Raw genomic sequence first — 54,971 nt, 5'->3', positions numbered from 1 at the left:
CGACGCGCACGCCTCGGTGTCGGTGCGCCGCCGCGAAGGGCACCAGGACTTCGGCGAGGCGCGGGTACGGGTGGCCGTCGAGCTGGGCTATCCGTCCGACATCGGCGCCCAGTGCGGCGCGGTACGCCGCCAGGTGACCCAGCGGGTACGCGAACTGGCCGGGATGTCGGTGCCCGAGGTCGCCGTGCAGATCGAGCGGCTGCACGCGCCCCAGCTGGAGCGCAGCGGCCGGGGGAGGGTGCGATGAGCGACGACGACCCCGACCTGCGGCAGACCCGGCGGCCGCCCACCCTGGAGAAGTCCGCGGGCGCCACGGCGGACGGGGCGGCCGGCACGGACGGGCGGCCCCCGCCCGAGGAGACCGACGGTGGCGGCCGGGCCCGGCGCTTCTGGGCGGCCCGCCGGGTGCCGGCCGCGCTGGTCGCGCTTGTGGTGCTGGGCGCCGCGGGCCTGCTGCTGTACGACGTGGCCGCGGTACGCGCCGACCGGCCCGCGATGGCCTGGCGCAAGCGCCTCGCCGAGGAGCTGGCGTCCCGTCACCTGGACGACGTGTGGGTCCTCGCGGGCGCCGCCGTGGCCGTGGCCCTCGGCCTGTGGCTGCTGCTGCTCGCGCTGACGCCCGGCCTGCGCGCCGTGCTGCCGATGCGGCGTTCCACACCGGACGTACGCAGCGGCCTGGACCGCGCGGCGGCGGCGCTGGTCCTGCGCGACCGGGCCATGGAGGTGCCGGGCGTGCAGTCCGTACGGGTCGCGGTCGGCCGCCGCAGGGCCAAGGCGCGCGCGGTCTCGCACTTCCGCGAACTGGACGAGGTACGGGGCGACCTGGACACGGCGCTCGGCGACGGACTGCGGCAGCTGGGCCTGGCCCGGCGGCTCGCGCTGTCCGTACGGGTGCGCCGGTCCGCGAAGAGGTGAGCACGGCGATGCGCAAGGTCTCACGAACGGTCAACCGGGTGCTGCTGGCCCTGACCGGCCTGGTCCTGATCGGCGTCGGCGGCACGGTGCTGTTCGGCGGCCTCGACCTGCCGCGCAAGTGGAGCTTCGGCATGCCGTCCGGCTGGCGCTGGTCCCGGCCCGACGACGTGCTGCTGCGCGACGAGGACCGGACGCGCTGGGCGGACAGCGGCTGGTGGTGGCCGGTGGTCATCGCGGTGCTGGCGGTGCTGGTCCTGCTGGCGCTGTGGTGGCTGCTGTCCCAGTTCCGGCGGCACCGGCTGGGCGAGGTCCTCGTGGACAGCGGCGACGGCGAGGGCGCCCAGCTGCGCGGCCGGGCCATGGAGAGCGTCCTGACCGCCGAGACCGAGACACTGGACGGGGTGGACCGGGCCCGGGTGACACTGACCGGCCGGCGCACGGAACCCCGCCTGCGCGCCGGCCTGGCCCTCGCCCCGCACGCGAACCCCTGCGCGGTGGTCGCCCGCCTCTCATCGGAGACGATTGCCCACGCGCGCACCTCGGCCGGGCTGGAGAAGCTGCCGGCCGAGGTACGGCTGCGGGCGGTGAAGCATCGGGCGGAGCGGGTGAGTTAGGCGGGGTGCGCGAGCGTGCTCATCGTTGATGGCGGCCAGCAGCCTGGCCTGCTCGGCCTTGAGCCTGGTGAAACCTTCTTCCGCGAAGCCCCGGCGCCCGGACTCAGAACCCCCGCCGAGCCCCACCATCCACCGGCACCATCACCCCGGTGACATAGGACGCCGCCGGCGACAGCAGGAACGCCGTGGTGCGGCCGAATTCCTCCGGTTCGCCGTAGCGGCGCAGCGGGATCGTTTCGCTGTTGCGGGTGCGGGCCTCCTCGGGGTTGCCGGACAGTGCGTCCAGCTGCGTCAGCCGGTCCGTGGCGATGCGGCCCGGCAGGACGCCGAAGACGCGGATGCCGCGTGGGCCCAGTTCGTCGGCGAGCGCCTTGGCGTAGCCCGCGAGGCCCGGGCGCAGGCCGTTGGAGATGGCCAGGCCGTTGACCGGCTCGTAGACGGAGCTGGACAGGACGAAGCCGATCGCGCCGCCGTCGCCGAGGGCGGCGGACGCCGTGCGGGCGAGCCGGACCGCGCCGAGGAAGACCGACTCGAACGCGGCCTGCCACTGCTCGTCGGTGTTGTCGGTGGGCATGCCCGGCGGCGGGCCGCCGACGCTGACGAGGATGCCGTCGAGGCGGCCGAAGCGCTCGCGGGCCGTGTCGACCAGGCGCGCGGCGGCGTCCGGGTCGGCGTTGTCGGCGGCGACGCCGTGCGCCCGCTCGCCGAGCGAGGCCGCGGCGGTCCGCGCGCTGTCCGCGTCGCGCCCGCTGATGACGACGTTCGCCCCGTCGGCGACCAGTTCCCGCGCGGTGGCGAAGCCCAGGCCGCGGGTGGCGCCGGTGACGATGTAGGTCCGGTCGGTGAGTCCTAGATCCATGGGGGTCAGTCTGCCCCGTCGCACCCGAACATGGTGAAGGCGGTGCCGATGAGGCCGACGTGGCTGAACGCCTGGGGAAAGTTGCCCAACTGGCGGCCGCTGACCGGGTCGTACTCCTCGGCCAGCAGGCCCAGTTCGTTGGGCAGCCGCAGCAGCCGGTCGAACAGCTTCCGCGCCTCCTCCCGCCGCCCGGTCAGATGCAGCGCCTCGGCGAGCCAGAACGAGCAGACCAGGAAGGTGCCCTCGCTGCCCGGCAGCCCGTCCACGGCGTTGCCGTCGGTGCTGTACCGCCGTATCAGGCCCTCGTGCGCCAGCTCCGTGCGGACCGCGTCGACCGTGCCGACGACCCGTGGATCGTCGGCGGGCAGGAAACCGAGGCGCGGGATCAGCAGCGTCGAGGCGTCCAGCTGCTGGGAGCCGTAGGACTGGGTGAAGGTGTTGCGTTCGGGGTCGTAGCCCTTCTCGCACACCTCGCGGTGCACCGCGTCGCGCATGGTGCGCCAGCGGTCCACGTCCCCCTCCAGGTCCGGGTGGGTCTCCACCGCCTTGAGGGCGCGGTCCGCGGCGACCCACGCCATGATCTTGGAGTGGACGAAGTGCCGGCGGGGCCCGCGCACCTCCCACAGCCCCTCGTCCGGCTCGCGCCAGTGGGACTCCAGGAAGTCCAGCAGCGAGCGCTGGATGTTCCAGGTGTGCGGCTTGGACGGCAGGCCCGCGACGCGCGCGATATGGAAGGAGTCCAGCACCCCGCCGTAGACGTCGAGCTGCCGCTGTTCGACGGCGGCGTTGCCGATGCGTACGGGCTTGGACCCGGCGTAGCCGCCGAGCCAGGGCAGCTCGGTCTCCGGCAGCCGCCGCTCGCCGCCGAGGCCGTACATGATCTGGAGGTCGGCCGGGTTGCCCGCCACCGCGCGCAGCAGCCAGTCCCGCCAGGCCGCGGCCTCTTCGGTGTACCCGGCGGTGACCAGCGCGTTCAGGGTGAGGGTGGAGTCGCGCAGCCAGCAGAAGCGGTAGTCCCAGTTGCGTACGCCGCCCAGTTCCTCCGGCAGCGAGGTGGTGGGCGCGGCGACGATGCCGCCGGTGGGCGCGAAGGTCAGCGCCTTGAGGGTGATCAGCGAGCGCAGCACCTCGGCGCGGTACGGGCCGTCGTAGCGGCAGTGCGCCGCCCACGCCCGCCAGTCCTCCAGGGTGTGCTCCAGCGCCTCGTACGGGTCGATCTCGTCCGGGCGCGGCTCGTGCGAGGGGTGCCAGGTCAGGATGAACGCGACCCGCTCGCCGGCCGCGACGGTGAAGTCCGAGCGGGTGCTGAACCCCTGCCCGTACGTCTCGACATCGGGTTCGGTGCGCAGCCACGCGGAGTCGGGCCCGGCCACCGCGACACGGCACCGGCCGACGTGGCGCACCCAGGGGACGACCAGGCCGTAATCGAAGCGCAGCCGCAGCACTCCCTGCATGGCGACTTCGCCCTCCAGGCCCTCCACGATGCGCACGATGTCGGGTGCGCGGTCGCGCTGCGGCATGAAGTCGGTGACCCGCACCGAGCCGGTGCCGGTGTGCCAGACGGTGTCCAGGACGAGGGAGTCGTCGCGGTAGGAGCGCTCGGACCGGGCGTCGGAGGCGGCCGGGGCGAGCAGCCAGTGCCCGTTCTCCCGGTCGCCGAGCAGGGCCGCGAAGCAGGCGGCGGAGTCGAAGTGCGGCAGGCATAGCCAGTCGACCGAGCCGTCCCGGCCGATCAGGGCGGCGGTCTGCAGGTCACCGATGAGCGCGTGGTCCTCGATGGGTGCGTGCACGCGGTGCCCCTTCCGCCAGCGGCTATTCGCTTCCGGCGACTGTACGGGGCAGGGGCTCGGCGGGGGTGGATTCGCCGGAGGCGGTGTCCGCCGCGGCGGGCGTGCCTTCGTCCGTGGCTCCGGCCGCGCCGTCCGCGGGGCTGGCCGGGCTGGTGGGGCTGTCCGGGCTGGTCGGGCTCGTGGGGCTGGTGGGGCTCGCGGCGGCGGCCAGCCGGTCCCGGCGCTCCCTGCGGACCAGGACGAACCAGCCCACGGGCACCCCGGCGGCGAACAGCCACCACTGGATCGCGTAGGCCATGTGCGGGCCGATGCTGTCGTGATCCGGCTCGGGGACCGGCTCCGGCTTGCCGCCGGGGGGCTTCGGCGCGGTCTGCTCGATGTAGCCGCCGAGGACCGGGCGGCCCAGTGCCTTCGCCTGCTGCTCGCTGTTGATCAGCATGACCTGGCGCTCGGGCAGGCCCGGCTTGTCCTTGATCCCACTGTTCCCGGTGGTCTCGTCCGCCATCATCCGGCCGGTCACGGTGACCTTGCCGGTGGGCGCCGCGGGCACGTCGGGGAAGCGGGTGAGGTCGTTGCCGGAGGCGATCCAGCCGCGGTTGACCAGGACGGTGGCGCCCTTGCGCGGCCCCTGGTCCAGGACCAGCGGGGTCAGTACGTAGTAGCCGATGGTCTGCTCGTCGGCGGCGGTGCGCTGGCGGACCACGACCTCGTGCTTCGTGTCGTACGTGCCGGTGGCGGTCACCCGGCGCCACATGTCGTCGCGGGGGAGCGGCCGGCCGGGCGCGGTCAGGTCGGTGACCGGTACCGGGGTGGCGGCCAGGCTGTCCGCGATGTGCTGGTTCTGCGCCACCCGGTGTTCATGGCGGTGGAACTGCCAGAAACCCAGCTTGATCATCACTGGGATCAGGACGAGGCCCACGAGGGTGAGGATCACCCACTGCCGGGACAACAGGAAGCGGTACACCCCACGAAGGTACAACCAGGGCATCCGGCGCCCCGGCGGCGGGGTCGGCCTCAGACCCGGTCGACGATGCCCACCTGCCCCTCGGCGCGGGCGCAGTGGGCGCCGCAGAACCACCGGCCGCCGGCCTCCACGCCCTGGCCGATGATCTGGCACCGGCAGTGCTCGCAGATCGGCGCCATGCGGTGGATGGCGCAGGAGAAGCAGTCGAAGACGTGGACGGCTCCCTGGGCATGGACTTCGAACGTCATGCCGTATTCGTTTCCGCAGACCTCACAACGTGCCATGCGCCACAGGGTGCGGGTGGGGCGGGCGGCGGGGCGAGCCTGCCGCAGGCGTGTTGTGGGGCTTCACCCGGACGCAGGCGCCGGGGCCACGTCCTGGAGGAGCTGCATGAAGGCGGCCTCGTCGATGACCGGGGTGCCGTAGGCGGTGGCCTTGGCGGTCTTGGACGTACGCGATTCGGGGTCGTTGGTGACCAGCAGGCTCGTCAGCCGGGAGACGCTGGTGGCCACGTGCAGCCCGGCCTCGGTGGCGCGGTCCTCCAGCAGCTCGCGGTCGACGGAGGTGTCACCGGAGAACGCCACGCGCATGCCCTGCACCAGGCGGCCGCCCGGCTCGTACCGGCCGGGGTTCGGATACGGGCAGGCGGGCCGCTTGCGCGACGGGCGCCAGCTGGTGGGGCGGTACGCGGAGGAGGAGGGGCGCTGCCGGGGCGCCGGGCCGTCCGCCCACTCCGTGAGCGGCTGGCAGGCCAGCAGCGGCAGGCGCAGATTGGCCTGCGCGGCCAGCCGCAGGCTGGGGCGGAACGCCTCCGCCAGCACCCGGGCGTCGTCGAGGGCGTGGTGGGCGTGCTCCTGCTTGACGCCGTAGTGCGCGGCGAGGGACTCCAGCTTGTGGTTGGGCAGCGGCAGGCGCAGCTCCTTGGAGAGCGCGATGGTGCACAGCCGCTGCCGTACGGGCGCCTCGGCCTCGGCGCGGGCGTACTCCCGGGCGATCATCGACCAGTCGAACATCGCGTTGTGCGCGACCAGGACGCGCCCTTCGAGCCGCCGGGACAGCTCGGGGACGATCTCGGGGAACAGCGGCGCGGCGGACAGCATGTCGCTCGTCAGACCGTGGATCCACACCGGCCCGGGGTCCCGCTGCGGGTTGACGAGGGTGTACCAGTGGTCCTCGACCTCGCCGTGGGTGTCCAGGCGGTAGACGGCCGCGGACACTATGCGGTCGTCGCGGGCCAGGCCGGTGGTCTCCACGTCGACGACCGCGTACCCCTTCGGATACGCGGCCGGCCAGGAGGCTGCCGCCTCCGGAGGGGACGGCTGCCGCCCGATCGCCGGGGTGATCGGGTGGGCTGCTGCCATGCGGTCTTCGAGCATGGTCACTGAGGATACGGGCCGCCACTGACAGCGCCACCGCCCTCCCCGTACCGGCCGGTGGTCCGGCGCGGCCCGCGGACGCACCGCCCCGCGCGGACGTGCGCGAACGGAGCGCGCCGGGCCGCCGGTTGGCCCACGATCGGGGGACGTGGTTACGCGGTAGCGTCCGGCCCCCTCCCGTGTCGGGTGCGCGGACCGGACCCGACTGCGGCCGCGCGGACCGGATCCGACTGTGTCATTACGTAACGAACGTCCGAATAGCGACGATACGGATGTGCCGCATCGGGCCCGCCGCTGACACCCCGTCTTACATACTTCTCGGTAACAACCCCTAGCGGGGCGCCCATCGGCGCCTTTATGGTGCCGACATGCCGCACCTGCCCGATGTCGTGCTGTGGTCCGTGCCCGCGTTCGTCGTGCTCACCGTCGTGGAGATGGTGAGCTACCGCCTCCATCCCGACGAGGACGCCGCCGGGTACGAGGCCAAGGACGCGGCGACGAGCGTGGGGATGGGGCTGGGCAGCCTGGTCTTCGACGCGCTGTGGAAGATCCCGATCGTGGCTGTCTACTCGGCCGTCTACACGGTGACGCCCCTGAGCGTGCCGGTCCTGTGGTGGACGCTGCCGCTGATGCTGCTCGCGCAGGACTTCTTCTACTACTGGTCGCACCGCGGCCACCACGTCATCCGCGTCCTGTGGGCATGCCATGTGGTGCACCACTCCAGCCGGAAGTTCAACTTCACCACCGCGCTGCGCCAGCCCTGGACGACCTGGACCGTCTGGCCGTTCTACCTGCCGATGATCGCGCTCGGCGTGCACCCGGCCGCGGTCGCGTTCTGCTCGTCGGCCAACCTCGTGTACCAGTTCTGGGTGCACACCGAGCGGGTCGGCAAGCTCCCCAGGCCCTTCGAGTACGTACTGAACACGCCCTCGCACCACCGGGTGCACCACGCCTCGCAGGGCGGCTACCTGGACCGCAACTTCGGCGGCATCCTCATCATCTGGGACCGGATGTTCGGCTCGTTCGTCCCGGAGACGGAGCGGCCGGTCTACGGGCTCACCAAGAACATCGACACCTTCAACCCGCTGCGCGTCGCCACCCACGAGTACGCGGCCATCGCCCGCGACGTACGGGCGGCACAGAGCTGGAGCGAGCGGGCGGGGCGGGTGTTCCGCGGGCCGGGGTGGCAGCCGGCACGGCCCGCCGGAGGGAAAGCGGCGGGGAAGGCCGAGGCGCCCGGGAAGGCCGAAGCGACTGGGAAGGCCGAAGCGACTGGGAAGGCCCCGAAGAACCTCGAACCCGCCGAGGAGCGCGTCGCGTGACGACCGCCGCGCGCACCGCGCGGGTCCTGCTCGGCGCCTTCGCCGTACTGACCCTCGTCCACCTCGCCGCCCTGCTCTCCGGCTCGATCACTGCCGCGCACCTGACCAAGCCCGCGCTGATGCCGGTGCTGGCCGCGTACGTACTGGCCGCCGGCGCGCCCCGGCTGCTCGCCGTCGCGCTGCTCTTCGGCTGCGGCGGCGACACCCTCCTCCAGACCGGCGACGACGCGCTGTTCCTGGTGGGCATGGGCTCCTTCGCCGCCGGACACGTCTGCTACCTGGTCCTCTTCGCCCGGCGCGGGGCATTCCCGGGCGGGCTGCGGCGCTGCGGTCCGCTGGCGGCGGTGTACGCGGCCGCCTGGCTCGGCTTCGTCGCGCTGCTGTGGCCGGACCTGGCCGGCGACCTGCGGCTGCCGGTCGCCGCATACAGCCTGCTGCTCACCGCGACGGCCTTCGCCGCCCTGCGGCCCGGGCCGTGGGCGACGCTCGGCGGCCTGCTCTTCCTGCTGTCCGACTCGCTGCTCGCCACTGGTCTCGCCCACTGGCAGCAGCCGCCCGCCGCCCAGTTCTGGGTGATGCTGACGTACACGGCGGCCCAGTACGCGCTGGCCGACGGCGTACGGCGGGCGTACGCGGGGCGCGAACGGACCCGGGGCGCCGGGTCCACCCGGGCGTACGGTGAGGTGCGTAGTACAACCGTCTGACCGCAAGGAACGTACGTCATGCGCGCCACCACCCTCCACGCACCCCACGACATCCGCGTCGAAGACGTACCGGACGCCGCCGTCCGGGAACCGGGGGACGCGGTGGTGCGGGTGCTGCGGGCCTGTATATGCGGCAGCGACCTCTGGGCCTACCGGGGCGAGATCCCGCGTGAGCGCGGGCAGCGGATCGGCCACGAGTTCCTCGGCGTGGTCGAGGAGACCGGCTCCGAGGTGTCCGGCGTGCGGCCCGGTGACCTCGTCGTCGCGCCCTTCACCTGGTCCGACGGCGTGTGCGAGTTCTGCGCCGAGGGCCTGACGACCTCCTGTGTGCACGGCGGGTTCTGGGGCGGTACGCCCGGCTCGGACGGCGGGCAGGCCGAGGCCGTCCGCGTTCCGCACGCCGACGGCACCCTGGTCACGCTGCCCGCCGACGCGGCCGGGGACGACCGGCTGCTGATCGCGCTGCTGACGCTCTCCGACGTGCTCGGCACCGGCCACCACGCGGCGGTCGGCGCGGGCGTGCGGCCCGGCGCGACGGTCGCGGTCGTCGGGGACGGCGCGGTCGGGCTGTGCGGGGTGCTCGCCGCCCGGCGGCTGGGCGCCGAGCGGATCATCGCGCTCGGCCGGCACACCGCCCGTACGGACCTCGCCCGCACCTTCGGCGCCACCGACGTGGTCGCCGAGCGCGGCGACGCGGCCGTGGCGGCGGTGCGCGAGCTGACCGGCGGCCGGGGCGCGCACGCCGTCATCGAGGCCGTCGGCACCGAGCAGTCCATGGCCACCGCGGTCGGCATCACCCGTCCCGGCGGCGCCGTCGGCTGGGTCGGCGTCCCGCACGGCAGCGGCAACGGTCTGGACATGGAGACGCTGTTCCAGAACAACATCGCGGTACGCGGCGGCGTCGCCCCCGTCCGTACGTACATCCCCGAACTGCTGCCGGACGTCCTGGACGGCACCCTCGACCCGTCGCCGGTCTTCGACCTGACCGTGGACCTCGACGGCGTCCCGGACGGCTACCGCGCCATGGACGAACGCACCGCGCTGAAGGTGCTGGTCAAGCCCTGACCGGTGAAGACGGCCGCGGGCTTGAGTCTCCCGCCGGGGGAGACCCGACAGTGGACGGCATGAACGAGGACGGCGGCGGCCTGCTGACGATCGGGGCGCTGGCCCGGCTCACCGGGGTGACGGTGAAGACGGTCCGGCGCTGGTCGGACGAGGGCCTGCTGCCGCCCGCCGCCCGCACCCCCGCGGGCTACCGCCTGTACGGCCCGGACGCCCCCGCCCGTCTGGAGATCGTGCGCACGCTGCGCGAACTCGGCATCGGCACCGCGGAGATCCGGGCCGTGCTGCGCAGCGAGCGCAGCGTCGCCGACGCGGCCCGGTGCTGGGCGGATGCCCTGGACGCGCAGATCCGCACGCTGCGGCTGCGGCGCGCCGTGCTGCGGGCGGTGGCCGCGCGGGGCACCGCAGCCGAGGAGCTACCGGACGTGCACCGACTCGCCCACCTGACCGCCGCCGAACGCCGCCGCATCATTGAGGACTTCATCGCGGACGCCCTGGACGGCGTGGCCGCCCCCGCCTACCGCGCCGGACTGCTGGCCGCCGCCCCGGACCTGCCCGAGGACCCGGCGCCCGACCAACTCGCCGCCTGGATCGACCTGGCCGACCATGTCCAGCGCCCCGAAGTACGGGCCGCGCTGCGCCGGCTGGCCGAGTACAGCGCACGTACCGCCCCCGCCGTACCGTCCGCGACGGCCGCCGAGGACGCGGCGCGGGTCGCCGAGCTGATGCGCCGGCGCGCGGAGGCGGCCCTCGCCGCCGGTGTAGCCGCCGACTCCCCGGCGGCGGAGCCCGTCGTAGCGGAACTGGTCGCGGCCTGGCTGCCCACCCAGGCGGACACGGCCGACCCGCCGCAACGGGATGATGCCCACGCGCGCGCCAGGCTGCTGGAACAGCTGGAGGCTGCCGCCGAGCCGCACATCGAGCGCTACTGGCAGCTGATGTGCACCGCCACCGGCCGCCCGCAGCCACCGCGTTGGGACGCGGCGGGCGCCTGGACCGCGAGCGCGCTGCGCGCCTACCCCGAGCCTGGCCACGGTCTTGTCCTGCCGCCCGCACCGGACGCGCAGCGCGCGCTGTACGTGTACGAGCGGGTGGCCTCAGACGTCACGGCGCTGGTCGGCGCCGTACCGGAAGAAGCGCTGGAGCGGCCCACGCCGTGCGACGACTGGACCGTACGGCAGCTCATCGGCCACATGGCGTGGGAAAACCTCATGATCACCTCGATCGCCCGGGACGCGCCGCGCACCGACCCGGACGCCGACCACCTGGGCGACGACCACGCCGCCGCCTTCCGCGCATCGGTGGACGGACTGCTCGCGGCCTTCACCGGCACCGGGCTGCTGGAGCGCACGTACGGCCCGTACGAAGCCCCCGGCGCCCTGTTCGCGCAGCAGGCCGCCGTCGAACTCCTCGCGCACGGCTGGGACCTGGCCCGCGCGCTCGGCGCGAGCACGGACCTGGCGCCGGAGGTCGCCGACGAGGTGCTGGAAGCGGCCCGCGGCATCTACGGGGCGGCGCCGCGTACCGAGGGCGGCTCCTTCGCGCCGGAGCGGACCGCGCCCGAGGGGGCGAACGGCGCGGACCGGCTGGCCGCCTATCTGGGCAGGTGAACCGGCCGCCCACCTGAGCGGGTGACCTGGCGGCCCACCTGAACACGCGAAACAGCGGTGGGGCCGGGCGGCGAACCGCCCGGCCCCTGCCTCGGAACCGTCACCGGTTCCTCAGCGGCATCAGTCCTTGACCGCGTCCAGCGCGTCCACGATGCCGTAGCCGTAGTGGCCGTTGACGTGCTGAGTACCGGTGCACGTCTTGTCGGCGGTCGGGCAGCCCGGGTTGTCAGCCTGCATCTTCAGGAGCCACTGGATCTCCTGGGGGCTGGACTTCGGGTGGGTGCTCTTCAGGAGCGCCACGACACCGGCGACGTGCGGGCTGGCCATCGAGGTGCCCTGCAGGTAGCCGTAGTCACCACCGGGCATGGTCGACAGGATGCCGCCGTTCTTGGCGGGCAGCTCCGGGACCTGGCGGGAGTCGCCGCCCGGCGCCGCCACGTCGATCACGCCGTTGCCGTAGTTGGAGAAGTACGACTTCAGGCCCTTGACGCCCGTCGAGGCCACCGTGACGGTGCCCGGCAGCTGGGTCGGGACGTCCCAGCACTTCTTCGGGTCGATGGTGCGCGTCACCGGCGTGGAGTCGTTCGGGCTGGACGTGTCGGTCAGCTGCGCCGCCGCCAGGTCCATGTTGGAGTTGCCGGCCGCGGCGACGTTCACCACGCCCTTGCCCTCGGCGTACTTGGCGGCCCGGCCGACGGCGTCCACGATGGCGCCCTGGTCCAGGTCGTCCTTGCAGTTGAACATCCACGGGTCGACGTAGTAGCTGTTGTTCGTCACCTTCGCGCCGTGGTCGGCCGCGAAGACGAACGCGCACACCACGCTCTCGGCGTAGAACAGGCTGGTCTTCGGCTCGCTGACCTTGATCGCGGAGAGCTTGACGCCCGGGGCCACACCGGCCACGCCGACACCGTTGCGCGCGGCGGCGATGGTGCCCGCGACGTGCGTGCCGTGGTAGTCCTCGGCCGGGTCGTACGGACGCCAGGCGCCGGGGGAGGTGTCCGCCACGCCGCCCACGCAGTTCGCCGACTGCTTCGGGGCGAAGTTGGCCTTCAGGTCCGGGTGGGTGTCGTCCACACCGGTGTCGATGACGGCGACGGTGACCTTCTTGCTGCCCTCGTCGATCTTCGCCGCCTGGTCCGCCTTGATGGCGGGGATGTCCCACTGGAGCGGCTCCAGCGGCTCCTTGTCGTCGCCCGCGGCGTTGGCCACGCGGGCCGCCTTGGCCGCCTTGTCGGCGGTCAGCCGCTCGACCTTCTGGGGCTTGCCGACGTCCGTGGTGCCGGACGCCTTCAGCGGTGCCGTACGGGTGGCGCCGGCGGACTGCACACCAGGCGTCTTGCGTATGGTCGCGGCGAACAGCGGGTTGGCCGAGTGGACGACGATCACGCCTATCTTCTCGTGGGCGATGATCACCTTCCCGCCGGCCTGGGTTATCGCCTTCGTGACGCGCTTGACCGAGGCATGGCCCGGGGTGGCGTTCACGACGTAGGACAGCAGCGGGCCGTCGGTCTTGACGGCGGCCGCCGGGGCCGCGGCCTGCGGGGCGGCGGTGGCCGCGCCCGGCAGGAAGCCGAGGGATGCCGTCAGGGCCAGTCCGAGCGGTACGGCCAGCGCCCGCACCCGTCTGGATCGGGGATGCGCCATGGGTACTCCACATCATCCGTGGGACCGCCCGCACACGGGTCGCGTGCGGGCAGGTGGATACCGCCGAACGGGGGAAGGGCCCCCGTGCGCGGCAAGTCCCCGAGAAGTTATCCGTGTCGAGCACGGAACATCAATGGATCACGGAGAAAACCTGCCAAGAGCCGCGGATTGACTTGCCGTCAGGCGTGGGTGCCACGGTCGCGGACGAGTCACGGGGCGCCCGCCGCCCGCCCGGGGTGCAGGGCGTGCGACCGGCCTGGCCGTGGCCGGTGTTCCCGCTTCCTGCCGGATTCAACAAACCCACCCGTCAACAACCTCTGTCGCAACGCATGCCGCACCTCTACGATGCGTGATCCGGATCACTTACGCACGCTTTATCACCGGGTTCCGCCGTCCGCCCCTACGCACCCAGGAGATCCCGTGAGCACCGCACCGCCGCCCACCGAACCGGGTCCGCCCCGGCCGCCGGATTTCACCGAGGTCCAGGCAGGCCCGGAATTCGGCGAACTGCGCCGCTCGTACCGCTCGTTCGCCTTTCCGCTCACCGTCGCCTTCATCCTCTGGTACCTGCTGTACGTGCTGCTCTCCAGCTACGCGGGCGGCCTCATGGGCACCAAGGTCTTCGGCAACGTCAACGTCGCCTTCGTGCTCGGTATCGCCCAGTTCGTGACCACCTTCCTGATCGCCTGGTGGTACTCCCGGCACGCCGCCGCCAAGCTGGACCCGAAGGCCGAGGCGATCAAGGCCCGCCTGGAGGGTGACGCATGACCCCGACCGAACGGATCACCACCGGCGCGCGGCAGCTCGCCGACGGCGCCGGACAGCTCGCCGCGAGCGACGCCGGCGAGCACCGGACACTGATCATCACCCTGTTCGCGGTCTTCGTCGCCGCGACCCTGGGCATCACCGTGTGGGCCGGCCGGCAGACCCGGGGCGCGGAGGACTTCTACGCGGGCGGCCGCCAGTTCAGCGGCTTCCAGAACGGCCTGGCGATCTCCGGCGACTACATGTCCGCCGCGTCCTTCCTGGGCATTGCCGGCGCCATCGCCCTCTTCGGCTACGACGGCTTCCTGTACTCCATCGGCTTCCTCGTCGCCTGGCTCGTGGCGCTCCTGCTGGTGGCCGAACCGCTGCGCAACTCCGGGCGGTTCACAATGGGCGACGTGCTGGCGTACCGGATGCGCCAGCGCCCGGTGCGCACCGCCGCCGGCGTCTCCACGATCATCGTCTCGATCTTCTACCTGCTCGCCCAGATGGCGGGCGCGGGCGCCCTGGTCACCCTGCTGCTCGGCATCACCAGCGAGGCGGGCAAGATCCTGGTCGTCGTCCTGGTCGGCATCGTGATGATCCTGTACGTGTCCATCGGCGGCATGAAGGGCACCACCTGGGTCCAGATGGTCAAGGCCGTCCTGCTGATCGCGGGCACCCTGCTCATCACGTTCCTGGTGATGCTCAAGTTCGACTTCAACATCTCCACCCTGCTGGGCAGGGCCGCCGAACAGAGCGGCAAGGGCGCCGCCTTCCTGGAGCCCGGCCTGAAGTACGGCGCGACCGCCACCTCGAAGATCGACTTCATCTCGCTGGGCATCGCGCTGGTCCTGGGCACCGCGGGCCTGCCGCACATCCTCATCCGCTTCTACACCGTGCCCACGGCCAAGGCCGCCCGGAAGTCGGTGAACTGGGCGATCGGCATCATCGGCGTCTTCTACCTGATGACCATCGCGCTGGGCTTCGGCGCCGCCGCCCTGATCGACCCCGCCACGATCAAGGCGTCCAACAAGGCGGGCAACACGGCGGCCCCGCTGCTCGCCCAGGAGATCGGCGGCGGCGCCGACTCCACCGGCGGCGCGATCCTGCTCGCGGTGATCTCCGCGGTGGCCTTCGCGACCATCCTCGCGGTCGTCGCCGGGCTCACCCTCGCCTCGTCCTCGTCCTTCGCGCACGACCTGTACGTGAACGTCTTCCGCAAGGGCAGGGCCACCGAGAAGGAGGAGGTGGCCGCGGCCCGCTGGGCGACGGTGGGCATCGGCGCGATCGCCATCGTCCTCGGCGTCTTCGCCCGCGGCCTGAACGTCGCGGGCCTGGTGGCCCTCGCCTTCGCCGTCGCGGCCTCCGCCAACCTGCCGACGATCCTCTACAGCCTGTTCTGGAAGCGGTTCACCACCCGGGGCGCGCTGTGGTCCATCTACGGCGGCCTGGCCTCCTCCGTCCTGCTCGTGCTCTTCTCGCCGGTCGTCTCCGGCAAGGAGACCTCGATGTTCCCCGGCGCGGACTTCCACTTCTTCCCGCTGGAGAACCCGGGCCTGATCTCCATCCCGCTGGGCGGCCAGGGGGGCCCACTACGGGGCCGGGCCCGGGGCCCCCCGGGCGCCCGCCCCGCGGGGGGGGGGGGGGGCGGGGTCAGCGTCCCCCGCCCCCCCCCCGCCCGCCTCGTGATATCTCACCCGTGCTCGCTGTCAGTCCCATCGCGTAGGCTCGAAAACGAACTGATCGGACTCGGGCATGGGGGCAGCGGTGCTCTCGGGCAGGGGGCAGCAGTGCTCATCGACACATACGGTCGCGTGGCCACCGACCTGCGGGTCTCACTGACCGACCGATGCAACCTGCGCTGCACGTACTGCATGCCCGAGGAGGGCCTGCAGTGGCTCGCCAAGCCGGACCTGCTCACCGACGACGAGATCGTCCGCCTGATCCGCATCGCGGTCACCGACCTCGGCATCGAGGAGGTCCGCTTCACCGGCGGCGAGCCCCTGCTGCGCCCCGGCCTGGTCGGCATCGTCGAGCGCGTCGCCGCCCTGGAACCCCGCCCGCAGATGTCGTTGACCACCAACGGCATCGGCCTGGAGCGCACCGCCGCCGCCCTGCGCGCCGCCGGCCTGGACCGCGTCAACGTCTCCCTCGACACGCTGCGCCCGGACGTCTTCCGCGCCCTGACCCGCCGCAAGCGCCACGAGGACGTGCTGCGCGGCCTGGAGGCGGCCCGCACCGCCGGCCTCACCCCGGTCAAGGTCAACAGCGTCCTGATGCCCGGACTCAACGACGACGAGGCCCCCGACCTGCTGGCCTGGGCCATCGCCCACGACTACGAGCTGCGGTTCATCGAGCAGATGCCGCTCGACGCCCAGCACGGCTGGAAGCGCGAGGGCATGATCACGGCCGGTGACATCCTGGCCTCGCTGCGCACCCGCTTCACCCTCACCCCCGAGGACCAGGAGGAGCGCGGCTCCGCCCCGGCCGAGCGCTGGCTCGTCGACGGCGGCCCGCACCGCGTCGGCGTCATCGCCTCGGTGACCCGCCCCTTCTGCCGCGCCTGCGACCGTACGCGCCTGACCGCCGACGGCCAGGTCCGCACATGCCTGTTCGCCACCGAGGAAACGGACTTGCGCGCTGCGCTGCGCTCCACCGCGCCGGACGCGGAGATAGCCCGCCTGTGGAAGCAGGCGATGTGGGGCAAGAAGGCCGGGTCGGGTTTGGACGACCCGGCGTTCCTCCAGCCGGAGCGGCCCATGTCGGCGATCGGCGGGTAGGGGCGGGGGCTGCCGCCGGGGGCCGGGGGCGGGTCCGCTGTACAGCTGCTGCGGCCGGGGTTCGGCCCGTCGTACCGGCGCTGCGGCGAGGTGTGGTCCGACCCCGTACAGCCGCCGCGGCCGAGGCATGGCCCGCCTTCAGAGGCCGGACCAATGGCGGCAGGCGACAGGCGGCGGACGGCCGGTCGGTCGCCGCTGCGGTCAGTCGCCCGTCGGGCGGTCCGCGACGCCGTTCTCCCACTCGGCCAGCGTCACGACATCCTTCAAGAACCCGCGCAAGTTGAGGAAGTTGGACAGGTGCTCGCGGTGTTCGTCGCACGCGAGCCAGGTCTTGCGGCGCTCCGGCGTGTGCAGCTTCGGGTTGTTCCAGGCCAGCACCCACACCGCGTCGGCGCGGCAGCCCTTGGCCGAGCAGACGGGCGTGTCCGCGGCGGGTTCCGGCGCCGAGCCGGGCAGTCCCGACAGGCCCGGCAGGCCGGGGACCTGCGGCGATGCGGAATTTCCGGCGGAGCCGGCGGAGTCGGGGAGCGGGGCGTCAGGGGAGTTCACGGCCTCAACCCTACGTCGCCCGCGGAGGCGGACATGGCGACGCCGGGCAGCCACGGGGGGAGCCGCCCGGCGTCGGTCCGTCGCTCCGACGGGGGATGCGGAGCGCGTACGCAGTATGTCACGCGGGAGTGGGCCCGGTGCACCGGAACCACATGATTGATCTGAGCTTTTTCTGAGCTTCGCAGATCGCGGACGGGTCAACTCCGCTCGTGCCGCGGCCCGTCCGCATCCGGCCCGGCCGCTTCCGGGACCGGTTCCGCCGGGCCGGCGGTGCCCCCGGGGCCCAGCATCGGCCGCGTGGGCGCCGGTATGAAGGTGGACGGCAGTGAACGTACGTTTTCCCGCCCGGCGTTGGCGACGACCACCGCGACGTACGGCAGGACGACGCCCAGCACCAGGGTGGCGATGGCCACGTGACGCTCGATGTTCCAGAGCACGGCCGTGAGCACCACGGCCACGGTCCGCACCGACATCGAGATCACATAGCGGCGCTGCCGGCCCCGCACATCCTCGGTCAGGCCCCGTCGCGCTCCCGTGATCCGGAAGGCCTCGGCGCCGGTCTGCTTCCGCATCACGTTCCACCACCTGCTTGTCGTGCCGGATACTCCCCGGTTCCGCACCGATTCCACGTTACGCCGCGCCTGCGCCGCCTTCGAGACCGGGGCGCGATACGGGCGGGCCGGGTCCGTACCGTCCTCGCGCGTACGGCCCGCTCCGGCGTGCGGCGTAGCCCGTCCGGAGCGAAACTGACGGTGCACGATTGCGTGCGCGCGCCGCTTGAGGAGGCGACATGACTTGGTTGTGGGCAATCATCGTGGGCCTGGTCCTGGGCCTGATCGCCAAGGCGATCCTTCCCGGCAAGCAGGCGATCCCGCTCTGGCTGACCGTGATCTGCGGCATGCTGGGCAGCGTCCTGGGCAACTGGCTCGCCACCGGCATCGGAGTGAACGACACCAAGGGCGTCGACTGGACACGGCACGTGCTGCAGCTGGTCGGCGCGGTCATCGTGGTCGCGATCGGCGACCGGCTCTGGGCCGCCGTACGGGGTCGTCACAGAGAGACGACCTGAGAGCAACGGGCAAGCAAGGACACCGGAGGACCGGAGCACTGCAACACCGGAACACACACCGGCCGGTGCGCACACGGTGCGCACCGGCCGGTCCGGTAAGTGACGACAGGCCTAGCGGCCCGCGAGCTGGGCCAGCTTGCGGCCCGCCTTCAGGTACGCCGTACCGGGCACCTCGGCCAGCTTCTCGGCCAGCACCTCGCCCAGCGGCCGGATCGCCTCGGCCTCGGCGAGCACCAGCGTCTGCTGCCCGTCGGCGGCCTCCACGACCAGGCGCAGGGCGTTCTGCTTGGCCAGCCGCCGGGCCGCCGAGGCGCTCGGCGTGAACTCCAGGACCTTGGTCAGGACCGCGGCCACCGTCTCCGCGCCGTGCTCGGCGACGTCCACCACCGGCAGCGTGCTCACGTCGGCGAAGGACTTCTTGGAGAACTGCGCCACGAACCCGGCGCGCGCGGCCATCGCCGCCTCCAGGCCGTACAGCGCCGTCACGACCTCGCCGGCCAGCACCTTCTTCAGGTCCATCGGGTGCAGCGTCTTGTCCGCCACCCGGCCCAGCACGACCGCGATCTCCTCGTCGGTCCACTCCGTCCACGCCTTCAGGTACGGCTCCATCAGCCGGTCCGGCACCGACATGATCTTGCCGAAGACGTCGTCGGCGGGCGCGCTGAGCCCGACGTAGTTGCCCTTGGACTTGGACATCTTCGCGCCGGTGCCGTCCGTGCCCTCGATCAGCGGCATGGTGACGACCAGTTGCGGCCGCTGTCCGCGCAGCTCCATCAGTTTGCGGCCCATCTGGAGGTTGAGCAGCTGGTCGGCGCCGCCCAGCTCCACGTCGCACTCCAGCGCCACCGAGTCCAGGCCCTGCGCGATCGGGTACAGCAGCTCCGTCATCGTCAGGCCGGAGCCCGCGGCGAGCCGGTTGCGGAAGTCCTCGCGCTGGAGCAGCTGCGAGACCGGCACCTGGGAGAGCAGCCCCAGCAGCTCGGGGAAGGTGTACGGCGCCAGCCACTCGCTGTTCTGCCGGAAGCTGACCTTCTCGAAGTCGAAGAACGGCCGGACCTGATCGCGGTAGCTGGCCAGGTTGGCGGCGATGTCCTCGTCGGTCAGCGGCGGGCGCTCGGCCGTACGGCCCGACGGGTCGCCGATCTTGGCGGTGAAGTCACCGATGATCAGCGTCACGTCGTGCCCGAGCCGCTGGAACCGGCTGAGGATGATCAGCGGCACCGCGTGGCCGAGGTGGACGTCGGTGGCGGTCGGGTCGATGCCCAGCTTGATGTGCAGGCCCTTGCCCGCCGCCCGGCGCTGCTCGATCCGCTCGGCCAGCTGGTCCACGCCCGGCAGCACCTCGACGGTACGGGAGGCGATCAGCTCGGCCTGCTCCCTGGCAGGCAGGTCCGTCAGGTCCAGATAGCGCCGGGCGCCCGTCTCCTGGAGCAGCTCCGCGACGGTGGAGTCGGCGGAGAGGTCTGCGGAGAGCAGCGAGCTGGCGCGGGCGACGGATTCGCCGAGGCGTGTCATGGCGTTCCTGATCGGTCGGTTTTCCCGTAGGGGAGGACGAGGAGAGAGTCTATTCGAGGTGGTGGCCGGGCCCGGGCGGACGTCCGCCCGGACCCGGCCGGACACCCGCGATGTCACACCCCGGGACTGACCGAACTCATATTGAAGTCGGGAATCCGCAGGGCCGGCATCGCGGCGCGCGTGAAGTAGTCGCTCCACTCCCGCGGCAGCGTGCGTTCCGTACGGCCCGCCTCCGCCGCCCGTGCCAGCAGGTCCAGCGGCGACTCGTTGAACCGGAAGTTGTTCACCTCACCGACCACCTCGCCGTTCTCGACCAGGTAGACGCCGTCCCGGGTCAGCCCGGTGAGCAGCAGCGTGGCCGGGTCCACCTCGCGGATGTACCACAGACAGGTCAGCAGCAGCCCGCGCTCGGTGCCCGCCGCCATCTCCTCCAGCGACCGGGTGCCGCCGCCGTCCAGGATCAGGTTGTCGATGCCCGGCGCCACCGGCAGCCCGGTCAGTCCGGCGCTGTGCCGGGTGGTCACCAGCCGCCGCAGCTCACCGTCGCGGATCCAGTCGGTCGGCTCCAGCGCCAGCCCGTTGTCGAACACCGAAGCATCGTCGCCGGAGGCGTGAGCCAGCACGAACGGCGCGCACTCCAGGCCAAGGGCGCCCGGGTCGCTGCGCAGCGTCAGCGGCAGCCCCGCGACCTTGCTGCCGACGAGGGTGCCGCCGCCGGGCCGGGAGAAGACCGTACGGCCCTCGGCGGCGTCCCGGGCCGTCGCCGACCACTGCTGGTACACGAGCAGGTCGGCGACGGCCGTCGGCGGCAGCAGCGTCTCGTAACGCCCGGCCGGCAGCTCGACGCGCCGCTCGGCCCAGCCGAGCCGGGTGGCCAGCTCCGCGTCCATGGCCAGCGGGTCCGCGTCACGGAAATCCCGGGTGGACAGCCCCTTCCAGGCGGACCGGGTGCGGTCCGGCGATTTCGCGTTCAGCTCCAGCGTCCCGGTGGGCTGGTCATGGCGCAGCCGCAGCCCCGTGGACGAGCCGAGATAGGACGAGACGACCTCATGGAACGCGAATCCGTACAGCTCACGGCCCCCGTCCCCGGCCCGCTTGAACGATTCGCCCAGCGCGGGCGCGAAGGCGCCGAACACCGCGGAGGAGGTCTCGGCCGGAGCATCGCTGAAGTCCGGCGACGGCGCGGCGCCGGCGACCAGCGGCCCGGCATCCTCGGCAGGCCCCGCCGCCCGCGCGGCCGCCTCCGCCTCCCGCACCAGCGGCTCCAGATCGGCCGCGGTCACCGCGGCCCGGGACACCACACCCGAGGCGGTCCCCTGCGCACCGTCCACGGTCGAGATCACGGTCAGCGACCGCCCGCGGGTGACCCCGTTGGTGGTCAGCGCGTTCCCGGCCCACCGCAGATTCGCGCTGGACCGCTCGTCCGCGATGACCACACACCCATCGGCCCGGGACAGCTCCAGGGCCCGCTCGACGATCTCGTGGGGCGCATTCGCCCGCGGATTACGGCTCATCGACCCGCCTCCTGTGCCGTATGCAAAATGCTGACGCCGGTGAACAGGGCCGCCGGACAGCCGCGCGAGACCGCGGCGCTCTGCCCCGGCTGCGCCTTCCCGCAGTTGAAGGCCCCGCCCAGAACGTACGTGTCCGGCCCGCCGCCCGCGGCCATCGAGCCCCGGAAGTCGGTGGTGGTCGCTTGGTGGGCGACGTCGCGGAGCCGGCCTGCGAGGCGGCCGTTCGCGATGCGGAAGAAGCGTTGGCCGGTGAACCGGACATTCACCGGGGGAGCGGAGGGCATACCTCGCTGAGGGGTGTCTTTGCAGGTCGGACGGTGTTTCACGGTCCACCCTCAATCCCTGTTGACACTGGATGAAACCGGACTGTACGGGGTGTGGTGTCGGCCTGGTGCCGACTTCTGGGGGGCACTGCGGATCTTCTTCCGATCCGATGGTTGATCGTAGACGTCGACATGTCAGGCGGGGTGGTCTCCGGCCAGATCCTTGGTCGGAACGGCTAGGTGAGGGCGGCTGGGAGCCGAGTGGTCATCCTGCTCGATGCCGATGCGTATGAGGTGCGGAGTGCCGTGCAGGAGCGGGGACAGGGCCACGCGGGGGCTGTCCGCGTTGGTCTCCTGGGTGACGTTCGAGAGCACGTAGTTGCCGCCGTGCCCGTTGACGATCATCAGCCCCGGCGCGGAGGAAGAGTCCGTGATCGTCGGCGACTCGCTTGGCGATCATGCCTGTACGGGGAGCGCGGCCGTGCCCCATTGCTCGGTCCCCCTGGAGGGCGGGCCGCCACGGATCCGCCCGGTGCCGGCCACGAGCGACAGGACTTCGAGGAGGCCGCCGGCTCGCGGTTCGGCGTCCGTGGCCGCTCATCCCGGTGTCCTCGGATCAGGGCCCCGGCGTACGCATATGTCGGGCCGTGTGGCGCAGCCAGAGCGAGATGCCCGGGACATGGACCGCAAAAGCGCGGGCCGCTCACGTACGAGTCGGCAGCGGCAGGGCGGCATCCGTGCGGGCTACTTCACCGGGTGTAGAGGCACCGCCTCGGTCGTCGTGTCCGCGTTGAGGAAGTCGTCCGGAACCACGTCGATCGCTCCGCAGTGGTTGTAGGGCACATGGGCCGGAAGCTGCGTGAGATTGCTGAGGGCCAGGCCAGGGTCCTGGGCCGTGGCCATGGTCTCTCCCGGGTAATGGCGTGCCGCGCACCTGCTGCCGAAAACGGCCGCGCTGATCCGAGCGATGCCCGCGTTCGCGGGGGCTGCGGTCAGCAGCTCTTCCGCGACCACCGCCGCGGCCACACCGACCGGTACAGCGATCTTCCGGATGCGCATGCGCATGCGCTGCGAACGACGCCCGCTGTCCGCGGATACGGGCCGTCCCGCGGCGGGACGGCCAGGTGACCGGCCGGTCCGACCGGCCACCGGCTGGTACGGCCGTACGCCGAGGTCGCTGTTCGAGCGTCGTCGGGTGCCGGACGGAGGCTGCTGCTCTCGGATGAGGGGATGCGTCCGGTGGAGCCGCTGTGCTCCGGGCCCCGCACGCCCCGGGCTGCGGGATCGTTTCCCAGCCGGCGGCTCGGATACGGCTGGACGTCGTGAACGCAGCAGCTGGACGCCCGTGCTCTTGGCGCCGCCGGGAGTTCCTTCGTCCGGGTGGTAGATGAGGTGGTGTGCGGCGGCGAGTGGCTTGCCGGCTCCGGTCGGATGATGCTCGCTCTGCTGGGCTGTGAGGTACCGAGAGCGAAGGAAGGCCGCGGTGAGCGTCCTCGGCCATGGGCAGGAGCCCTTGAAGCTGTCCGTTGGGCGGCGGTGGGCGTGTTTGGCCGTGCTGTCGGCGAGTCTGCTCGTTGTCGCCATGGATATGACCATTCTTGTGGTGGCGCTGCCCGGCCTGACTGCCGAGCTGGCGCCTTCCGCCGACCAGCAACTGTGGATCGTGGACGTCTACTCCCTGGTTCAGGGCGGGGTGCTGGTGGCGATGAGCGCGCTGGCCGACCGGTGGGGCCGCAAGAGACTGCTGCTGGCCGGATTCGCGGTGTTCGGCGGCACCTCCCTGCTCGTACTGGCCGCCGGAAATCCGGGCCTGGTCATCGCGGTGCGGGCACTGCTGGGTGTGGGCGCCGCGATGATCATGCCTACGACGCTGTCGATGCTCCGGGCGGTGTTCCCCGATCCGGCCGAACGCGCCACCGCGCTGGGGGTGTGGGTGGCGACCTCCTCCGTCAGTGTGGCCATGGGCCCGATCGTGGGCGGGCTGCTGCTGGAGCACTTCTCCTGGCGCGCTGCTTTTCTGGTCAATGTGCCGCTGATGGCCGCCGCTCTCATCGGCGGGCTGCTGTTGCTGCCGGAGTCACGTGATCCGGCTCCGGGCCGCTGGGATGTGGTGGCCACCGCCCTGGTGGTGACGGGCATGGTGGCCCTGGTCTGGGCGATCAAACGCTTCGCCAAAGCGGGGCTGGCCGCCCCGGCGGCCTGGGGTGCGCTGCTGGCGGCGGCCGTGCTGCTGGGCTGGTTCGTCCGGCGCTGCCTGCACCGCTCTGATCCGCTGCTGGAGGTGCGCCTGTTCACCCGGATGCCGTTCACCGCTGGCATCGTGGTCGCGCTGACCACGATGCTCGCCTTTGACGCGCTGTTGCTGCTGGTGGCCCAGTGGCTTCAGCTGGTGGAAGGCCACTCTCCGCTCCAAGCGGGCGTGCATCTGCTGTCGATGGCCGCGGGGGCGGGTCTGGCCTCGCCCCTGGCGCCGGTCCTCGCCGCCCGCCTGGGGGTGCGGACTGTGCTGGCCGGCGGACTGGCCCTGGCAAGCGCGGGTGTCCTGGCCATGTACGCCGCTCCAGGAGGGCTGGGTTACCCGGTGGTCGCCTCGGCCCTGTTCCTGCTGGGTGGGGCGTCCGGCTCTCTTGCGATCGCCTCGGCTGTGATCATGTCCGGCACCCCGCAGGCCAAGGCCGGCAACGCCGCGGCGCTGGAGGAGACCTCCTACGACCTGGGGAGCGTGCTGGGCGTGGCGGTGCTGGGCAGCGTGGCCTCTGCCGTCTACCGCTCCCATCTGGACGCTGCTGCTCCGGAGGACCGGGGCCTGAACGCTTCTCAGGTTTCCGCTGCACGGGAGTCGTTGAGTGGGGCTCTCGACACTGCCTCACGCTTCGGTGCGCGCGAGTTGGCGGTGCAGGCCCGTGCGGCGTTCACCGAAGCGCTCGTGCAGGCCGGGCTGGTCAGTGGGCTGATCATGCTGGCCGCCGCCGTCGTGGCTTTCGTCCTGGTGCCTCGGGGGCTGGACTTGTCCGAGCAACAGCGCTGACCGCTCGTGGGGCCTGCTCGGCGAGCATCGTGGTCAGCGCGCCCCATGCCGACGGTGAACAGCAACCGTTGCTGTCGACCGGCGTCGACGGCGGGTACCTGGCGGCCGCGCGGAGCGTGTGTCATTTGTACAGGCGGTCGACCAGGCCGAAAAGGTCGACGGAGGCTCCGGTGTGTTCCACGGCATAGCGGCCGACGTCGGCCAGGTACAGGGGATCCGGCCGGCCGTCGGGGGTCAGGGCCTGCAGTGTTTCGGCGGGGTAGATGCCCAAGGAGGGCAGGACGGGCTCGGGGTGCCCCAACTGATGTCTGAGGTGCTGTGCGTGATCGAAGATCTGTCTCTCCGTGTGATCGTCCACGGCGATGGACAAGGGCGCCGCGTCCGCGTCGGGAATGCCGGCAGCCCTGAGGTATTCCACGGCATAACTGATCCGGGCGAGGTGCTCGCGGTCAGAAGGTGAGTGCAGCGGGCGCAGGAGCTGCCAGGCGGGGGTGCCGGTGGCGATCATGCGGGAGAAGAGGTCGCCGGTCTTCGGCAGGTCGCCGGTGGCGACTGCTTGCTGCAGGCAGTCTGCAAGGGGTGCGAGCCCGGGCGCGGTGCGTACGGTCGCCTCCCGGCCGGTGGCGGCCAGCAGGGAGCGCAGGCGGCTCCGGAACAGGCGCAGGATGCGGGCGTGGCGTTCGTCGACCAGGTGGAACCAGAGCCGGGCCATGTCGGCAGGGACCAGGCCGTCCTCGAAGGCGTCCAGGAGCCGCAGGTAGTACTGCACCCGGGGCACGTCGACAGTGATCGTCAGGGGAGTGGCGGGCGGCAGCGCGTCGGCCAGATCGGCGATCACCCGTGACTGGCGCATGACGGTTTCGTATTCGTAGAGCGACAGGTCGTCATCGACGGTGATGGAGTGCAGGCGGTCGGTCGGCTGTCCGGTTCCGGGACGCAGCAGGGGAAAGGTGCCGCCGCGCTCGTCGGTGACGCGAAGATGTGTGCCGAAGAGGCAGACGCCGGTGACGATCTCGATACGGTCGGCGTCCATCGCCGAGCCGGTCATCCCTTTGGCCCCTTTGACCAGGAGCCGGTGCCGACTGCCGGGGAACGCGGCATCGGCGAAGACGGTCCTGTTGGCCTGGTCCCGGCTGTTTCCCAGGATCAGTGCGTCCGAGCCCGCCGCCGGGGTGCTGGAACCGAAGTACTCACCCAGCGCGTCAACCCGGCCGGCCGCGCGGTTGACGGCCTTGTCCGGTACAGGCGCACACGAATTCACGGCCGCTAGCTGCAGCAAGCCGTGGGCGCCGGGTACGGGACGCGGGCAGGCCTCGTCGGATGCGCGGTGCCGATGAAGGACGGGTGGCCGGTCCCGGCGCCCGCTCTCCTTGGCGACGAGGATTTCGTCGTGAGGCGTCTCCGGGCGGCGCTTCGCGGGATCGTGCGAGCCGGAAGCGAGCCGGTCAGCATCTCCGCAGGGATGCACACGTCCTCCGCAGGTCGGCGCAGGAACCGTGCCTCTTCACGCACCCGGCTCAGCAGGCTGGAGACGGCGGCGGAACCCGACAGTGCCCCTCTTCCAGTATCGGGGCCGCCACAGCGCCGGCAACTCGCAGCCGTGAGCGCCGGGGCATCCTCGGGCCGCTGCGCAGCGGCAAGAACCGCTTGGAGCGCGCCCAGCGCGAGTGCGGGGCCAAGACCCCCCGCTCCAATGACCTTGTCCGCGCCGCCCAACGGATGGCTGCGGAAAGGCCCCACCAGACGAAACCGGCCCCCGGCTGTATCACGCCATGTCCTTGATGATCCCGGCCATCGTCAGGCACAGGTCGTCGAGCAAGTCGTCCATCGGAGGAGGCTCGGCTTCCTGCGGGCTGATCATGAACTCGTCGAGCCGGGACCGCACCTCCACCAGACGGGGATCGGCCGTCGTGTGGAACTCCAGGAGTTCGAGCGTGCGCCGGGCGGCGTCGACGCATCGCATGGGCGGGTAGTCCGGCGGTTCTTCGACCAGTCCTCGCCCGGTGGTGAGCAGATAGGCGGCAAGCAGAACCAGATCCTCGTGCAGCCGCTCAGGGTTTGGGCCGACCGGTGGCTTCATGGCTGATCACCTCTCGTCTGGCGGGGCACTGAGGCGGCTGTGGCGAGCGTCCGGTTCGGCAGGGCGGACCGGGTGGCGAGTCCGGTGGGCCGACAGCGGTACGGCCTCCCGTGCCGCGGGCAGGGCTGGTGGGACGGAGTTTCCCACGATCACGGCCGCCCGCCGTCGTGCGCCACGCGCGGTGCCCCGGATCGCCGGGGCACCGCGGTGCTCGTCGGTGTCCGGCGGATCCGACGAGGCGAGGGCCGGACACGACATCAGCGGCCTCCTCGCCGACCCGGCCGCGCCGCCCAGGGCCTCCCGGCACCGAACGGGTGGCAGGCAGGGAGGGGAAGAGGGACGTCGCACCCGACGCGGCCGGAGGAGGGCCTGTGCCGGGTATGCCGGAGAGATGACTTCCCAGGACCATCCTCCGGCGCCGGTGCCCGGAATCGCCCCTGCAGAGTTTCTCCGGGCCCTCACCACCCGCACCGCCGTGCGCGCCTACACCGACACTTCGATCACCTTGGAGACCGTCAACGCCCTGCTGGAAGGGATGCAAGCAGCGCCCAGCGCCGGCAACACCCAGGCATGGTCCTTCATCGTGATCCGGGAACCACGCAACATCCGGCGTCTGCGGGCCTTCGCCCCCGGAGTGATCGGCCATCCCGCCCTGGTGGTCCTCGCCTGTTCCGATGACAGCCGCGGCCCCGAGTACCCGTCGGAGAAGCAGGTCAGAACACTGTGCGTGGCCATGGCCGTGCAGAACCTGCTGCTCACCGCCCACGCACACGGCCTGGGTGCCTGCCCCGTCCACAGCTTCGCCCCCGAGCCTCTACGGCTCCTGTTCGACCTGCCCCCGTACCTCCAGCCGGTGCTGCTCGTCCCGATCGGCATCCCCGCCCACCAACGCAGCCCCTCCAGTCGCCGGGCCTCCGACGAGGTCATCAGCTACGAGACCCACGGACAGCGCGAACCGGTGTCACACGGGGCGCCGCGCGGTGCAACCACGACATGACACCTGGGCGACGACCGGGACGACGACGACCGCCTACGACCGCCCAGCCTCACCGGAGGTGTTCAAAATGTTCACACTCCGGAACATCGCCGAAGGGCACCCGTGCGACACCGCCGCAATCTGCCCCGGCTGCGCCTTCCCGCAGTTGAACGCCCCACCGAGGACGTACGTGTCAGGTCCCCCCACTGCCTCCATCGACCCCCAGAACTCCGTAGTACTTCCCTGATAGGCAACATCCCGCAGCTGCCCGCAAAGGCGGCCGTCCCGGATGAGATAGGCCCTCTGCTGTGTGAACTGGAAGTTGTACCGCTGCATATCGATCGACCAGGACCGATCCCCCACCACATAAATTCCCCGGTCCACCCCGGAGATCAGCTCTTCCGTGCTCGGCCCCTGTGGTGCGGGCTGCAGTGACACGTTCGCCATCCGCTGGACCGGTACGTGTGCGGGGGAGTCGGCGTAGGCGCAGCCGTTTGAGCGGGGGGTGCCGGTGAGCTTGGCCATTCGCCGGTCCAGCTGGTAGCCGACCAGGGTGCCGTCCTTGATCAGGTCCCAGGACTGGGCCGCTACGCCCTCGTCGTCCCAGCCGATCGTCGCCAGGCCGTGTTCGGCGGTGCGGTCGCCGGTCACGTTCATCGCCTCGGAGCCGTAGGCGAGCTTGCCGAGCTGGTCGAAGGTGGCGAAGGAGGTGCCCGCGTAGGCCGCTTCGTAGCCGAGGGCGCGGTCCAGTTCGGTGGCGTGGCCGATCGACTCGTGGATGGTCAGCCAGAGGTTGGAGGGGTCCACGACCAGGTCGTAGTGGCCGGGGGTGACACTCGGGGCGCGGAGTTTTTCGGCCAGGTGGGCCGGGATCTCCGACAGTTCCTCGTCCCAGTTCCAGTGGGTGCCGGTGAGGTATTCCCAGCCGCGGCCCACCGGCGGGGCCAGGGTGCGCATGGAGTCGAACTCGCCGGTCGTCGGGTCCACGGCGACCGCGGTGAGTTCCGGGTGGAGGCGTACGCGTTGCTGGGTGGTGCCGGTGCCCGCGGTGTCGGCGTAGAACTTGTTCTCCTGGACCGTCATCAGGGTGGCGTCCGCGTGCGCGACGCCCTTCGAGGCCAGCAGGCGCGCGCTCCACTCGGCCAGCAGGCCGGTTTTGTCCGCGTCCGGTACGTCGAACGGGTTGATCTCGTAGGAGGAGATCCAGGTGCGGTCGGGGTAGGCGGGTTCGTCCGCCAGCTCGACCGTTTCCGTGGAGCCGGCTGCCTCGGCCACCTTGGCCGACAACTTCGCCATCGCCACCGCCTGCCCGGCCACCCGCGCCGCGGCGTCCATCGTCAGGTCGACGCCGGAGGCGAACCCCCAGGCGCCGTTGTGCACCACGCGCACCGCGTAGCCCAGGTCCGTGGTGTCGGAAGCCTCCGACGGGCGGGCGTCCCGCAGCCGCCAGGACGCGCTGCGCACCCGCTCCAGGCGGAAGTCCGCGTGCTCGGCGCCCAGCGCGCGGGCCCGCGCCAGCGCGGCGTCGGCCAGTGCGCGCAGGGGCAGCGCGAGGAAGGTCTCGTCGATCGAACGAGGTGTGGCAGGCAAGGCGTCCTCCCGTGGTCGGCGCCATGAATCATGCCCTGCCCGGGGCGCCCGGCCCACCCCGCGGGGGACCCGGACGGCGGCATCTTCTGTAGGGACCCGACAGTGACCGGCGTGCGCGCCTGTCCGGGCTCGATTCTCCGTACGAGGCCGGTGACCGATAGTTTCGTAGCGAACGCAGGTCGGACAGGACACGGAAAGGGTGATCTCTTGAGCCGCTCGGTTCTGGTCACCGGAGGCAACCGCGGCATTGGCCTCGCCATCGCCCGGGCCTTCGCCGAGGCAGGCGACAAGGTCGCCATCACCTACCGCTCGGGGGAGCCGCCCGAGGGATTTTTGGCCGTGAAGTGCGACATCACGGACGCCGAGCAGGTCGAGCAGGCCTACAAGGAGATCGAGGAGAAGCAGGGCGCGGTCGAGGTGCTGGTGGCCAACGCCGGCGTCACCCGCGACCAGCTGCTGATGCGGATGTCCGAGGAGGACTTCGCGTCGGTCCTCGACACCAACCTCACCGGTACGTTCCGGGTGGTCAAGCGCGCCAACCGTGGCATGCTGCGGGCGCGCAAGGGCCGCGTCGTGCTGATCTCGTCCGTCGTGGGCCTGCTGGGCTCCGCGGGCCAGGCGAACTACGCCGCCTCCAAGGCCGGCCTGGTGGGCTTCGCCCGGTCCCTCGCCCGTGAGCTGGGCAGCCGTAACATCACCGTCAACGTCGTCGCGCCCGGTTTCGTCGACACCGACATGACCCGTGCGCTCACCGACGAGCAGCGGGAGGGCATCGTGAAGCAGGTGCCGCTCGCGCGCTACGCGCAGCCCGAGGAGATCGCCGCCTCGGTCCGCTTCCTGGCCTCCGACGAGGCCGCGTACATCACCGGAGCCGTCATTCCCGTCGACGGCGGATTGGGCATGGGTCACTGATCAGCATGAGTGGAATCCTCGCAGGCAAGCGCATCCTCGTCACGGGCGTACTGACCGAAGCCTCGATCGCCTTCCAGACCGCCAAGGTCGCCCAGAACGAGGGCGCCGAGGTCATCCTGACCGGCTTCGGCCGGCTGTCGCTCGTGGAGCGGATCGCCAAGCGGCTCCCCAAGGAAGCACCGGTCATCGAGCTGGACGTGACCAACCAGGAGCACCTGGACGGGCTGGCGGACAAGATCCGCGCGCACCAGGGCGACGACGCCCGCATCGACGGCATCGTGCACTCGATCGCCTTCGGCCCGCAGGGCGCCTTCAACTTCCTGGAGGCGAGCTGGGAGGACGTGTCCACCGCGGTGCACGTCTCGGCGTACTCGCTGAAGTCGCTGACCATGGCCTGCCTGCCGCTGATGGGCCGCGGCTCCTCGGTCGTCGGCCTCACCTTCGACGCCCAGACCGCCTGGCCGAAGTACGACTGGATGGGCGTCGCCAAGGCGGCCCTGGAGGGCACCAGCCGCTACCTGGCGCGCGACCTGGGCCCGCAGGGCATCCGCAGCAACCTGGTCTCGGCCGGCCCGATCAAGTCGATGGCCGCCAAGTCGATCCCGGGCTTCGAGGAGCTGGCGGACGTGTGGAACCACCGCGCCCCGATCGGCTGGGACCTGGCCGACCCGGAGCCGGCCGGCCGCGGCGTCGTCGCCCTGCTGTCGGACTTCTTCCCGAACACCACCGGCGAGATCGTGCACGTCGACGGCGGCGTGCACATGATGGGCGCCTGACGCCCGCAGTGTGCGTGAGGGGCGCCTGACGCCCGCCAGCGCCTGATGGACGCTGCCCGTCCCGGTCCGCCGGGGCGGGCAGCGCGCGTTGTACGGGGCAGCCGGGTACGCGTACGGGGTCAGCCGGCGCCCTGCGCGTTGAGCCGGCACCCGAAGGGATGCGTGCTCGCCTCCGCCGCGGCGCGTTCGCCGTCGCCCGCGCGGATCGCCGCGACCAGCCGCGCGTGGTCCGTGTGGGCCTCGGGCCGCAGCACGTCGCCCACGTCGGCGCGCAGGAATTCCCGCAGTACGCCGCCGAGGTCGGCGTACAGCTCGGCCAGCACCTCGTTGTGGGAGGCCGCGACGACCGCCATGTGCAGGGTCGCGTCGGCCTCCACGAACGCGGTCGCCGCGCCGGACTCCCAGGCCCGCTCGCGCCGCTCCAGCGCGGTGTCGAGCTGCCGCAGGTCGTGGTCGGTACGGCGGCGCGCGGCCAGCCGGGCCGCCGCCGCCTCCAGCGCGCTGCGCAGTTCGGCCACGTGCTCCGGGTCCGCGTCCGCGAAGCGGCGGTTCATCACCCCGGCCAGTTCGCTGGTCGCCGCCACGTACGTGCCGGAGCCCTGGCGGATGTCCAGCAGGCCGTTGTGCGCCAGCGCCCGTACGGCCTCGCGGACGGTGTTGCGGGCCACCCCGAGCTGCTCGACCAGCTCCGGCTCGGTCGGGATGCGCGAGCCCACCGGCCACTCGCCGGAGGTGATCTGCGCCCGCAGCTGCGTGATCACCTGGTCCGCCAGCGCGGAGCGCCGGGGCGAGGTCAGAGGCATGTCAGCGCTCCAGTGGGACGGGGGCCGGGGCCCGACGGCAGACACCGCGACGAGAGGATAGCGAGCCTGTCGCGCGCTCGGCCCGGCCGTACGCCCGCTGGGTACGCCCGTACGCCCGCTGGGTACGCCCGTACGCCCGCGGGGTGCTCCCGGGCGAACGAGGGGTGCGCCCGCAAATCCCTGGACAAGCATTCATCCTATGATTCTATGATGAGTCGCATGGCAGACGACTCCCTCGCGACGCTCGGCCCCGGCGCCGGGCCCCGCGGCCCGCGGCCGGAACAGCACCCGACCGCACCGGTCGGGCCGGACGGCCGCACCGGTCCCGGGCCGGACCGTACCCCGGCCCCCGGGCGAGCGGCGCCGATCGTCATGATCGTCGGCTTGTTCCTGGCCGCCCTCAACCTCCGCCCGGCCATTACCAGCCTCGGCCCGCTCATGGAAGAGGTGCGGTCCGGCCTGGGCATGAGCGCGACCGTCGCCGGCCTGCTCACCTCCGTACCGGCACTGTGCTTCGCGGTCTTCGGCATCGCCGCCCCGCGGCTGGCCCGGCGCTTCGGGCCCGGCGCGGTCGTCTGCGCGGGCATGGCCGCGATCGCCGCGGGCATCGTCGTACGGCCCTACACGGGCAGCACCGCCGGCTTCCTCGCCGCCACCGCACTGGCCCTCGCGGGCATCGCGGTCAGCAACGTGCTGCTGCCGGTCGTCATCAAGACCTGGTACCCGGACCGCGTCGGCCCGCTGACCGGCCTGTACTCCATGGCGCTGGCGCTCGGCAGCGCCCTCGCCGCGGCGCTGACCGTCCCCGTCACCACCGCGCTCAGCGGCAGCTGGCAGGCCGGTCTCGGGGTGTGGGCGCTGCTCGCCGCGCTCGCCGTCCTGCCCTGGCTGACCGTCGTACGCGGCCGCAGGGCCGAGCGCGGACCGGCCGCCACGGCGCCCGCCGCGCCGCCCGCCCTGCGGGTCGGCACTTCGCCGACCGCCTGGGCGCTGGCCGTCTACTTCGGCCTCCAGGCCACCGCCGCCTACGTCACCATGGGCTGGATGGCGCAGATCTTCCGCGACGCCGGGGTCCCGGCGGGTACCGCGGGCGTGCTGCTCGCCTTCACCATGGCGATCGGCGTACCGCTGTCCTTCGTCCTGCCCCGGGTGGCCGCCCGGATGCGCAACCAGGGCCTGCTCGCCGTCGGCCTCGGCCTGTGCGGGCTGGCCGCCTACGCCGGCCTGTGGCTGGCCCCGGCCGGCGGGGCCTGGGTCTGGACGCTGCTCATGGGGATGTCGAACCTCGCCTTCCCGCTGGCCCTGACGATGATCGGGATGCGTGCGCGCTCCGCCGACGGCGTCGTGCGGCTGTCCGCCTTCGCCCAGAGCGTCGGCTATCTGATCTCCCTGCCGGGCCCCTTCCTGGTGGCCACGCTCTACCAGCACAGCGGCGGCTGGGGGCTGCCGCTCGCGCTGATGGCCGGGCTGATGGTGCCCCAGATGGCGGTCGGGATGCTGGCGGGCCGGGACCGCCGGATGGAGGACGAGGCCCGGGTGCGACACTGAAGCCATGCCAGTGCTCGAACCGAATCCGCAGGGCGGACAGAAGAAGCTGCTCATCGTGCTGGGGGCGATGCTGGCGGTGACCGTCGTCATCGGCGTCATCGCGAGCATCGCCTCACCCTGACGCGCCGGACGGCCCGGCCGGAGCGAGGGTGGGGCTAACCCCACCGTCCCCTAGGGGGCCAGGGTCAGGGGCAAGTGGGTGGTGTACCGGATGGGAACGGCAGCCGCCGGACCGTAGGTTCGACGTACACCGTGCCGCTGCGGTGGGCGCGGCCGCACCACGCGGCCGCGTCGTCCCCGCCAACGTCCCCGGAGGCCACCGATGTCCGCCGTGTCCAGCCGGTCGTCCGTCCCGCGCAGCCCGGGTGCCCGCACCGGCCTGCCGTGGTGGGCCGTGGCCCTGGCCGTCGTCTCCTTCGTCACGCTGCTCGTCGTCATGACCGCGCCGTCCCCGGCGCACGCGGTGAGCGCGTCCCAGAGCCTGGCGCCGCTGCTGGAATTCCTCGCCCGGGTCGTCGGCATCGCCGCCTGAGGGCCGGTACCGGTGACCGCCCACGGCGCGTTCACCCTGCGGGGGGAGCGCTCCAACACCTCGCGCCCCGCGCCGGGTTTCGTGCGAAGCTGGGAAACATGAGCGCCGAAACACCTCGCCGGATTGTCCTTCTTCGCCATGCCAAGGCCGACTGGTCCCAGGAGAGCGACCACGAGCGCCCCCTCGCGGACCGCGGCCGCAAGGACGCCCCGGTCGCCGGTCACTGGCTGGCCGGAGCCGGGATCACCCCCGACCTGACCCTGTGCTCGACCGCCGCGCGCACGCGCGAGACCTGGAAGCTCGTCGTGGGCGAGCTCCCGCAGCGGCCCCGGACCGTCTACGACGAGCGGCTGTACGAAGCCTCCCTCGGCGAACTGATCGCGCTGCTGAACGAGACCTCCGAAGAGGTCGGCGACCTGATGCTGGTCGGCCACAACCCGGGCATGCACGCGCTCGCCGACGCGCTGGCGGGCGAGGCGGAAGGCGATCTGCTGCCCCGGATGAACCGCAGCGGCTTCCCCACCTCCTCGATCGCCGTGCTGACCTTCACCGGCTCCTGGAAGTCGGTCGAGCACGGCGTCGGCCGCCTGGCCGCGTTCTGGGCGCCGCACGCCTGACCGGCACCGCCGGGAAGCACGAGGGCTCCGACGCGGCGCGCGTCGGAGCCCTTCGCCGTTCCGTACGGCCTCAGTCGTCGTGTGTGTCCGCCGCCTCGACCTCTTCGCGGGTGATGCCGAGCAGGTAGAGCACGGTGTCCAGGAACGGCACGTTCACCGCCGTGTGCGCGGCCTGGCGGACCAGCGGCTTGGCGTTGAACGCCACGCCCAGGCCCGCGGCGTTGAGCATGTCGAGGTCGTTGGCGCCGTCGCCGATCGCCACGGTCTGCGTGAGCGGCACGCCCGCCTCCTGGGCGAAGCGGCGCAGCAGCCGCGCCTTGCCCGCCCGGTCCACGATCTCGCCGGTCACCTTGCCGGTGAGCTTGCCGTCCACGATCTCCAGCGTGTTGGCGGACGCGAAGTCCAGGCCCAGCTCCTCCTGGAGTGCGTCGGTGACCTGGGTGAACCCGCCGGAGACGACGCCGACTTGGTAGCCGAGGTGCTTGAGGGTGCGGACCAGTGTCCGGGCGCCGGGGGTCAGCCGCACCTCCTTGCGCACGAGGTCCACCACGGACGCGTCGAGCCCCTTCAGGAGCGCGACGCGGGCGTGCAGCGACTCCTCGAAGTCCAGCTCGCCGCGCATTGCCGCGGTGGTGACCGCGGCGACCTCCGCCTCGCAGCCCGCGTGCGCCGCGAACAGCTCGATGACCTCGTCCTGGATGAGGGTGGAGTCGACGTCCATGACGATCAGCCGCCGGCCGCGGCGCTGGAGGCCGGAGGAGACCACCGCGATGTCCACTTCGAGGGCTGCGGCCTCTATGGCCAGGGTGGTGCGCAGGGTGTCCGTGGCGGTGCCGGAGACCGCGAACTCCACTGCGGTGACGGGGTACTTGGCGAGCCGGAAGATACGGTCGATGTTGGCGCCGGTGCCGGTGATCGCGGCGGCGATGGCGGCGGTGGACTCGGCGGTGAGCGGGTGGCCGAGCACGGTGACGTGCGAGCGGCCGGTGCCGCGCGGCCGGTTGTCACCGGTGCCGGAGATGATCTCGGCCTGGAGGTTCAGCGACTCGGCCCAGCTGTGGACGGTGGCGCGCAGGTCGCCCTCGGTGGCGCCGGACGAGCCGTCGGCCGGGACGGGCGAGGTGACCAGGACGCACAGCACGATGCGGCCCCGGGTGACCACCTGCTCGATGTCGACGACGTCGACGGAGTAGGCGGCGAGGGTGTCGAAGAGTCCGGCGGTGATACCCGGCCGGTCCTTTCCGAAGATCTTGACGAGGAGGGTCGGTACGTCGTCGCCCGGTACGGCGGTGGCAGGCGGGATCTGCGATGCGCTCATGGTGCTCTTACGGTAACCGGACCGTGCCGGCTCCCGTACAGGTGTCCGTGGTCCGGACGCTCCGCAGTTCAGCGGCGTTCTTCCGGCGTTCGCACGCAGGCCGTCAGCGGCCTCCTCCCGGCCGTCCGGGCGGCGGTGGCCCCTCGGGCGGATCCTCGCGACGCTTCCGGGGCGTGCCGTGCGGCTTGGGCGGCACCGGGGGACGCGGGGGAGGGGGCGGCCGGTAGCCGCTGCCGACCGTGGGGTGGGACTCGGGCGGCGGGGGAGCTTCCGGCGGCCTGCTTCCGGGGCGGCGCGCGGTCGGCGCCGCGTGCCCGGCGGGCGGCGGGTCCCAGTCGCGGGAGTGCGGGGGCTGCTCGGGGGGCGGCGGCCAGGTCTGGGTCTCCGGCGGGGGGCCTGCCGGTGGCGTCGGCCAGGTCTGCTGACGGGGCGGTTGCCCGGGTGGCGGCGGCGAAGGCTTTCGCCCCTCCGGCCGCCGCATATACGGATTCGTGTCGGCGTTCGGCGGCCGGTAGACAGGGGAGGGCGTGTACGGGCCGGGTCCGTAGGCGGCGTCGGGGTAACCCCGGGGGGCGTACCCCTGCGTGGGGGCCGCGTGATCCTTCCCGTACTTCTGCTGCGCACGGGCGTCGGCGTCCTGCCCGTACCTCTGCCCCCGTACGTCCTCCGGCCCGTGCCCCGCGCGCTCCGGCCCCGCACTCTCCGGCAGCCGTACGGCCCGCCGCCCGGCCGCCCCGGTGGCGCACGCAAGCAGGCCACCCACCAGGCCCGCCACCGCACCCCACACCGCCCCCAGCGCGAACGCCGCGGGCACGCTCCCGCGCAGCTCCAGGCCCGCGCCGAAGGCGTCGAATCCGAAGACGGACAGGCTCGCGTTGGCCGAGACGCCGGTCAGGTGCACCATCAGCGGCAGCGTGAGCGCCGTCAGCGCGCCCAGCCCGGCCGCGCAGCGCAGCGCGAAGGGCAGTGTCCGGGCGCCCGCCCGCGGCGTACGGACCGCCGTGAACACGCCCGCCAGCAACATCATCAGCGCGGCGGCCACCGGCAGCAGCCACACTCGCCCGTCCAGCTCGGCGAGCCGCCCGATGGTCAGCTGCGCCCCGTTCCGCCCGTCGAGCAGCTGGTCCACGGGGGCGGGCAGGAACCGGGTGAGCACGCCGGAGGCGCTGCCGTGCCAGGGGACGAAGAGGCCGAGCGGGATGCCGAGCCATACGCCGTTCGGGGCGGCGAGCAGTGCGGCGCCCAGTACCCGCCGCGGGTGATCGTCGCCGATGGCCGCGTACCCGGCAGCCGCCAGACCCGCCACGACCGCCACCAGCGCCACCGTGACCAGCGCCGACGCCGCGGGCCGCACGAAGCGGTGGGCGGCCGTGAGCGAGCGGGGCAGCGGCGCCCGCCGGGCCGCCAGCACCGTGATCAGCAGCACCCCCAGTACCCACACCGCGCCGCCGAGGAGGGAGGCGCCGGTGTCCACCGCGAATCCGACCGAAGCCTTGGCGCCGATCAGGTCGGCGATCCGCTCGGGCAGTCCGCCGCTGTCGCCGTCCCCGATGCCGAGACCGCCCAGGCCGTCCCGCAGCCGGTCGAGCAGTCCGCCGTCACCGCTCCCGCCTCCAGAGCCCCCGCCGCCGACGAGCCCGCCCAGTCCGGCCAGCGTCTTGCCGTCGATCGTTACGGAGTCGTGTCCGGCCCAGGCCAGGAAGGCCAGCAGCGCGACGAACAGACCCGCCAACGCCCCGGCGCGGGCGGCCAGTTCGCCCCACCCGACGGTCGCGCCGGCCCGGCGCAGCGACCGGGCGAACACCCACCCCAGCACCAGGGCACCCACCAGACCCACACCCAACGGCGCGATGTCAACGGCGGATTCGGCCGCCTGTCCCTCCAGCCCGAAGGCGCTCACATCGCCCGACGGCGTCACGGAGCCGCCCACGGCCAGCACCACCGCCGCGGCGGTCAGCGGGCCCAGCGACGCCGCGGAGTCGGCGCCCAGCAGGTGCAGCCCCAGCGCCGCCACCCCGGCCATCGCCAAGAACGCCCAGCTGACGGCGGCGACGGCGGACAGCAGAACGTCGCCCCAGCGGATCCGTGCGGTGGTGCCGGCGGTCATCGAAGCCCCCGATCCGAGCCGTGTCGTCCCGAACGCGCACGATGCCATGATCCGTACGCTTCCGTGGGTGCTTACCACTCTCCGTGGGCGTTTCGCCGCCGTCAACGCACCCGGCCGATGACCTTGCCGGGCCCGTTTTTTGGCTCCGGGCACCGTGCCTGAAATAGTTCCTCACGATGTTCGCCATCCCTAGACTTCCCATACAGGGCGTCACTCGGGGGACTATGTAATGGGGCATGGAGTGCCTGAACTCGTACTCGAATTGAACGGACGGACCTGGACGCTCGACCCGTCCCGGTCCTACAGCCTGGGCCGTGATCCGCAGGGCGACATGGTGCTGGACGACGCCAGGGTGTCCTGGCGGCACGCCATCGTGCGCTGGGGCGGACACAGTTGGGTCATCGAAGACCAGGGCAGCACCAACGGCACGTACGTCCAGGGCCAGCGGATCCATCAGCTGGAGATCGGCCCCGGCTCCGCGGTGCACCTCGGCAACGCCACCGACGGCCCGCGGCTGACCCTGTCGGGCAGCGCCGCGCCGGCCGCCGGGGTGCACAGCGCGCAGACCGCGATGGCCCAGCCGCAGGTCCAGGCCGGGCCCGGATGGGCCGCTCCGCCGCAGGCCCAGCAGCCGCCGCTCCACCAGGCGCCCGCCCACCACCAGGCCCCGGCTCACCAGGTCCCGCAGCAGCAGGGCTGGAACCAGCAGCCGCAGGCCCCGTACGCCCCGCAGCAGCCACCCCGGAGCCGGCCTCCCGTGGCGCAGCAGCCCCCCGTGGCGCAGCAGCCGCCGGCCGACCGGTCCGGCGCCGCCGCCCCGCCGGTCTACGGCGACCGCAGCCCGACCACGTTCCACCGCCTCGACCTCGGCCGCGTCATGCGCATCGGCCGCGCGCTGGAGAACGAGCTGGTCGTCTCCGACCTCCAGGTCTCCCGGCACCACGCCGAGTTCCGGGCCACGCCCGACGGCCGCTTCGAGATCCACGACCTCGGCAGCCACAACGGCACGTACATCAACGGCCAGCCGGTCCCGAAGTCGGGCAAGGCGCCGGTCGGCCCGAACGACATCATCGGCGTCGGCCACTCCACCTTCCGGCTGGTCGGCGACCGGCTGGAGGAGTTCGTCGACACCGGCGAGGTCTCCTTCTCGGCCCGCCACCTGACCGTCACCGTCGACGGCGGCAAGCAGATCCTCAAGGACGTCTCCTTCGGCGTCCCGGAGAAGTCCCTGGTGGCGGTCATCGGCCCGTCCGGGTCCGGCAAGTCCACCCTGCTCAAGGCGCTGACCGGCTACCGGCCCGCCGACCAGGGCGACGTCCTCTACGACAACCGCAACCTCTACAAGCAGTTCGCCGAGCTGCGCCAGCGCATCGGCCTGGTCCCGCAGGACGACATCCTCCACAAGGAGCTGACCGTCCAGAAGGCCCTGAAGTACGCGGCCAAGCTGCGCTTCCCCGGCGACACCGCCGAGGCCGAGCGCACCGCCCGTATCGACGAGGTGCTGCGCGAGCTGAAGCTGGACGTCCATAAGGACAAGAAGGTCACCTCCCTGTCCGGCGGCCAGCGCAAGCGCGTCTCGGTCGCCCTGGAGCTGCTGACCAAGCCGTCCCTGATATTCCTGGACGAGCCGACCTCCGGCCTGGACCCGGGCATGGACCGCGACGTCATGCAGCTGCTGCGCGGCCTGGCCGACGACGGCCGTACGGTCCTGGTGGTCACCCACTCCGTCGCCGAGCTGGCACTGTGCGACAAGCTGCTGGTGATGGCGCCGGGCGGCGGCGTGGCCTACTTCGGCCCGCCGGAGGAGGCGCTGAACTTCTTCCAGTACGACTCCTGGGCGGACGTCTTCTCCGCCTTCGAGAACTACCGCGACTACGACTGGATGGGCCGCTGGCGCGGCTCCCCGCACTACCAGATGTACGCCGCGGACATCGACGCCGTCGCCCCGCAGTCGGTCTCGGTCCAGGCGCCCCCGGTCCGGATGCAGAAGTCGCAGAGCTGGGGCTCGCAGCTGTGGACCCTGATGCGGCGCTACGTCTCGGTGCTCGCCTCCGACCGCGGCTTCCTCGGTCTGATGCTGATCCTGCCGGCCGTGCTCGGCGTGGTCTCCATCCTCATCCCCAGCCAGCACGGCCTGGGCTACGGCCCCAAGGGCCCCAACCGCGACGCCAGCACGATCATGCTGATCCTCGCGGTCGGGATGTGCTTCTCGGGCGCCGCCAACTCGGTCCGTGAGCTGATCAAGGAACGGGTGATCTACGAGCGGGAACGGGCCACCGGCCTGTCCCGGTCCGCGTACCTGATGTCCAAGGTGATCGTGCTCGGGGTGGTCACGGCCATCCAGGGCGTGATCATCGCGGCGATCGGCTTCACCCCGCGCAAGATGCCCACCGAGGGCGTGCTGTTCAAGGACCTGCCCGCCGTCGAGATGGGGCTGGCGATCATCGCGCTGGGCTTCACCTCGATGATGTTCGGCCTGATCATCTCGTCACTGGTCAAGACCGCCGAGAAGACCATGCCGCTGCTGGTCATGTTCGCCATCGTCCAGGTCGTCTTCACCGGCGTGCTCTTCCAGCTCTTCGACACGGTCGGCGTCGCCCAGGTGGCCTGGCTGATGCCGTCGCGCTGGGCGGTGGCCGCGATGGGCGCGACCGCCGACATGAACACGCTGCTGCCGTGGGAGGCGGGCAACCCCGACCCGCTGTGGAAGCACGAGGCGGGCGTCTACGCGATGGACCTGATCATCCTGCTCGCGCTCGGCGTCGCCCTGGCCTTCGCGGTGGCCCGGCTGCTGCGCCGGCACGAGCCGGAGGTCATGCGCAAGTAGCGCGTGGCACGACGAACGCCGAGGGGCGGCACCCAGCGCTGGGTGCCGCCCCTCGGCGTATGTGCGTCCGGCTCAGTACGCGGAGTTCACGTTGTCCATCGAGCCGTAGGTCGCGGCCGCGTAGTTGCAGGCGGCGACGATGTTGGCGACCGGGTCGAAGATGTCCCAGGAGGTGCCCTCGACGTGGTACGCCTGGAAGGTCGGGTCGATCACCTGGAGCAGGCCCTTGGACGGGGTGCCCTGCTGCGCGTTGGAGTCGTAGCCGTTGACGGCCTGCGGGTTGCCGGTCGACTCGCGCATGATGTTGCGGTAGAGACCGTCGTAGGAGCCCGGGATGCCGTGCTTCTGCATGATGTCCAGCGACTCGCGGATCCAGCCGTCCAGGTCGTTGCTGTACGACTTGGCCGGCTCCGGGGCCGGGGCGGCGGCGCGGTCGGCGGACCGGCTCGCGGCCTCCTTGTCCTTGCGCTCCTGCTCGGCCTTGGCCTTGGCGTCGGCCTCCTCCTTGGCCTTGGCCTCGTCAGCGGCCTTCTTCTTGGCCTCGGCGGCGTCCTTCTCGGCCTGCTGGGCGGAGGCGTCCGCCTGCTTGCCGATGGTCTCCAGCTGGGTCTTGGCGGCGCTGTCGACCGCGCTGAAGGCGACCGGCTTGACGTTCTGGGCCGCCTGGTCGTTCTGCCCGGCGTCCGCCGAACCCGGGACGAGGGCGAAGACCAGCGCGGCGGCACCGGCCGCGGCGACGCCGGCGGCCGAGAGCTTGTGCGTCCGGTTCAGGCGGGCGTAGCCGGGAATGGCGTGCTTGGGCATGCGGAGTCAGACCTCTTCCAATGGGGAGCGCCGCTGTGGCCGGGGACGGCGTTGCACGCCGAGTTCTGTCCACGGCGCCGAGCGACGGCAGTCATTGTTAGCGGCCGGAAATTGGCTGAGCAAAGAGCCGAATTACGATCCGGCTTAGTGGAACCCGGGGCGCGGATCTCGCGTCACCACCGGCTCATCCCATCGTCAGAGCCGGGTCAGCCCCAGGTACACCCCGCATCGTCCAAAAGTCGTACGTGTGCGGCAAAGCCACTAATGCCATTCGTAAGTGACCCAGGTCCTATGCGCGGCGTCACACCGGGCAAGGGGTTTAGTTGCCCGGTGTGATTGCTCTCGCACACTGCGTCAGTGAATTAGATCTCCACCAGCACCTGGTCCAGGGACTTACGGACCAGATCCGGTACCCGACAGTCCTCGGCCGGATATCCCACCGGAATCACCGCGAACGCCTTCTCGTTCGCGGGGCGCTCCAGCACCTCCTGGAGGAAGCGCATCGGGCTCGGTGTGTGCACCAGGGCGGCCAGGCCCGACAGGTGCAGCGCGGACAGCAGCATCCCGACCGCGATGCCCACCGACTCGTCCACGTAGTAGTGCTTGTGCTTCGTGCCGTCCGGGCCCAGCCAGTACCGCTGCTGGAAGACCACGATCAGGTGGGGCGCGTCGGTCAGGTGCGGCTTGATCTCGTCCGTACCCAGCGGGCGCAGCGCCGCCAGCCACTCCTCGCCCAGCCGGCCGGCGTAGGAGAGACGTTCCTCCGCCTCTGCCGCCTCCCGGATGCGCCGCCGCACCTCCGGGTCCTTGACCAGGGCGAACGTCCAGGGCTGCTGGTGCGCGCCGGAAGGCGCGGTGGCCGCGCAGGCGATGGCGTCCCTCACCGCCTGCTCCGGCACCGGGTCGGGGGAGAACTGCCGGACGGTCCGCCGCCGGTCCATCCGCTCCCGCAGCTCGGCGGCGCGGGCCAGGGATTCGCCGGCCGGCATCCGCTCGGGGTGGTACGCCACCGACCGGTAGGGATCGCCGTGGGTCGGTGCCCAGTTCCTCGTTGGTGTCGACATGCTCCGAGTCTGGGGTTCAGGACGGCATGATGAGGTGGAGATCCCCGAACTCGTGCCACAGGTAGCGGCGGCGCACGGCCTCCGCGTACGCCCGGCACAGCGCGTCCCCGAATCCCGCGCCGGCCGCCGCCTGCCCGACCGCCTCCAGCATGAGCAGGTGCGACGCCTGCGGCTCGTGCAGCCCGGTCAGCAGACCGTCCACCGCCCGCACCCCGCGCTCCGGGGTGACGACCAGCTCGGTCCACCCGGACGCCGCGCGGATCCGCCCGTCCGGGCCGGCGGCGGTCTCCAGCGCCCGTACGGCCGTGGTGCCCACCGCCACCACCCTGCCGCCGCCCGCCCGCGCCGCGTTGATCTGCCACGCCGTCGACGGCGGCACCGTGAAGCGCTCCGGGTACGGCGGCTCGTACGCCTCCGCCGACGCCACCCCCGTGTGCAGCGTCACCGGCGCGATCTGCACGCCCCGGCTGACCAGCCGCGCCACCAGGGACGCGGTGAACGGCCGCGCCGCGCTCGGCATCTCCGCGCTGCCGCCGCCGTCCGGCGAGCCCACCGCGAACACCGTCTGGTAGGCGTCCAGCGGCTGGTCCCGGTCGGTATAGCCGTAACGGATCGGCCGTCCGTACCGGCGCAGCAGATCCGCGACCGGCGCCCCGGACACCCGCGCCCACCACAGCCGTACGCCCCCGGAGTCCACCGGCGCCCGCAGCTCCAGCCGCGCCCCGCCCGGCAGCCGCACCACCGTCCCGGCCGGGCCACCCGCCCGCTGCCGGGTGCTGCCGCAGCCGTCCGGCGTCCGCAGCTCCACCGCCCAGTCCCCGGCCGCCGCCTCCGGCCGCGGGTGCTGCCGGTCGGCGCGCGTCGAGAAGTGCACCACCACCGGCTCGCCGCGGCCCCGCCCGTCCCCGAGCCGGCCGTCCAGCGCCGCCGGCAGGGTCCGCGAGGTGTTCACCACCAGGACGTCCCCGGCCGACAGCAGCCGCGGCAGCTCCCGGAACGCGTGGTGCGCCGGCTCCGCCGTACTCCGGCTGACCAGCAGGCGCACCGCGTCCCGGCCCCCGCCGGGCGCCCGCTGCTCGGCCGGCTCCCGCGCGGACAGCTCCGGCGGCACCCGCAGCACCTCGGCGGTCACCGGGCACCGTCCAGCAGGCCGGGCGCCGCGTACCGGCCGCTGGCCGCGCCCGCGTCCAGCAGCCGCAGCAGCGCCGGTACGACCGTCCCGGGCAGCGGGCGGCCGGAGCCGTCGTCGCCGGGCACGGCCGCCGCGTACAGGTCCGTCCGCATGTCGCCCGGGTCCACCCACCACACCCGCAGCCCCGGCTCCTCGACCGCCAGCACCGCCGAGAGCTGGTCGAGCGCCGCCTTCGCCGCCCCGTAACCGCCCCAGGTCTCGTACGCCTCGGCCGCCGCGTCGGAGCTGATGTTCAGCACCGCCCCGCCCGTACTCTTGTGGGCTTCTGTCCCTATGTGGTCATCGCTGTCACCTATATAAGGAGAAGGCCCGGACGTCTCGAAGACCGATGACACCCGCAGCAACGGCAGTGCCTCCTGTACGAGCCCCAGCGGCGCCACCGCGTTCACCTCCAGTGCCGCCCGCAGCCCGTCGAGCGCATGCTCCTCCAGCCGCACCAGCGGCTCCGCGCCCAGCACGCTCGCGTTGTTGACCAGCAGGTCCAGTCCGCCCAGGTCGCGCGCCGCCGCCACCAGCTCCGCCCGGTGCGCGGCGTCCGTCACGTCCCCGGGCAGCGCCACCACCCGCGCTCCGCCCCGGCGCAGCTCCCGCGCCGCCTCCTCCAGCGGCCCGGCCGACCTGGCGTCCACCACCAGATCCCAGCCCCGCCCGGCCAGCGCCGCGCCCAGCGCGCGCCCCAGCCCCTTCGACGCCCCCGTAATGATCGCCACCGGCATGGCCTCGTCCCGCCTCTCCGCCTCGCTGTGCGTCCGTACCGTCACGTTAGGAACGGGGGGACCCGGGCCACCTCGGGCATCGGGTGGGCCGGACCAGGGCACTTCGGCCTAGTCCCGACGGCCTAAGCGGAGGGCGACGGTGGTCCGATACGGCTGTCGGTGCCCGCCGGTACGGTGATGCCATGACCAACGGACCGCGGGACGGAGACGGGCCGGGCGCCGGGATCCCCGCCGTGAGCAGCGCGATCCTCGCCATGAGCCGGCACCTGGAGGTGCGCGACGTCCTCAAGACGATCGTCGCCTCCGCGCGCGAACTGCTCGACGCCGAGTACGCCGCGCTCGGCGTGCCCGACGACCACGGCGGCTTCGCGCAGTTCGTGGTCGACGGCGTCAGCGAGGAGCAGTGGAAGGCCATCGGCCCGCTGCCGCGCCAGCACGGCGTCCTCGCCGCGATGCTGCACAACGCCACCCCGGAGCGGCTCGCCGACGTCCGCACCGACCCGCGCTTCGGCGGCTGGCCCGCGGCCCACCCCGACATGTCCGACTTCATCGGCATGCCGGTCGCCGACGGCGACGAGATCCTCGGCGCGCTCTTCCTCGCCAACAAGCGCTGCCCCAAGCCCGAGGGCGGCTGCGGCTTCACCGCCGAGGACGAGCGGCTGCTCGGCATACTCGCCCAGCACGCCGCCATCGCGCTGACCAACGCCCGGCTGTACGAGCGCAGCCGCGAACTGACCATCGCGGGGGAGCGCGCCCGCCTCGCCCACGAACTGCACGACGCCGTCGCCCAGAAACTCTTCTCGCTGCGGCTGACCGCGCAGGCCGCCACCGCCCTCGTGGACCGCGACCCGGCGCGCGCCAAGGGCGAGTTGCAGCAGGTCGCCGCCCTCGCCGCGGAGGCCGCCGACGAACTGCGCGCCGCCGTCGTCGAGTTGCGCCCCGCCGCCCTGGACGAGGACGGCCTCGTCGCCACCCTGCGCTCCCAGGCCCAGGTCCTGGACCGCGCCCACCACGCCCGCGTCACCTTCGAGGCCCGCGGCGTACGGGCCCTGCCGGCCTCCCAGGAAGAGGCGCTGCTGCGCGTCGCCCAGGAGGCCCTGCACAACGCCCTGCGGCACGCCCGCGCCGACCGGGTCGAGGTGACCCTCGTACGGCGCGGCCAGGGCGCCCTGCTGCGCGTCGCCGACGACGGCCGCGGCTTCGACACCCGCGCGGTGCGCCGCGCCGGGCGGCACCTGGGCCTGGTGTCGATGCGCGACCGGGCGAGCGGCGTCGGCGGCCGGCTCACCGTGGAATCGGAGCCCGGCAAGGGCACCGCTGTGGAGATGGAGGTACCCGGTGGGTGACACGGACAGGGGCGGCGCGATGGCGGGCGGCGGACGGACGATCCGGGTGCTGCTGGTCGACGACCACCAGGTCGTACGGCGCGGGCTGCGCACGTTCCTGGAGGTCCAGGACGACATCGAGGTGGTGGGGGAGGCGTCCGACGGCGACGAGGGCATCGCCGCCGCCGAGCAGCTGCGCCCGGACGTCGTCCTGATGGACGTCAAGATGCCGGGCACCGACGGCATCGAAGCGCTGCGCAAGCTGCGCGAACTGGACAACCCGGCGCGCGTGCTGGTCGTCACCAGCTTCACCGAGCAGCGCACCGTCGTCCCGGCGCTCCGCGCGGGCGCGGCGGGCTACGTCTACAAGGACGTGGACCCGGAGGCGCTGGCCGGCGCCATCCGTTCCGTACACGCCGGGCACGTCCTGCTCCAGCCCGAGGTGGCCAGCGCGCTGCTCGCCCAGGAGGAGGGCAACAACGGCCAGGGGCGCGGCACGTCGCTGACCGACCGGGAGCGCGAGGTGCTGGCCCTGATCGCGGACGGCCGCTCCAACCGCGAGATCGCCCGGACGCTGGTGCTGTCCGAGAAGACCGTCAAGACCCATGTGTCGAACATCCTGATGAAGCTGGACCTGGCGGACCGGACCCAGGCGGCCCTCTGGGCGGTCCGGCACGGCATCGGCGCCTGAGGGGCCGGTCTCCGGTCCGACTATCAGGGCGCGGGCCGGTGTGCCCGCATCCCATCGGAGATTCATACCGTCGGGTGGACGTCACCCGTGTGGCGCAACCCGTCCGGAACCGGGCCGTTCTCCATGGCATGCCGCGGGACCCGACCGCGGCCGTCGTCAGGAGAGGTCAGAAGAAGTGAAGAACATCAAGAAGGCCGTGGCCGTCACGATCGCCACGGGCGGGCTCGCCTTCGCCGGTGCCGGTGCCGCCTGCGCGCAGGGCATCGCCCAGGGACACGCCGTCAACTCCCCCGGCGTCCTTTCCGGCAACCAGCTCCAGGTCCCGGTGCACATCCCGGTGAACGCCACCGGCAACACCGCCACCGTCGTCGGCGCCCTGAACCCGGCCTTCGGGAACCGCAGCCACAACTCCTGACGGGCGACGCGGCCGGCCGCCCGGCGCCCGCCGGACCGGCCGCTGCGAGCACTCCACCACCATCCCGGCCCCGCGCCGACACGTGAGGAACACCTACATGAACACCGCCAAGAAGGCCGCTCTCGTCCTCGCCACCGCCGGACTGGCCGCCGGTGCCGCCGCCGGCTCCGCCGCCGCGACCGGTCACGCGCACGCCAACGGCGCGGTCACCACGTCCCCCGGCATCCTGTCGGGCAACCTCGTCCAGGTCCCGGTGAGCGTGCCCGTGAACGTCTCCGGCAACACCATCAACGTCGTGGGCGTGCTGAACCCGGCCCACCACAACGCCTCGGCGAACCACTGAGCCACGGCACACCGGACCGCGGTCGCGCCGCGTCCTCCCCGAAGGCCCCGCCCGACCCTCTCCCCGGTCGGGCGGGGCCTTCCCCGTGCGCCCGTGCGAGCAGGGAGTCCGTAGGGGGGAGGGGGCGTCCGTACGGGGGAGGGTGTCCGTACGGCGGCCCGGTCATTCCCGGCGCCGCTCCGCCTCCTCCACGTACGCGTTGTACGCCGCGACCTGCGCGCGCCGGGCCGTGCGCTCCACCGGGCGCAGCGCCGCGGCCCGCGCGGCCATCTCCGACGCGCTCACCGCGCCACCGTGCTCCTGCCCGGCCCCGCCGGCGCCCTGCGCGATGCCGATGAGCGCGCCGACCCGCTGCGCCAGCTCCAGCACCCGCACCGCGCGCGGCGGATAGCCGGGCGCCAGCACCTGCCGGCCCGCCTCGGCCCGCGCGCGGTACGCCTCCAGCGCCGCCTGGGCGACCGGGCCGGAACCGGCCACGTCCAGCCGGGAGAGCACCTCCGTCGCCTCCCGCAGCGCCTCCGCCAGCTCCCGTTCCGCCTCGCCGAGCGAGGGGACGTCGGCCGGCGGCGCGTCCCGTATCGCGAGGCAGTGCCAGACCACCTCGACGTGCACGTCGGCGCGCGGCACCGGCGAGCCCTCCGGGCCGGACTCGAACACCTCCGGGACGAGGCCCAGCGCGGCCCCGGCCGCCAGCACCGCCTCCTCGGCCTCCATCGCCCGCGCGTTGAACTCCGGCGGGCCGCTCAGCCCCAGCGGATGCCCCGGCACCGGCAGCGCCACCCGCAGGCCCGTCGCGCCCAGCGCCCGCAGCCGCCCCAGCGCGAGCGTCAGCCCGACCGGGCCCGGCTCGCCGGGCAGGCCGCGCACGCGGTGCACCGCGTCGTCGTCCGCGATCCGCTGCGCGGCTTCATCAGGTGAGACAAGCCCGGCCAAAAGGGCATTTCCCCACGCGGCCAGGCGTCCCGAACGAGGTTCATCGAGCATGCTCCCCAGCCTAAGGACAGGCACTGACAGCGAGTGGCGTAGGTTTGCTGGGGGGATGCGCCCACAGGCGCACGAGACGACCGAGATGCAATGGGAGACAACGCGCTCATGAGCGATGTGCTGGAGCTGGTGGACGTATCCGTGGTCCGCGACGGACGGGCTCTGGTGGACCAGGTCTCCTGGTCGGTCAAGGAGGGCGAGCGCTGGGTCATCCTCGGCCCCAACGGCGCCGGTAAGACCACCCTGCTCAACGTCGCCTCCAGCTACCTCTACCCGAGCACCGGGACCACCACGATCCTCGGCGAGACGCTCGGCAAGGTCGACGTCTTCGACCTGCGCCCGCGCATCGGCGTGGCCGGCATCGCACTCGCCGACAAGCTGCCGCGCAGCCAGACCGTCCTGCAGACCGTGCTCACCGCCGCGTACGGCATGACCGCCGGCTGGCGCGAGACGTACGAGGACATCGACGAGCAGCGCGCCCGCGCCTTCCTCGACCGCCTCGGCATGAACGAGTACCTCGACCGGAAGTTCGGCACCCTCTCCGAGGGCGAGCGCAAGCGCACCCTCATCGCCCGCGCGATGATGACCGACCCCGAGCTGCTCCTGCTGGACGAGCCCGCGGCCGGCCTCGACCTCGGCGGCCGCGAGGACCTCGTACGCCGCCTCGGCCGGCTCGCCCGCGACCCGTACGCCCCCTCCATGATCATGGTCACCCACCACGTCGAGGAGATCCCGCCGGGCTTCACCCACGTCCTGATGATCCGACAGGGCAAGGTGCTCACCGCCGGACCGCTCGACCTGGAGCTGACCTCCGGCAACCTCTCGCGCTGCTTCGGCCTGCCGCTGATCGTCGAGCGCAACGGCGACCGCTGGACCGCCCAGGGCCTGCCGCTTTCCTGACCTTTCGGGTCACTCCTTGACCGGACGGCCCCTGTCCCGGGCCGTCCGGCGGATCTACCATGAAGGCGTGGATCCATGGGTGTGGTGGCTCGTCGCCGCCGTGGGACTGGGCATTCCGCTCGTCGTGACCGCGATGCCCGAGTTCGGGATGCTCGCGGTCGGCGCCGTCGCCGGTGCTGTGACCGCGGGGCTCGGCGGCGGCACGGTCACGCAGTTCATTGTCTTCGCCGCCGTCTCGGTCGCGCTCATCGCGGTGGTCCGCCCCATCGCCAACCGCCACCGCAGTCAACGCCCGCAGCTGGCCTCGGGCATCGACGCCCTCAAGGGCCGCTCCGCGACCGTCCTGGAACGGGTCGACGCCTCCGGCGGCCGGGTCAAGCTCGGCGGCGAGGTCTGGTCGGCCCGCGCGCTGGACGCCGACCAGGTCTACGAGCCGGGCCAGAAGGTGGACGTGGTGGAGATCGAAGGCGCCACCGCGGTCGTCATGTAGCCGCCACGGTCGTCGGGTAAGAGGCCCAGCCAGTCGTCGTACGAGCGCACCGATGAGCCGAACCGCCTGCGTGAGGGCCGTTCGCTCTGGAAGACTCGATCAAGCGGAAGGCCGGCACCGGCCGCCGCAGCCAGTCACCGAGGGGTACCGGGAGCCGCAGTGGAACCGATCATCATCGTCCTGATCATCCTGGTGGTGCTCGTGTTCATCGCACTCATCAAGACGATCCAGGTCATCCCACAGGCCAGCGCCGCCATCGTGGAGCGCTTCGGCCGCTACACCCGCACCCTCAACGCGGGCCTGAACATCGTCGTGCCGTTCATCGACTCCATCCGCAACCGCATCGACCTGCGCGAACAGGTCGTGCCGTTCCCCCCGCAGCCGGTGATCACCCAGGACAACCTGGTCGTGAACATCGACACCGTCATCTACTACCAGGTCACCGACGCGCGTGCCGCGACGTACGAGGTCGCCAGCTACATCCAGGCCATCGAGCAGCTGACCGTCACCACCCTGCGCAACATCATCGGCGGCATGGACCTGGAGCGGACCCTGACCTCCCGCGAGGAGATCAACGCGGCGCTGCGCGGCGTCCTGGACGAGGCCACCGGCAAGTGGGGCATCCGCGTCAACCGCGTCGAGCTGAAGGCGATCGAGCCGCCGACCTCCATCCAGGACTCGATGGAGAAGCAGATGCGCGCCGACCGTGACAAGCGCGCGGCGATCCTCCAGGCCGAAGGTGTCCGGCAGTCCCAGATCCTGACCGCCGAGGGTGAGAAGCAGTCCTCGATCCTGCGCGCCGAGGGTGAGGCCAAGGCCGCCGCGCTGCGCGCCGAGGGCGAGGCCCAGGCGATCCGGGTGGTCTTCGAGTCCATCCACGCCGGCGACCCGGACCAGAAGCTGCTGTCGTACCAGTACCTCCAGATGCTGCCGAAGATCGCCGAGGGCGACGCCAACAAGCTCTGGATCGTCCCCAGCGAGATCGGCGACGCCCTCAAGGGCCTCGGCGGCGCCATCAACAGCTTCAACCCCGCGGGCGGCGGCGCCCCGTCCGCCGGCCCCGGCATGACCAAGTCCGCCCCGCACCGCGAACAGCCGCCCATCGACTGACCCGGCTCTCCGCAGGGCCCGCTCCCGGCCGAAGCACTGTGCCGGGGGCGGGCCCTGATGCATGATCGGACCGTACCGATCATGTACGAGGGAGATCGCATGACCATCTGGGAAGCGCTCGCCGTCTTCGCCGCGGGCGGTGCTGCCGGGGCGATCAACGTCGTGGTCGGCTCCGGCACCCTGATCACCTTCCCCGTCCTGCTGGCCACCGGCCTGCCGCCGGTCACCGCCAACGTCTCCAACACCCTGGGGCTGGTGCCCGGTTCGCTCAGCGGCGCGATCGGCTACCGCCGCGAACTGGCCGGACAGGGGCGCCGCATACGCCGCTTCGGCGCCGCGGCCCTGGCCGGCGGGCTGGTCGGCGCGGCCCTGCTCCTGCTGCTGCCGTCCGACGCCTTCGACGCGATCGTGCCCGTACTGATCGCCGTCGCCCTCGTCCTCGTCGTCGTCCAGCCCCGGCTCGCCGCCGCGCTGCGCGCCCGCCGCGAACGCAACGGCACCACCGCCCGTACGGACGGTGGTGCCCTGCTGCTGACCGGGATCCTTTTCGCGAGCATGTACGGCGGCTACTTCGGCGCCGCCCAGGGAGTCATCTACCTCTCCCTGATGGGCCTGCTGCTCAGCGAGGAACTGCAGCGCCTCAACGCCGTCAAGAACGTCCTGTCCCTGCTCGTCAACGGCGTCGCCGCGCTCTTCTTCCTCTTCGCCGCGCCCATCGACTGGCTCGCCGTCGTCCTCATCGCCACCGGCTCGGCCCTCGGCGGCCTGATCGGCGCCAGGATCGGCCGCCGGCTGCGGCCGGCCGTACTGCGCGGGGTGATCGTCGCCGTCGGCATCGCGGCGATCACCCAGCTGCTCCTCGACTGACCCGTACGAGCGCTACGCGGGCAGCCCCAGCCAGTCCGGCAGCTCCTCCCGTACGGAACCGGCCAGCGCCGCCACCAGAGCGTCCGCGGGCGTCGGCTCGAACGGCCGGGTCAGCAGCCGCATCCCGGCCTGCTCCGGCGTCCGGTCCGCCTTGCGGTGATTGTCCTCGGCGCAGGACGCGACGGTGTTCAGCCAGTTGTCGCCGCCGCCGCGCGAGCGCGGCACGATGTGGTCCACGGTCGTCGCCCGCCGACCGCAGTACCCGCACCGGTGCTGGTCCCGTACGAGAACGCCGCGCCGCGACCACGCCGCCTGTCTTCGGAACGGCACCCGTACGTACCTGCTGAGCCGGATCACCTGCGGCACCGGCACCTCCACCGCGGCCGCCCGGAACCGCAGCCCCGGATGCGCCTGCTCGACCACGGCCTTGTCCTGCATCACCAGCACCACCGCACGCCGCAGCGACACCGTCGCCAGCGGCTCGAAGCTGGCATTGAGTACAAGTGTCTCGCGCATCCCGTCCACCTCCCGGTCCCCGTTCGCCGCTCGGCGAAGTGGGTCCACTGTGCAGCTCCAGTGATCCCCTGGACAACGCAATTTCCGCACGCCACAAGGGAGATGGAAGGTGTCGGGGAGGTGAAGGTAAGGGTGTGCACGAGGGGGCGGGAGAGGGCGCTCGGCGGCGCGAAGCGGGCGGCACGCCCCGGGGCCCCGCCCCCGTGCGTACACCGGGACCCCGGAGCGTTCGGCAGCCGGCGCGGACGTCCGACACGAAACGGACTCCGGCAGGCGGCCGGCGACACACCTGCGCCCCGCCGCCTCCGCCACTGCGGTGCCGGCTGCCCGACGGCCGTACCGCGAGCCGTTCGCCGGTCATGCACCACTGTGCGAGCACGGGCGCCGGGGCGCAACGGAATTAGGCCGGTGTCCGCGCGGCCGCACGCGGCCGCGGTCCGGACACCGGCCCCTTTGCTCAGCTTCCGGCCGACACCTCGTACTCGCCGATCAGCTGCGCCCGGCCGATCGCGTGGAAGCGGAGGTTGAAGCCGACCACGGCCGGCGTCGCGTCCGCGTCCGGACCGAGCTTCTCCTGGTCCACCGCGTACACGGTGAAGACGTAGCGGTGCGGGCCGTCACCGGGCGGCGGCGCCGCACCCGTGAAGTCCCGCGAACCCGCGTCGTTGCGTACGTGGACGGCCCCCTCCGGCAGCCCCTTCATGTCACCCGTACCGGCGCCCGCGGGCAGCTCGGTGACGGAGGCGGGGATGTCGAAGACCGACCAGTGCCAGAAGCCGCTGCCGGTCGGCGCATCCGGGTCGAAGCAGGTGACGGCGTAACTGCGGGTCCCCTCGGGCGCGCCCTCCCACCGCAGGTGCGGCGAGGTGTTGCCCTCCGCCTGCACCTGCGCCGACGGAAGCGGGCTGCCGTCGGTCAGCCCGTCGCTCACCACGGTGAACCCGGCCACCGGCGGATGGAAATCGTGCGGGAGCGGCCGGCGCTTGAGCTCGGACACCTGGGCACCTCCTGAGTCGCGAATGGACAGCTGTCGGGCCAGGTTAGAGCCTGTGCCGAAGCTCCGGCCGGGCACCCGGCCGGGGGCGGCGCCGGTCGTCAGAACCAGTTCCGCTTGCCGCCGACCTCCGCTAGCCACTGGTTGAGGTACGCCGCCCAGTCGGTGGCCTGGAAGCCGTCCAGCGGCACCACGAACGAGCGGTAGGTGTCGCTGCCCTCGCTGAAGAGACCCGGCTTCTTGTCCATCTCCAGCACCACGTCCATCTCGCGGTCGTCCGCGACGAAGGACAGCTCGACCTGGTTCAGACCGCGGTACTGCTGCGGCGCGTAGAACTCGATCTCCTGGTAGAACGGCAGCCGCTGCCGGGTGTCCCGGATGTGCCCCTGCTCCAGGTCCGCGCTCTTGAAGCGGAACCCGAGCCGGCCGAAGGCGTCGAGAATGGCCTGCTGCGCCGGCAGCGGGTGCACGTTGACCGGATCGAGGTCACCGGAGTCCACCGCACGGGCGATCGCCAGCTCCGTCGTCACCCCGACGTGCATACCGTGCAGTTGCTGCCCCAGGAACGTCGTCACCGGCGTCTCCCACGGGATCTCCAGCCCGAACGGCACCGTGTGCACCGCACCGGCCTGCACCTCGAAGGCGCCGCCGAGCCGCAGCTTGGTGAATTCGACGTCCCGCTTGTACTCCTGCTCACCGCCCTCCACCTCGACGCGCGCCTGGAGGCCCACCGACAGGCCCTCGATCCGCTGGGCGACCGAACCGCCCTCGATCCGCACCTCGCCCTGCACGACCCCGCCCGGCACGACGTTCTCCTCGAAGAGCACCGTCTCCACCGACGCTCCTCCGGCCCCCAAGCTGGCCAGCAGCTTCTTGAACCCCATGCTCGTTCCCTCCCAGGCAGACGCCTGTACCTCGTGCGATGTGCCGGGAACCCGGCCCGACCGGTCCCACGCCGGTCGGCGCGCTCCGGTTCCGTATGCCACACCTTTCCAAACCCTTCCCGCCGGAACACCCCGGTGGGAAGTCGCGCGCCCGATGGTTCGCGTCGCTCTCCGTTACCCTTGATCCGCATGATCGTCGCACCGGACCGCCGACCGCTCACCCGGGACTTCTTCGACCGTCCCGTCCTGGACGTCGCGCCTGAGCTGCTCGGCCGCACCCTCGTACGCCGTACCCCACAGGGGCCGATCGAGCTGCGTATCACGGAGGTGGAGGCCTACAACGGGTCGTCCGACCCGGGTTCGCACGCCTACCGGGGCCGCACCGCGCGCAACGCCTCGATGTTCGGCCCGCCCGGTCACGCGTACGTGTACTTCATCTACGGCATGTGGTTCAGCCTCAACCTGGTCTGCAACAAGGAGGACACCGCCAGCGGTGTCCTGCTGCGGGCGGGGGAGGTGCTCACCGGTACGGAGCAAGCCGCCGCGCGCCGTCCGAAGGCGCGCAACACGCGCGAGCTGGCCAAGGGCCCGGCCCGGCTCGCCACCGCCCTCGACATCGACCGCTCCCTGGACGGTACGGACATCTGCTCCACCGCCCCCGACCAGCCGCTCACCGTTCTGTACGGGCATCCGGCGGACGCCGGCGAGGTGCTGAACGGGCCGCGTACGGGCATCAGCGGCGAGGGCGCCGTGCACCCGTGGCGCTTCTGGATCGACGGCGATCCCACGGTCAGTCCGTACCGCGCGCATGTGCCGCGCAAGCGCCGGAGCAGGGCTGCTTGACTCCGCCCCGGCGACCGCCTAACGTAGCCCGAGCCGCTTGAGACGGGCAGCGCTGTCTGCGCGGGCCGCCGAGCGACGCAAACCCACTACCTACGAACGATCACCCCGGGGCGGGGCCGGTTTCGCTTGCCTTTCGCTTGCCGAAATTCGACGCCACGGCTCGATTATGAGTCGCCCGGGAATTCGACTAACGTAGTGATCACGCCGAAAGGCGCGAACAACCCCCTCCGACGGGGAATCGGAAACGAATGCAGCCCGGAAACGGATTGCCAAGCGGTTCTGATAGAGTCGGAAAGGCCGGAAAGCGAAAGCCGGACGGTCAGCCCGCTCCAGCAGGGAGCCGGAAACGGAAAGCGGAAACGCCGAACGGATCTGGTAAGGTTGGAACCGCGAAGAAGCCGAAAGGCCGAAACGCACCGGCG

Annotated in this window: 53 protein-coding genes and 3 pseudogenes (1 of these 56 running past the window's edge); 29 read left to right on the top strand and 27 right to left on the bottom strand. The window is 72.2% G+C overall.

The genetic code is table 11. The features are described from left to right. The 3 genes in view from IH45_RS0130885 to amaP are tightly spaced (at most 8 nt apart) and all read left to right on the top strand, a layout consistent with a single transcriptional unit that may run on beyond the window. On the top strand, positions 1–247 hold the 3' portion of the coding sequence (locus IH45_RS0130885; protein WP_030675990.1) for an Asp23/Gls24 family envelope stress response protein. It extends 158 nt beyond the left edge of the window; only the last 247 of its 405 coding nucleotides appear in the window; the start codon falls outside the window, past its left edge; it ends in the stop codon at positions 245–247. Further along, on the top strand, positions 244–915 hold the full coding sequence (locus IH45_RS0130880) for a DUF6286 domain-containing protein (RefSeq protein WP_030675986.1): 672 nt from the start codon (positions 244–246) through the stop codon (positions 913–915). Before IH45_RS0130885 ends, IH45_RS0130880 begins: the two co-directional genes overlap by 4 nt. Before the next feature lie 8 nt (positions 916–923). Then, positions 924–1,529, top strand: coding sequence for an alkaline shock response membrane anchor protein AmaP (gene amaP / locus IH45_RS0130875; protein ID WP_030675983.1), 606 nt, complete (start codon positions 924–926; stop codon positions 1,527–1,529). 103 nt (positions 1,530–1,632) lie between these two features. On the opposite strand, the gene IH45_RS0130870 is transcribed toward amaP, so the two are convergent. The 5 genes and pseudogenes from IH45_RS0130870 to IH45_RS0130850 all read right to left on the bottom strand — a co-directional run bounded on the left by IH45_RS0130870 (position 1,633) and on the right by IH45_RS0130850 (position 6,518). Beyond that, complete coding sequence (locus IH45_RS0130870; RefSeq protein WP_030675979.1) at positions 1,633–2,388, bottom strand: SDR family oxidoreductase; 756 nt, start codon at positions 2,386–2,388, stop codon at positions 1,633–1,635. Positions 2,389–2,393: 5 nt separating this feature from the next. Further along, positions 2,394–4,499 carry a glycoside hydrolase family 15 protein gene (locus tag IH45_RS0130865; protein WP_394298720.1) on the bottom strand — a complete coding sequence of 702 codons (2,106 nt, stop codon included), beginning with the start codon at positions 4,497–4,499 and terminating at the stop codon, positions 2,394–2,396. Then, positions 4,456–5,166 (bottom strand): annotated as a pseudogene (locus tag IH45_RS1000000151120) (SURF1 family cytochrome oxidase biogenesis protein); the annotation flags it as partial. The pseudogene IH45_RS1000000151120 and the gene IH45_RS0130865, both read right to left, overlap by 44 nt. A gap of 26 nt (positions 5,167–5,192) precedes the next feature. Then, a complete protein-coding gene (locus tag IH45_RS0130855) occupies positions 5,193–5,426 on the bottom strand; it encodes a hypothetical protein (protein WP_003984909.1) in 234 nt (77 codons plus the stop codon). Positions 5,427–5,489: 63 nt separating this feature from the next. Beyond that, positions 5,490–6,518 carry a DEDDh family exonuclease gene (locus IH45_RS0130850; protein ID WP_030675970.1) on the bottom strand — a complete coding sequence of 343 codons (1,029 nt, stop codon included), beginning with the start codon at positions 6,516–6,518 and terminating at the stop codon, positions 5,490–5,492. Between the two features lie 368 nt (positions 6,519–6,886). On the opposite strand from IH45_RS0130850, the gene IH45_RS0130845 reads away from it, so the two are divergent. The 4 genes from IH45_RS0130845 to IH45_RS0130830 are packed head-to-tail and all read left to right on the top strand — an operon-like array spanning position 6,887 to position 11,216. Continuing rightward, entirely contained in the window at positions 6,887–7,840 is a 954-nt protein-coding gene (locus tag IH45_RS0130845; protein ID WP_030675966.1) for a sterol desaturase family protein, read from the top strand. After that, on the top strand, positions 7,837–8,544 hold the full coding sequence (locus tag IH45_RS0130840; RefSeq protein WP_030675963.1) for a lysoplasmalogenase: 708 nt from the start codon (positions 7,837–7,839) through the stop codon (positions 8,542–8,544). Before IH45_RS0130845 ends, IH45_RS0130840 begins: the two co-directional genes overlap by 4 nt. An 18-nt stretch (positions 8,545–8,562) precedes the next feature. Further along, a complete protein-coding gene (locus IH45_RS0130835; protein WP_030675958.1) occupies positions 8,563–9,609 on the top strand; it encodes a zinc-dependent alcohol dehydrogenase family protein in 1,047 nt (348 codons plus the stop codon). A 59-nt stretch (positions 9,610–9,668) separates the two neighbouring features. Continuing rightward, positions 9,669–11,216, top strand: a complete 1,548-nt coding sequence (locus IH45_RS0130830; protein WP_030675955.1) for a TIGR03086 family metal-binding protein — start codon at positions 9,669–9,671, stop codon at positions 11,214–11,216. Positions 11,217–11,336: 120 nt separating this feature from the next. On the opposite strand, the gene IH45_RS0130825 is transcribed toward IH45_RS0130830, so the two are convergent. Then, on the bottom strand, positions 11,337–12,860 hold the full coding sequence (locus IH45_RS0130825) for a S8 family peptidase (RefSeq protein ID WP_030675952.1): 1,524 nt from the start codon (positions 12,858–12,860) through the stop codon (positions 11,337–11,339). 420 nt (positions 12,861–13,280) lie between these two features. Here IH45_RS0130825 and IH45_RS0130820 point away from each other — a divergent pair, with 420 nt between their 5' ends. The 3 genes and pseudogenes from IH45_RS0130820 (at position 13,281) to moaA (ending at position 16,387) form a co-directional block, all read left to right on the top strand. Continuing rightward, entirely contained in the window at positions 13,281–13,628 is a 348-nt protein-coding gene (locus IH45_RS0130820; protein WP_030675949.1) for a DUF485 domain-containing protein, read from the top strand. Then, positions 13,625–15,184: pseudogene (locus tag IH45_RS1000000150240) on the top strand (solute symporter family protein); the annotation flags it as partial. The gene IH45_RS0130820 and the pseudogene IH45_RS1000000150240, both read left to right, overlap by 4 nt. 108 nt (positions 15,185–15,292) lie before the next feature. After that, positions 15,293–16,387 carry a GTP 3',8-cyclase MoaA gene (gene moaA / locus IH45_RS1000000150235; protein ID WP_234440740.1) on the top strand — a complete coding sequence of 365 codons (1,095 nt, stop codon included), beginning with the start codon at positions 15,293–15,295 and terminating at the stop codon, positions 16,385–16,387. A 201-nt stretch (positions 16,388–16,588) separates the two neighbouring features. Here the strand turns inward: moaA and IH45_RS0130810 are convergent, their stop codons facing one another. Both IH45_RS0130810 and IH45_RS0130805 read right to left on the bottom strand, forming a co-directional pair. Next, positions 16,589–16,843, bottom strand: a complete 255-nt coding sequence (locus IH45_RS0130810) for a hypothetical protein (protein ID WP_030675943.1) — start codon at positions 16,841–16,843, stop codon at positions 16,589–16,591. A 290-nt stretch (positions 16,844–17,133) separates the two neighbouring features. Next, positions 17,134–17,508 carry a DUF3099 domain-containing protein gene (locus IH45_RS0130805; protein WP_030675940.1) on the bottom strand — a complete coding sequence of 125 codons (375 nt, stop codon included), beginning with the start codon at positions 17,506–17,508 and terminating at the stop codon, positions 17,134–17,136. A 218-nt stretch (positions 17,509–17,726) separates the two neighbouring features. Here IH45_RS0130805 and IH45_RS0130800 point away from each other — a divergent pair, with 218 nt between their 5' ends. Next, positions 17,727–18,005 (top strand): GlsB/YeaQ/YmgE family stress response membrane protein, encoded by a 279-nt coding sequence (locus tag IH45_RS0130800; protein WP_003985794.1) that lies wholly within the window; start codon positions 17,727–17,729, stop codon positions 18,003–18,005. 111 nt (positions 18,006–18,116) lie between these two features. Here IH45_RS0130800 and tyrS read toward each other — a convergent pair whose 3' ends face one another. The 5 genes and pseudogenes from tyrS to IH45_RS0130775 all read right to left on the bottom strand — a co-directional run bounded on the left by tyrS (position 18,117) and on the right by IH45_RS0130775 (position 22,356). Further along, positions 18,117–19,520: a tyrosine--tRNA ligase gene (gene tyrS / locus IH45_RS0130795; protein ID WP_030675938.1), complete on the bottom strand. Its 1,404-nt coding sequence runs from the start codon at positions 19,518–19,520 to the stop codon at positions 18,117–18,119. Between the two features lie 113 nt (positions 19,521–19,633). Continuing rightward, positions 19,634–21,034: a metallopeptidase TldD-related protein gene (locus tag IH45_RS0130790; RefSeq protein WP_030675936.1), complete on the bottom strand. Its 1,401-nt coding sequence runs from the start codon at positions 21,032–21,034 to the stop codon at positions 19,634–19,636. Next, a pseudogene (locus IH45_RS0130785) lies at positions 21,031–21,297 on the bottom strand (TldD/PmbA family protein); the annotation flags it as partial. The pseudogene IH45_RS0130785 and the gene IH45_RS0130790, both read right to left, overlap by 4 nt. 195 nt (positions 21,298–21,492) lie before the next feature. Further along, a complete protein-coding gene (locus IH45_RS0130780) occupies positions 21,493–21,702 on the bottom strand; it encodes a hypothetical protein (protein ID WP_030675932.1) in 210 nt (69 codons plus the stop codon). Positions 21,703–22,041: 339 nt separating this feature from the next. Continuing rightward, positions 22,042–22,356, bottom strand: coding sequence for a chaplin (locus IH45_RS0130775; protein WP_158813322.1), 315 nt, complete (start codon positions 22,354–22,356; stop codon positions 22,042–22,044). Between the two features lie 424 nt (positions 22,357–22,780). On the opposite strand from IH45_RS0130775, the gene IH45_RS0130770 reads away from it, so the two are divergent. After that, positions 22,781–24,325, top strand: a complete 1,545-nt coding sequence (locus tag IH45_RS0130770; RefSeq protein ID WP_050515301.1) for an MFS transporter — start codon at positions 22,781–22,783, stop codon at positions 24,323–24,325. Between the two features lie 121 nt (positions 24,326–24,446). Here IH45_RS0130770 and IH45_RS0130765 read toward each other — a convergent pair whose 3' ends face one another. Both IH45_RS0130765 and IH45_RS0130760 read right to left on the bottom strand, forming a co-directional pair. Further along, the gene (locus IH45_RS0130765; RefSeq protein WP_030675923.1) at positions 24,447–25,586 is read right to left on the bottom strand and encodes a hypothetical protein; all 1,140 of its coding nucleotides are present in this window, start codon (positions 25,584–25,586) and stop codon (positions 24,447–24,449) included. 504 nt (positions 25,587–26,090) lie between these two features. After that, positions 26,091–26,405 carry a DUF6092 family protein gene (locus IH45_RS0130760; protein WP_030675919.1) on the bottom strand — a complete coding sequence of 105 codons (315 nt, stop codon included), beginning with the start codon at positions 26,403–26,405 and terminating at the stop codon, positions 26,091–26,093. Between the two features lie 391 nt (positions 26,406–26,796). On the opposite strand from IH45_RS0130760, the gene IH45_RS0130755 reads away from it, so the two are divergent. Continuing rightward, the gene (locus IH45_RS0130755) at positions 26,797–27,402 is read left to right on the top strand and encodes a nitroreductase family protein (RefSeq protein ID WP_063763071.1); all 606 of its coding nucleotides are present in this window, start codon (positions 26,797–26,799) and stop codon (positions 27,400–27,402) included. A 33-nt stretch (positions 27,403–27,435) separates the two neighbouring features. Here IH45_RS0130755 and IH45_RS0130750 read toward each other — a convergent pair whose 3' ends face one another. Next, entirely contained in the window at positions 27,436–28,971 is a 1,536-nt protein-coding gene (locus tag IH45_RS0130750) for a TldD/PmbA family protein (protein WP_030675913.1), read from the bottom strand. Positions 28,972–29,178: 207 nt separating this feature from the next. Between IH45_RS0130750 and fabG the strand changes: the two genes are divergently transcribed. Together fabG and fabI are read left to right on the top strand one after the other, a co-directional pair. Further along, positions 29,179–29,883 carry a 3-oxoacyl-[acyl-carrier-protein] reductase gene (fabG, locus tag IH45_RS0130745; protein ID WP_003985790.1) on the top strand — a complete coding sequence of 235 codons (705 nt, stop codon included), beginning with the start codon at positions 29,179–29,181 and terminating at the stop codon, positions 29,881–29,883. Positions 29,884–29,888: 5 nt separating this feature from the next. Beyond that, complete coding sequence (gene fabI / locus IH45_RS0130740; RefSeq protein ID WP_030675908.1) at positions 29,889–30,659, top strand: enoyl-ACP reductase FabI; 771 nt, start codon at positions 29,889–29,891, stop codon at positions 30,657–30,659. A 119-nt stretch (positions 30,660–30,778) separates the two neighbouring features. Here the strand turns inward: fabI and IH45_RS0130735 are convergent, their stop codons facing one another. Next, entirely contained in the window at positions 30,779–31,462 is a 684-nt protein-coding gene (locus IH45_RS0130735; protein ID WP_030675905.1) for a FadR/GntR family transcriptional regulator, read from the bottom strand. Positions 31,463–31,681: 219 nt separating this feature from the next. Here IH45_RS0130735 and IH45_RS0130730 point away from each other — a divergent pair, with 219 nt between their 5' ends. From IH45_RS0130730 to IH45_RS0130715, 4 genes are all read left to right on the top strand, one after another. Further along, the gene (locus tag IH45_RS0130730; protein WP_030675901.1) at positions 31,682–33,010 is read left to right on the top strand and encodes a CynX/NimT family MFS transporter; all 1,329 of its coding nucleotides are present in this window, start codon (positions 31,682–31,684) and stop codon (positions 33,008–33,010) included. Between the two features lie 4 nt (positions 33,011–33,014). Then, the gene (locus IH45_RS1000000150690) at positions 33,015–33,131 is read left to right on the top strand and encodes an SGM_5486 family transporter-associated protein (RefSeq protein WP_254379843.1); all 117 of its coding nucleotides are present in this window, start codon (positions 33,015–33,017) and stop codon (positions 33,129–33,131) included. Between the two features lie 201 nt (positions 33,132–33,332). Continuing rightward, positions 33,333–33,542, top strand: coding sequence for a hypothetical protein (locus IH45_RS0130720; RefSeq protein WP_030675898.1), 210 nt, complete (start codon positions 33,333–33,335; stop codon positions 33,540–33,542). Between the two features lie 98 nt (positions 33,543–33,640). Continuing rightward, positions 33,641–34,159 carry a SixA phosphatase family protein gene (locus IH45_RS0130715; protein ID WP_030675895.1) on the top strand — a complete coding sequence of 173 codons (519 nt, stop codon included), beginning with the start codon at positions 33,641–33,643 and terminating at the stop codon, positions 34,157–34,159. 70 nt (positions 34,160–34,229) lie between these two features. On the opposite strand, the gene serB is transcribed toward IH45_RS0130715, so the two are convergent. Together serB and IH45_RS01000000144275 are read right to left on the bottom strand one after the other, a co-directional pair. Next, positions 34,230–35,477: a phosphoserine phosphatase SerB gene (gene serB / locus IH45_RS0130710; protein ID WP_030675891.1), complete on the bottom strand. Its 1,248-nt coding sequence runs from the start codon at positions 35,475–35,477 to the stop codon at positions 34,230–34,232. Positions 35,478–35,580: 103 nt separating this feature from the next. Next, a complete protein-coding gene (locus tag IH45_RS01000000144275; protein ID WP_078897853.1) occupies positions 35,581–37,584 on the bottom strand; it encodes a streptophobe family protein in 2,004 nt (667 codons plus the stop codon). 229 nt (positions 37,585–37,813) lie between these two features. On the opposite strand from IH45_RS01000000144275, the gene IH45_RS0130700 reads away from it, so the two are divergent. Next, positions 37,814–40,411: an ABC transporter ATP-binding protein/permease gene (locus IH45_RS0130700; RefSeq protein WP_030675883.1), complete on the top strand. Its 2,598-nt coding sequence runs from the start codon at positions 37,814–37,816 to the stop codon at positions 40,409–40,411. Positions 40,412–40,483: 72 nt separating this feature from the next. Here IH45_RS0130700 and IH45_RS0130695 read toward each other — a convergent pair whose 3' ends face one another. From IH45_RS0130695 to IH45_RS0130680, 4 genes are all read right to left on the bottom strand, one after another. After that, a complete protein-coding gene (locus tag IH45_RS0130695; protein WP_030675881.1) occupies positions 40,484–41,215 on the bottom strand; it encodes a transglycosylase SLT domain-containing protein in 732 nt (243 codons plus the stop codon). A 362-nt stretch (positions 41,216–41,577) separates the two neighbouring features. Further along, positions 41,578–42,279 (bottom strand): nitroreductase family protein, encoded by a 702-nt coding sequence (locus IH45_RS0130690; RefSeq protein WP_030675878.1) that lies wholly within the window; start codon positions 42,277–42,279, stop codon positions 41,578–41,580. Between the two features lie 16 nt (positions 42,280–42,295). Continuing rightward, a complete protein-coding gene (locus IH45_RS0130685; protein ID WP_030675875.1) occupies positions 42,296–43,411 on the bottom strand; it encodes an S-adenosylmethionine:tRNA ribosyltransferase-isomerase in 1,116 nt (371 codons plus the stop codon). Next, entirely contained in the window at positions 43,408–44,187 is a 780-nt protein-coding gene (locus IH45_RS0130680) for an SDR family NAD(P)-dependent oxidoreductase (RefSeq protein ID WP_030675859.1), read from the bottom strand. Before IH45_RS0130680 ends, IH45_RS0130685 begins: the two co-directional genes overlap by 4 nt. Positions 44,188–44,369: 182 nt before the next feature. Between IH45_RS0130680 and IH45_RS0130675 the strand changes: the two genes are divergently transcribed. From IH45_RS0130675 to IH45_RS0130660, 4 genes are all read left to right on the top strand, one after another. Beyond that, a complete protein-coding gene (locus tag IH45_RS0130675; protein ID WP_030675856.1) occupies positions 44,370–45,533 on the top strand; it encodes a GAF domain-containing sensor histidine kinase in 1,164 nt (387 codons plus the stop codon). Between the two features lie 19 nt (positions 45,534–45,552). Then, positions 45,553–46,203, top strand: coding sequence for a response regulator (locus IH45_RS0130670; protein WP_030675853.1), 651 nt, complete (start codon positions 45,553–45,555; stop codon positions 46,201–46,203). Positions 46,204–46,378: 175 nt separating this feature from the next. After that, positions 46,379–46,618: a chaplin gene (locus IH45_RS0130665; protein ID WP_030675850.1), complete on the top strand. Its 240-nt coding sequence runs from the start codon at positions 46,379–46,381 to the stop codon at positions 46,616–46,618. A 97-nt stretch (positions 46,619–46,715) separates the two neighbouring features. Further along, positions 46,716–46,961, top strand: a complete 246-nt coding sequence (locus IH45_RS0130660) for a chaplin family protein (protein ID WP_030675838.1) — start codon at positions 46,716–46,718, stop codon at positions 46,959–46,961. A 162-nt stretch (positions 46,962–47,123) separates the two neighbouring features. On the opposite strand, the gene IH45_RS0130655 is transcribed toward IH45_RS0130660, so the two are convergent. Next, positions 47,124–47,945: a hypothetical protein gene (locus IH45_RS0130655; protein ID WP_030675835.1), complete on the bottom strand. Its 822-nt coding sequence runs from the start codon at positions 47,943–47,945 to the stop codon at positions 47,124–47,126. 90 nt (positions 47,946–48,035) lie between these two features. Between IH45_RS0130655 and IH45_RS0130650 the strand changes: the two genes are divergently transcribed. From IH45_RS0130650 to IH45_RS0130635, 4 genes are all read left to right on the top strand, one after another. Then, positions 48,036–48,845, top strand: coding sequence for an ABC transporter ATP-binding protein (locus IH45_RS0130650; protein WP_030675831.1), 810 nt, complete (start codon positions 48,036–48,038; stop codon positions 48,843–48,845). Between the two features lie 79 nt (positions 48,846–48,924). Next, a complete protein-coding gene (locus tag IH45_RS0130645; protein ID WP_030675828.1) occupies positions 48,925–49,335 on the top strand; it encodes an NfeD family protein in 411 nt (136 codons plus the stop codon). Between the two features lie 159 nt (positions 49,336–49,494). Continuing rightward, complete coding sequence (locus tag IH45_RS0130640; protein WP_030675826.1) at positions 49,495–50,445, top strand: SPFH domain-containing protein; 951 nt, start codon at positions 49,495–49,497, stop codon at positions 50,443–50,445. 99 nt (positions 50,446–50,544) lie between these two features. Further along, a complete protein-coding gene (locus tag IH45_RS0130635) occupies positions 50,545–51,312 on the top strand; it encodes a sulfite exporter TauE/SafE family protein (RefSeq protein ID WP_030675823.1) in 768 nt (255 codons plus the stop codon). Positions 51,313–51,324: 12 nt separating this feature from the next. Here IH45_RS0130635 and IH45_RS0130630 read toward each other — a convergent pair whose 3' ends face one another. The 3 genes from IH45_RS0130630 to IH45_RS0130620 all read right to left on the bottom strand — a co-directional run bounded on the left by IH45_RS0130630 (position 51,325) and on the right by IH45_RS0130620 (position 53,706). Further along, positions 51,325–51,828, bottom strand: a complete 504-nt coding sequence (locus tag IH45_RS0130630) for an HNH endonuclease (protein ID WP_030675820.1) — start codon at positions 51,826–51,828, stop codon at positions 51,325–51,327. A gap of 457 nt (positions 51,829–52,285) precedes the next feature. Continuing rightward, a complete protein-coding gene (locus tag IH45_RS0130625) occupies positions 52,286–52,825 on the bottom strand; it encodes a YbhB/YbcL family Raf kinase inhibitor-like protein (RefSeq protein WP_030675817.1) in 540 nt (179 codons plus the stop codon). A 98-nt stretch (positions 52,826–52,923) separates the two neighbouring features. Then, complete coding sequence (locus IH45_RS0130620) at positions 52,924–53,706, bottom strand: sporulation protein (RefSeq protein ID WP_030675813.1); 783 nt, start codon at positions 53,704–53,706, stop codon at positions 52,924–52,926. Positions 53,707–53,895: 189 nt separating this feature from the next. Here IH45_RS0130620 and IH45_RS0130615 point away from each other — a divergent pair, with 189 nt between their 5' ends. Continuing rightward, positions 53,896–54,549 (top strand): DNA-3-methyladenine glycosylase, encoded by a 654-nt coding sequence (locus IH45_RS0130615; RefSeq protein WP_030675811.1) that lies wholly within the window; start codon positions 53,896–53,898, stop codon positions 54,547–54,549. The last annotated feature ends 422 nt before the right edge of the window (positions 54,550–54,971 follow it).

This window comes from Streptomyces rimosus subsp. rimosus (assembly GCF_000720725.1).
Lineage (GTDB): Bacteria > Actinomycetota > Actinomycetes > Streptomycetales > Streptomycetaceae > Streptomyces > Streptomyces rimosus_A.
This window is presented reverse-complemented; position numbering and strand designations above follow the sequence as displayed.

Coding starts and splice junctions, on each gene's coding strand:
- tyrS (WP_030675938.1), bottom strand. CDS start 19,520: ATGACACGCCTCGGCGAATCCGTCGCCCGCGCCAGCTCGCTGCTCTCC.
- IH45_RS0130670 (WP_030675853.1), top strand. CDS start 45,553: ATGGCGGGCGGCGGACGGACGATCCGGGTGCTGCTGGTCGACGACCAC.
- IH45_RS0130880 (WP_030675986.1), top strand. CDS start 244: ATGAGCGACGACGACCCCGACCTGCGGCAGACCCGGCGGCCGCCCACC.
- IH45_RS0130630 (WP_030675820.1), bottom strand. CDS start 51,828: ATGCGCGAGACACTTGTACTCAATGCCAGCTTCGAGCCGCTGGCGACG.
- IH45_RS0130825 (WP_030675952.1), bottom strand. CDS start 12,860: ATGGCGCATCCCCGATCCAGACGGGTGCGGGCGCTGGCCGTACCGCTC.
- IH45_RS0130805 (WP_030675940.1), bottom strand. CDS start 17,508: ATGCGGAAGCAGACCGGCGCCGAGGCCTTCCGGATCACGGGAGCGCGA.
- IH45_RS0130835 (WP_030675958.1), top strand. CDS start 8,563: ATGCGCGCCACCACCCTCCACGCACCCCACGACATCCGCGTCGAAGAC.
- IH45_RS0130735 (WP_030675905.1), bottom strand. CDS start 31,462: ATGCCTCTGACCTCGCCCCGGCGCTCCGCGCTGGCGGACCAGGTGATC.
- IH45_RS0130870 (WP_030675979.1), bottom strand. CDS start 2,388: ATGGATCTAGGACTCACCGACCGGACCTACATCGTCACCGGCGCCACC.
- IH45_RS0130690 (WP_030675878.1), bottom strand. CDS start 42,279: ATGTCGACACCAACGAGGAACTGGGCACCGACCCACGGCGATCCCTAC.
- IH45_RS0130715 (WP_030675895.1), top strand. CDS start 33,641: ATGAGCGCCGAAACACCTCGCCGGATTGTCCTTCTTCGCCATGCCAAG.
- IH45_RS01000000144275 (WP_078897853.1), bottom strand. CDS start 37,584: ATGACCGCCGGCACCACCGCACGGATCCGCTGGGGCGACGTTCTGCTG.
- IH45_RS0130780 (WP_030675932.1), bottom strand. CDS start 21,702: ATGATCGTCAACGGGCACGGCGGCAACTACGTGCTCTCGAACGTCACC.
- IH45_RS0130775 (WP_158813322.1), bottom strand. CDS start 22,356: ATGCGCATCCGGAAGATCGCTGTACCGGTCGGTGTGGCCGCGGCGGTG.
- amaP (WP_030675983.1), top strand. CDS start 924: ATGCGCAAGGTCTCACGAACGGTCAACCGGGTGCTGCTGGCCCTGACC.
- IH45_RS0130700 (WP_030675883.1), top strand. CDS start 37,814: ATGGGGCATGGAGTGCCTGAACTCGTACTCGAATTGAACGGACGGACC.
- IH45_RS0130615 (WP_030675811.1), top strand. CDS start 53,896: ATGATCGTCGCACCGGACCGCCGACCGCTCACCCGGGACTTCTTCGAC.
- IH45_RS0130845 (WP_030675966.1), top strand. CDS start 6,887: ATGCCGCACCTGCCCGATGTCGTGCTGTGGTCCGTGCCCGCGTTCGTC.
- IH45_RS0130650 (WP_030675831.1), top strand. CDS start 48,036: ATGGGAGACAACGCGCTCATGAGCGATGTGCTGGAGCTGGTGGACGTA.
- IH45_RS0130635 (WP_030675823.1), top strand. CDS start 50,545: ATGACCATCTGGGAAGCGCTCGCCGTCTTCGCCGCGGGCGGTGCTGCC.
- IH45_RS0130655 (WP_030675835.1), bottom strand. CDS start 47,945: ATGCTCGATGAACCTCGTTCGGGACGCCTGGCCGCGTGGGGAAATGCC.
- IH45_RS0130800 (WP_003985794.1), top strand. CDS start 17,727: ATGACTTGGTTGTGGGCAATCATCGTGGGCCTGGTCCTGGGCCTGATC.
- IH45_RS0130660 (WP_030675838.1), top strand. CDS start 46,716: ATGAACACCGCCAAGAAGGCCGCTCTCGTCCTCGCCACCGCCGGACTG.
- IH45_RS0130695 (WP_030675881.1), bottom strand. CDS start 41,215: ATGCCCAAGCACGCCATTCCCGGCTACGCCCGCCTGAACCGGACGCAC.
- fabI (WP_030675908.1), top strand. CDS start 29,889: ATGAGTGGAATCCTCGCAGGCAAGCGCATCCTCGTCACGGGCGTACTG.
- serB (WP_030675891.1), bottom strand. CDS start 35,477: ATGAGCGCATCGCAGATCCCGCCTGCCACCGCCGTACCGGGCGACGAC.
- IH45_RS0130755 (WP_063763071.1), top strand. CDS start 26,797: ATGACTTCCCAGGACCATCCTCCGGCGCCGGTGCCCGGAATCGCCCCT.
- IH45_RS0130675 (WP_030675856.1), top strand. CDS start 44,370: ATGACCAACGGACCGCGGGACGGAGACGGGCCGGGCGCCGGGATCCCC.
- IH45_RS0130680 (WP_030675859.1), bottom strand. CDS start 44,187: ATGCCGGTGGCGATCATTACGGGGGCGTCGAAGGGGCTGGGGCGCGCG.
- IH45_RS1000000150690 (WP_254379843.1), top strand. CDS start 33,015: ATGCCAGTGCTCGAACCGAATCCGCAGGGCGGACAGAAGAAGCTGCTC.
- IH45_RS0130720 (WP_030675898.1), top strand. CDS start 33,333: ATGTCCGCCGTGTCCAGCCGGTCGTCCGTCCCGCGCAGCCCGGGTGCC.
- IH45_RS0130850 (WP_030675970.1), bottom strand. CDS start 6,518: ATGCTCGAAGACCGCATGGCAGCAGCCCACCCGATCACCCCGGCGATC.
- IH45_RS0130730 (WP_030675901.1), top strand. CDS start 31,682: ATGGCAGACGACTCCCTCGCGACGCTCGGCCCCGGCGCCGGGCCCCGC.
- IH45_RS0130790 (WP_030675936.1), bottom strand. CDS start 21,034: ATGAGCCGTAATCCGCGGGCGAATGCGCCCCACGAGATCGTCGAGCGG.
- IH45_RS0130855 (WP_003984909.1), bottom strand. CDS start 5,426: ATGGCACGTTGTGAGGTCTGCGGAAACGAATACGGCATGACGTTCGAA.
- IH45_RS0130830 (WP_030675955.1), top strand. CDS start 9,669: ATGAACGAGGACGGCGGCGGCCTGCTGACGATCGGGGCGCTGGCCCGG.
- IH45_RS0130620 (WP_030675813.1), bottom strand. CDS start 53,706: ATGGGGTTCAAGAAGCTGCTGGCCAGCTTGGGGGCCGGAGGAGCGTCG.
- IH45_RS0130760 (WP_030675919.1), bottom strand. CDS start 26,405: ATGAAGCCACCGGTCGGCCCAAACCCTGAGCGGCTGCACGAGGATCTG.